Origin of the sequence: Streptomyces longhuiensis, assembly GCF_020616555.1 — a bacterium.
Classification (GTDB): Bacteria; Actinomycetota; Actinomycetes; order Streptomycetales; family Streptomycetaceae; genus Streptomyces; species Streptomyces longhuiensis.
In genome coordinates this window covers 9,479,692-9,536,369 of sequence record NZ_CP085173.1, presented here as the reverse complement: position 1 = coordinate 9,536,369, position 56,678 = coordinate 9,479,692, and the positions used below count along the sequence as shown (strand labels likewise).

Annotated in this window: 52 protein-coding genes, 1 tRNA gene and 4 pseudogenes (1 of these 57 running past the window's edge); 33 read left to right on the top strand and 24 right to left on the bottom strand. The window is 69.1% G+C overall.

What is annotated here, in order from left to right:
• The 9 genes from LGI35_RS43450 to LGI35_RS43410 form a co-directional block, all read left to right on the top strand.
• On the top strand, window positions 1–297 hold the 3' portion of the coding sequence (locus tag LGI35_RS43450; protein ID WP_227299934.1) for an MFS transporter. 1,131 nt of this gene lie to the left of the window's left edge; 297 of the gene's 1,428 nt are visible here — the last part of the coding sequence; the start codon falls outside the window, past its left edge; it ends in the stop codon at window positions 295–297.
• 29 nt (window positions 298–326) lie between these two features.
• Window positions 327–1,193 carry an FAD binding domain-containing protein gene (locus LGI35_RS43445; protein WP_227299933.1) on the top strand — a complete coding sequence of 289 codons (867 nt, stop codon included), beginning with the start codon at window positions 327–329 and terminating at the stop codon, window positions 1,191–1,193.
• A gap of 50 nt (window positions 1,194–1,243) precedes the next feature.
• Complete coding sequence (locus tag LGI35_RS43440; RefSeq protein WP_227300757.1) at window positions 1,244–3,628, top strand: xanthine dehydrogenase family protein molybdopterin-binding subunit; 2,385 nt, start codon at window positions 1,244–1,246, stop codon at window positions 3,626–3,628.
• Complete coding sequence (locus tag LGI35_RS43435) at window positions 3,625–4,149, top strand: (2Fe-2S)-binding protein (protein ID WP_227299932.1); 525 nt, start codon at window positions 3,625–3,627, stop codon at window positions 4,147–4,149. Before LGI35_RS43440 ends, LGI35_RS43435 begins: the two co-directional genes overlap by 4 nt.
• The gene (locus tag LGI35_RS43430) at window positions 4,146–4,814 is read left to right on the top strand and encodes an SRPBCC family protein (protein ID WP_227299931.1); all 669 of its coding nucleotides are present in this window, start codon (window positions 4,146–4,148) and stop codon (window positions 4,812–4,814) included. Before LGI35_RS43435 ends, LGI35_RS43430 begins: the two co-directional genes overlap by 4 nt.
• A gap of 13 nt (window positions 4,815–4,827) precedes the next feature.
• Window positions 4,828–5,493, top strand: a complete 666-nt coding sequence (locus tag LGI35_RS43425) for an isochorismatase family protein (RefSeq protein ID WP_227299930.1) — start codon at window positions 4,828–4,830, stop codon at window positions 5,491–5,493.
• Between the two features lie 14 nt (window positions 5,494–5,507).
• A complete protein-coding gene (locus LGI35_RS43420; RefSeq protein ID WP_227299929.1) occupies window positions 5,508–6,407 on the top strand; it encodes an alpha/beta fold hydrolase in 900 nt (299 codons plus the stop codon).
• On the top strand, window positions 6,388–6,876 hold the full coding sequence (locus tag LGI35_RS43415) for a MarR family winged helix-turn-helix transcriptional regulator (protein ID WP_227299928.1): 489 nt from the start codon (window positions 6,388–6,390) through the stop codon (window positions 6,874–6,876). Before LGI35_RS43420 ends, LGI35_RS43415 begins: the two co-directional genes overlap by 20 nt.
• A 97-nt stretch (window positions 6,877–6,973) precedes the next feature.
• On the top strand, window positions 6,974–7,768 hold the full coding sequence (locus LGI35_RS43410) for a maleate cis-trans isomerase family protein (RefSeq protein WP_227299927.1): 795 nt from the start codon (window positions 6,974–6,976) through the stop codon (window positions 7,766–7,768).
• A 104-nt stretch (window positions 7,769–7,872) separates the two neighbouring features.
• Here the strand turns inward: LGI35_RS43410 and LGI35_RS43405 are convergent, their stop codons facing one another.
• The gene (locus LGI35_RS43405) at window positions 7,873–8,145 is read right to left on the bottom strand and encodes an HPr family phosphocarrier protein (protein WP_227299926.1); all 273 of its coding nucleotides are present in this window, start codon (window positions 8,143–8,145) and stop codon (window positions 7,873–7,875) included.
• Window positions 8,146–8,526: 381 nt separating this feature from the next.
• On the opposite strand from LGI35_RS43405, the gene LGI35_RS43400 reads away from it, so the two are divergent.
• Window positions 8,527–9,585, top strand: coding sequence for a glycogen debranching N-terminal domain-containing protein (locus LGI35_RS43400; protein ID WP_227299925.1), 1,059 nt, complete (start codon window positions 8,527–8,529; stop codon window positions 9,583–9,585).
• Here LGI35_RS43400 and LGI35_RS43395 read toward each other — a convergent pair.
• Window positions 9,512–9,726: pseudogene (locus tag LGI35_RS43395) on the bottom strand (transcriptional regulator); the annotation flags it as partial. The gene LGI35_RS43400 and the pseudogene LGI35_RS43395 overlap by 74 nt on opposite strands.
• 257 nt (window positions 9,727–9,983) lie before the next feature.
• Between LGI35_RS43395 and LGI35_RS43390 the strand changes: the two are divergent.
• A complete protein-coding gene (locus LGI35_RS43390) occupies window positions 9,984–12,632 on the top strand; it encodes a SpoIIE family protein phosphatase (protein WP_227300756.1) in 2,649 nt (882 codons plus the stop codon).
• Between the two features lie 83 nt (window positions 12,633–12,715).
• Here LGI35_RS43390 and LGI35_RS46725 read toward each other — a convergent pair.
• The 3 genes and pseudogenes from LGI35_RS46725 to LGI35_RS43375 all read right to left on the bottom strand — a co-directional run.
• Window positions 12,716–13,192 (bottom strand): annotated as a pseudogene (locus tag LGI35_RS46725) (IS701 family transposase); the annotation flags it as partial.
• A gap of 18 nt (window positions 13,193–13,210) precedes the next feature.
• The gene (locus LGI35_RS43380; RefSeq protein ID WP_227299923.1) at window positions 13,211–14,197 is read right to left on the bottom strand and encodes an alpha/beta fold hydrolase; all 987 of its coding nucleotides are present in this window, start codon (window positions 14,195–14,197) and stop codon (window positions 13,211–13,213) included.
• Between the two features lie 600 nt (window positions 14,198–14,797).
• Window positions 14,798–15,280 (bottom strand): MarR family winged helix-turn-helix transcriptional regulator, encoded by a 483-nt coding sequence (locus tag LGI35_RS43375; RefSeq protein WP_227299922.1) that lies wholly within the window; start codon window positions 15,278–15,280, stop codon window positions 14,798–14,800.
• 93 nt (window positions 15,281–15,373) lie between these two features.
• Here LGI35_RS43375 and LGI35_RS43370 point away from each other — a divergent pair, with 93 nt between their 5' ends.
• The gene (locus LGI35_RS43370; RefSeq protein ID WP_227299921.1) at window positions 15,374–16,345 is read left to right on the top strand and encodes an alpha/beta fold hydrolase; all 972 of its coding nucleotides are present in this window, start codon (window positions 15,374–15,376) and stop codon (window positions 16,343–16,345) included.
• Between the two features lie 110 nt (window positions 16,346–16,455).
• Here the strand turns inward: LGI35_RS43370 and LGI35_RS43365 are convergent, their stop codons facing one another.
• Window positions 16,456–17,286 (bottom strand): hypothetical protein, encoded by an 831-nt coding sequence (locus LGI35_RS43365; RefSeq protein ID WP_227299920.1) that lies wholly within the window; start codon window positions 17,284–17,286, stop codon window positions 16,456–16,458.
• Window positions 17,287–17,856: 570 nt separating this feature from the next.
• Here LGI35_RS43365 and LGI35_RS43360 point away from each other — a divergent pair.
• Window positions 17,857–18,150, top strand: coding sequence for a hypothetical protein (locus tag LGI35_RS43360; protein ID WP_227299919.1), 294 nt, complete (start codon window positions 17,857–17,859; stop codon window positions 18,148–18,150).
• Window positions 18,151–18,176: 26 nt separating this feature from the next.
• On the top strand, window positions 18,177–18,326 hold the full coding sequence (locus LGI35_RS43355) for a hypothetical protein (protein WP_227299918.1): 150 nt from the start codon (window positions 18,177–18,179) through the stop codon (window positions 18,324–18,326).
• Between the two features lie 337 nt (window positions 18,327–18,663).
• On the opposite strand, the gene LGI35_RS43350 is transcribed toward LGI35_RS43355, so the two are convergent.
• From LGI35_RS43350 to LGI35_RS43320, 7 genes are all read right to left on the bottom strand, one after another.
• Window positions 18,664–19,887, bottom strand: a complete 1,224-nt coding sequence (locus LGI35_RS43350; protein WP_227299917.1) for an SGNH/GDSL hydrolase family protein — start codon at window positions 19,885–19,887, stop codon at window positions 18,664–18,666.
• 62 nt (window positions 19,888–19,949) lie between these two features.
• Window positions 19,950–22,319, bottom strand: coding sequence for a glycosyl hydrolase family 95 catalytic domain-containing protein (locus LGI35_RS43345; RefSeq protein ID WP_227299916.1), 2,370 nt, complete (start codon window positions 22,317–22,319; stop codon window positions 19,950–19,952).
• 83 nt (window positions 22,320–22,402) lie between these two features.
• Window positions 22,403–23,758: a glycoside hydrolase family 27 protein gene (locus tag LGI35_RS43340; RefSeq protein WP_227299915.1), complete on the bottom strand. Its 1,356-nt coding sequence runs from the start codon at window positions 23,756–23,758 to the stop codon at window positions 22,403–22,405.
• Between the two features lie 33 nt (window positions 23,759–23,791).
• A complete protein-coding gene (locus LGI35_RS43335; protein WP_227299914.1) occupies window positions 23,792–24,631 on the bottom strand; it encodes a carbohydrate ABC transporter permease in 840 nt (279 codons plus the stop codon).
• A gap of 4 nt (window positions 24,632–24,635) precedes the next feature.
• Entirely contained in the window at window positions 24,636–25,613 is a 978-nt protein-coding gene (locus LGI35_RS43330) for a carbohydrate ABC transporter permease (RefSeq protein WP_227299913.1), read from the bottom strand.
• A gap of 7 nt (window positions 25,614–25,620) precedes the next feature.
• Complete coding sequence (locus tag LGI35_RS43325; RefSeq protein ID WP_227299912.1) at window positions 25,621–26,889, bottom strand: ABC transporter substrate-binding protein; 1,269 nt, start codon at window positions 26,887–26,889, stop codon at window positions 25,621–25,623.
• Between the two features lie 62 nt (window positions 26,890–26,951).
• The gene (locus tag LGI35_RS43320) at window positions 26,952–28,106 is read right to left on the bottom strand and encodes an ROK family transcriptional regulator (protein ID WP_227299911.1); all 1,155 of its coding nucleotides are present in this window, start codon (window positions 28,104–28,106) and stop codon (window positions 26,952–26,954) included.
• A gap of 74 nt (window positions 28,107–28,180) precedes the next feature.
• Between LGI35_RS43320 and LGI35_RS43315 the strand changes: the two genes are divergently transcribed.
• Window positions 28,181–30,232 (top strand): alpha-galactosidase, encoded by a 2,052-nt coding sequence (locus LGI35_RS43315; RefSeq protein ID WP_227299910.1) that lies wholly within the window; start codon window positions 28,181–28,183, stop codon window positions 30,230–30,232.
• Between the two features lie 7 nt (window positions 30,233–30,239).
• Here the strand turns inward: LGI35_RS43315 and LGI35_RS43310 are convergent, their stop codons facing one another.
• A complete protein-coding gene (locus LGI35_RS43310; protein WP_227299909.1) occupies window positions 30,240–30,389 on the bottom strand; it encodes a hypothetical protein in 150 nt (49 codons plus the stop codon).
• A 241-nt stretch (window positions 30,390–30,630) separates the two neighbouring features.
• On the opposite strand from LGI35_RS43310, the gene LGI35_RS43305 reads away from it, so the two are divergent.
• From LGI35_RS43305 to LGI35_RS43290, 4 genes are all read left to right on the top strand, one after another.
• Window positions 30,631–31,077: a hypothetical protein gene (locus LGI35_RS43305; protein ID WP_227299908.1), complete on the top strand. Its 447-nt coding sequence runs from the start codon at window positions 30,631–30,633 to the stop codon at window positions 31,075–31,077.
• Window positions 31,078–31,181: 104 nt separating this feature from the next.
• Window positions 31,182–32,099: a hypothetical protein gene (locus tag LGI35_RS43300; RefSeq protein ID WP_227299907.1), complete on the top strand. Its 918-nt coding sequence runs from the start codon at window positions 31,182–31,184 to the stop codon at window positions 32,097–32,099.
• Window positions 32,100–32,214: 115 nt separating this feature from the next.
• A complete protein-coding gene (locus LGI35_RS43295) occupies window positions 32,215–33,420 on the top strand; it encodes a permease (RefSeq protein WP_227299906.1) in 1,206 nt (401 codons plus the stop codon).
• An 84-nt stretch (window positions 33,421–33,504) separates the two neighbouring features.
• Window positions 33,505–33,939, top strand: a complete 435-nt coding sequence (locus LGI35_RS43290) for a class I SAM-dependent methyltransferase (RefSeq protein ID WP_227299905.1) — start codon at window positions 33,505–33,507, stop codon at window positions 33,937–33,939.
• 421 nt (window positions 33,940–34,360) lie between these two features.
• Here the strand turns inward: LGI35_RS43290 and LGI35_RS43285 are convergent, their stop codons facing one another.
• The 3 genes from LGI35_RS43285 to LGI35_RS43275 all read right to left on the bottom strand — a co-directional run bounded on the left by LGI35_RS43285 (window position 34,361) and on the right by LGI35_RS43275 (window position 37,637).
• Window positions 34,361–35,311: an SDR family NAD(P)-dependent oxidoreductase gene (locus LGI35_RS43285; RefSeq protein ID WP_227299904.1), complete on the bottom strand. Its 951-nt coding sequence runs from the start codon at window positions 35,309–35,311 to the stop codon at window positions 34,361–34,363.
• A gap of 598 nt (window positions 35,312–35,909) precedes the next feature.
• Complete coding sequence (locus LGI35_RS43280) at window positions 35,910–37,115, bottom strand: globin domain-containing protein (protein WP_227299903.1); 1,206 nt, start codon at window positions 37,113–37,115, stop codon at window positions 35,910–35,912.
• Between the two features lie 78 nt (window positions 37,116–37,193).
• Window positions 37,194–37,637 carry an RrF2 family transcriptional regulator gene (locus LGI35_RS43275; protein ID WP_227299902.1) on the bottom strand — a complete coding sequence of 148 codons (444 nt, stop codon included), beginning with the start codon at window positions 37,635–37,637 and terminating at the stop codon, window positions 37,194–37,196.
• Between the two features lie 299 nt (window positions 37,638–37,936).
• On the opposite strand from LGI35_RS43275, the gene hchA reads away from it, so the two are divergent.
• On the top strand, window positions 37,937–38,818 hold the full coding sequence (hchA, locus tag LGI35_RS43270; protein ID WP_227299901.1) for a glyoxalase III HchA: 882 nt from the start codon (window positions 37,937–37,939) through the stop codon (window positions 38,816–38,818).
• A 791-nt stretch (window positions 38,819–39,609) separates the two neighbouring features.
• On the opposite strand, the pseudogene LGI35_RS43265 reads toward hchA, so the two are convergent.
• Window positions 39,610–39,806, bottom strand: a pseudogene (locus tag LGI35_RS43265) (TetR/AcrR family transcriptional regulator); the annotation flags it as partial.
• Between the two features lie 336 nt (window positions 39,807–40,142).
• Between LGI35_RS43265 and LGI35_RS43260 the strand changes: the two are divergent.
• From LGI35_RS43260 to LGI35_RS43240, 5 genes and pseudogenes are all read left to right on the top strand, one after another.
• Window positions 40,143–40,814, top strand: a complete 672-nt coding sequence (locus LGI35_RS43260; RefSeq protein WP_227299900.1) for a DUF4097 family beta strand repeat-containing protein — start codon at window positions 40,143–40,145, stop codon at window positions 40,812–40,814.
• A gap of 30 nt (window positions 40,815–40,844) precedes the next feature.
• Window positions 40,845–41,816 (top strand): ATP-binding cassette domain-containing protein, encoded by a 972-nt coding sequence (locus LGI35_RS43255; protein WP_227299899.1) that lies wholly within the window; start codon window positions 40,845–40,847, stop codon window positions 41,814–41,816.
• A complete protein-coding gene (locus tag LGI35_RS43250; RefSeq protein WP_227299898.1) occupies window positions 41,813–42,604 on the top strand; it encodes an ABC transporter permease in 792 nt (263 codons plus the stop codon). The genes LGI35_RS43255 and LGI35_RS43250 overlap by 4 nt, the downstream gene beginning before the upstream one ends.
• A 382-nt stretch (window positions 42,605–42,986) precedes the next feature.
• Window positions 42,987–43,064, top strand: a pseudogene (locus tag LGI35_RS43245) (ATP-binding protein); the annotation flags it as partial.
• 382 nt (window positions 43,065–43,446) lie between these two features.
• Window positions 43,447–43,986: an adenylyl-sulfate kinase gene (locus LGI35_RS43240; protein WP_227299897.1), complete on the top strand. Its 540-nt coding sequence runs from the start codon at window positions 43,447–43,449 to the stop codon at window positions 43,984–43,986.
• 396 nt (window positions 43,987–44,382) lie between these two features.
• On the opposite strand, the gene LGI35_RS43235 is transcribed toward LGI35_RS43240, so the two are convergent.
• Window positions 44,383–44,458, bottom strand: a tRNA-Arg gene (locus tag LGI35_RS43235).
• A 442-nt stretch (window positions 44,459–44,900) separates the two neighbouring features.
• Between LGI35_RS43235 and LGI35_RS43230 the strand changes: the two genes are divergently transcribed.
• A complete protein-coding gene (locus tag LGI35_RS43230; RefSeq protein ID WP_227299896.1) occupies window positions 44,901–45,767 on the top strand; it encodes a hypothetical protein in 867 nt (288 codons plus the stop codon).
• A 133-nt stretch (window positions 45,768–45,900) separates the two neighbouring features.
• Here the strand turns inward: LGI35_RS43230 and LGI35_RS43225 are convergent, their stop codons facing one another.
• From LGI35_RS43225 to LGI35_RS43200, 5 genes are all read right to left on the bottom strand, one after another.
• On the bottom strand, window positions 45,901–46,299 hold the full coding sequence (locus tag LGI35_RS43225) for an EamA family transporter (RefSeq protein ID WP_423835764.1): 399 nt from the start codon (window positions 46,297–46,299) through the stop codon (window positions 45,901–45,903).
• A 26-nt stretch (window positions 46,300–46,325) separates the two neighbouring features.
• The gene (locus LGI35_RS43220; RefSeq protein ID WP_227292464.1) at window positions 46,326–46,655 is read right to left on the bottom strand and encodes a hypothetical protein; all 330 of its coding nucleotides are present in this window, start codon (window positions 46,653–46,655) and stop codon (window positions 46,326–46,328) included.
• 74 nt (window positions 46,656–46,729) lie between these two features.
• Window positions 46,730–47,599: an IS5 family transposase gene (locus LGI35_RS43215; protein WP_227292466.1), complete on the bottom strand. Its 870-nt coding sequence runs from the start codon at window positions 47,597–47,599 to the stop codon at window positions 46,730–46,732.
• Between the two features lie 10 nt (window positions 47,600–47,609).
• On the bottom strand, window positions 47,610–48,269 hold the full coding sequence (locus LGI35_RS46250; protein ID WP_264484710.1) for a DMT family transporter: 660 nt from the start codon (window positions 48,267–48,269) through the stop codon (window positions 47,610–47,612).
• Window positions 48,266–48,868 carry a TetR/AcrR family transcriptional regulator gene (locus LGI35_RS43200; RefSeq protein ID WP_227299895.1) on the bottom strand — a complete coding sequence of 201 codons (603 nt, stop codon included), beginning with the start codon at window positions 48,866–48,868 and terminating at the stop codon, window positions 48,266–48,268. Before LGI35_RS43200 ends, LGI35_RS46250 begins: the two co-directional genes overlap by 4 nt.
• A gap of 840 nt (window positions 48,869–49,708) precedes the next feature.
• Here LGI35_RS43200 and ltnD point away from each other — a divergent pair.
• From ltnD to LGI35_RS43165, 7 genes are all read left to right on the top strand, one after another.
• Complete coding sequence (gene ltnD / locus LGI35_RS43195) at window positions 49,709–50,647, top strand: L-threonate dehydrogenase (RefSeq protein WP_227299894.1); 939 nt, start codon at window positions 49,709–49,711, stop codon at window positions 50,645–50,647.
• Window position 50,648: 1 nt separating this feature from the next.
• On the top strand, window positions 50,649–51,932 hold the full coding sequence (otnK, locus tag LGI35_RS43190) for a 3-oxo-tetronate kinase (RefSeq protein WP_227299893.1): 1,284 nt from the start codon (window positions 50,649–50,651) through the stop codon (window positions 51,930–51,932).
• Window positions 51,929–52,624, top strand: a complete 696-nt coding sequence (locus tag LGI35_RS43185; protein ID WP_227299892.1) for a class II aldolase/adducin family protein — start codon at window positions 51,929–51,931, stop codon at window positions 52,622–52,624. The genes otnK and LGI35_RS43185 overlap by 4 nt, the downstream gene beginning before the upstream one ends.
• A gap of 66 nt (window positions 52,625–52,690) precedes the next feature.
• The gene (locus tag LGI35_RS43180) at window positions 52,691–53,998 is read left to right on the top strand and encodes an MFS transporter (RefSeq protein ID WP_227299891.1); all 1,308 of its coding nucleotides are present in this window, start codon (window positions 52,691–52,693) and stop codon (window positions 53,996–53,998) included.
• Between the two features lie 31 nt (window positions 53,999–54,029).
• Entirely contained in the window at window positions 54,030–54,824 is a 795-nt protein-coding gene (gene otnI / locus LGI35_RS43175) for a 2-oxo-tetronate isomerase (protein WP_227299890.1), read from the top strand.
• Window positions 54,821–55,855, top strand: coding sequence for a D-erythronate dehydrogenase (denD, locus tag LGI35_RS43170; RefSeq protein WP_227299889.1), 1,035 nt, complete (start codon window positions 54,821–54,823; stop codon window positions 55,853–55,855). Before otnI ends, denD begins: the two co-directional genes overlap by 4 nt.
• A gap of 5 nt (window positions 55,856–55,860) precedes the next feature.
• Entirely contained in the window at window positions 55,861–56,622 is a 762-nt protein-coding gene (locus LGI35_RS43165; RefSeq protein ID WP_227299888.1) for a FadR/GntR family transcriptional regulator, read from the top strand.
• Window positions 56,623–56,678: the final 56 nt, after the last annotated feature.

Here is a 56,678-nt window from a genome sequence, read left to right as displayed (position 1 = left end):
GAGCTGTATCCGACGCCGATGCGCGCCACGGGCTTCGGCTCCGCGTCCGCGGCGAGCCGTGTCGCCACCGGTTTCGCACCGCTGCTGTTCGGCACGGTGATGTGGCCGGTGTTCGGACTGCCGCTCACGTTCACGGTGCTCGGTGCCGCGGCCGCCGTCGCGGTGGGATGGATGGCGGTGGGTGCTCCGGAGACGAAGGGGCGCGAACTGGACCATGTAGCACAGGACTTGGCACCCGCGTCGGCGTCCCCTCGCCCGACGGTACCGCCCGTCGAGCCCGCCCGGCCCGCCGGCTGACCCGGCCCGACCACGACGAGAGGAGGACCATGAAACCCGCTCCCTTCACTTATCATCGCGCCCGCAGCGCCGAGGATGCGACCCGGCTGCTCACCGAACTGGGCAACGAGGCCAAGCTCCTGGCGGGCGGCCAGAGCCTCATCGCGATGATGAACTACCGGCTCGCACGGCCCAGCCACCTCATCGACATCGGCAGCCTCCCACCGAGCGAGCGGATGACCGGCCTGCGCCCTGGTGCCGACGGGCTGCGCATCGGCGCGCTCACCACCCACCACGCCGTCGAGACGGCGGACCCGGCGCGGCTGGGACCCGGATTCGCCGTGCTGCGCGACGCGATGCGCTGGGTCGGCCATCTGCCGATCCGTACGCGTGGAACGATCGGCGGCAGCATCGCCCACGGGGACAGCACCGCCGAGTGGTGCCTGCTCGCCGTCCTGCTCGATGCGCACATCGTGGCCCAGGGACCGCGCGGTACCCGCAGCATCCGCGCCGGTGACTTCTTCCACGGCTTCTTCACCACTGCTCTCGATCCCGACGAACTGATCACCGAGGTGGTCTTCCCGCGCCTCGCGCCGTACGCGGCGCTCACCGAATTCGCGGAGCGCAAGGGAGACTTCGCGATCGTCGCCGTCGCCGTCGACTTGGATGTGGAGGGCGGTGCCGTACGGGGAGGGCGGGTGGCACTCGGCGGAGTCGCCCCAGCGCCGGTACGGGTGCCGGAGGCGGAGCTGGAACTCGCCCGCGGGGGACCGGCATCCGCCCTGTTCGTCGCGTGCGCCGAGGCGGCCGGCGCCGCGATCGACCCGCCCGGTGACCACAATGGCAGCCCGCGCTATCGCCGCGCCCTGACCCGCACGTTGGTCCGCCGCGCGTGTGAGGAGGCGATGGCACGATGAGCCCCGACGCGTTCGCGGCCCACGCCGCACATGGATCCGCGGCGGCCTCCATGGGTACGCCTCTGGTCGGTACCGCCGTCCCCCGCCGCGAGGACCCACGGTTGCTGACCGGGCAGGGCCGGTTCGTCGACGACATCCAGGTCCCGCACATGCTCCACGCCCAGTTCGTCCGGGCGAGCGTCGCGTCGGGCCGCATCACCTCCCTGGACCTGTCCGCGGTACGCGAAGTACCTGGTGTCGTCGCCGCGTTCACCGCCCAGGACTTGGACCTGAAAGGCATCACCGCCGGTCTGCACCGCCCCGTCGAGGAGTACGTGCCCACCGAGATGCCCGTCCTCGCCGGCGACCGGGTGCGTTTCGTCGGTGAGCCCCTCGCCATCGTGATCGCCGAGAACCCGTACGCGGCCGAGGACGGCATCGAGGCGGCCAAGGTCACCTACGACGTGTTCCCGCCCGTACTGGACGAGGAGGCGGCGCTGGCCGACGGGGCCCCGCTGGTCCACGAGCGAGCCGCGCACAACACGCTCCTCGACGTGTCCCTCTTCGCGACGGAGGGCATCGACGAGATCTTCACCGGCGCCGCGTGCACCGTTCGAGTCGAGTCGCGGACCGGCCGGCAGAACGCCCTGCCGCTGGAGACGCGCGGCGCTCTAGCCCAATGGGACGCGCGCGAGGAGCAGTTGGTCGTGCACACCTGCACGCAGATCCCGCACCAGGTGCGGACCGTGATGGCTGGTTGCCTCGGCCTTGACGAGCGGGCCGTGCGCGTGATCGTGCCCGACATGGGCGGCGGCTTCGGCATCAAGTGCGTGGTGGGCCGCGAGGAGATCGCGGTCGGTGCGGCGGCGCTGCGCCTGCGACGCCCGGTGAAGTGGATCGAGGACCGCAAGGACGCGCTGACCGCCTCCTTCCTCGCCCGCGAGCAGCACTACAGCCTGCGTGCCGCCTTCGACGCCGACGGGCACATCCTGGCCCTGGACGCCGACGTGGTCTGCGACATGGGTGCCTACTCCTGCTATCCGTTCACCGTGGGCATCGAGCCGCTGATGGCCTCGTCCGAGATGCCGGGCGTCTACCGGCTGCCCGCCTACCGGGTGCGCGGGCGCGCGATCACCACCAACAAGGCACCGACCGCCCCCTATCGGGGTGTCAGCCGACCGCAGTACGTGATGGCTGTCGAGCGGGTCTTCGAGCGTGCCGCGCGGGAGCTCGGCCTGGATCCCGTCGAGATCCGCCGCCGCAACGTCATCACGGACTTCCCGTACCGCGGGGTCAACAACATCACCTACGATCCCGGCTCCTACCGCGAGTCGCTCGACCTGTGCGAACAGGTGCTGCGTAACGAGGGTTGGTACGACCGTCAGGCAGAGGCGGCCGGGCAGGGCCGCCATCTCGGTATCGGCTACTCCTGCTTCAGCGAGCGCACCGGTTACGGCACCGCAGCCTTCGCGCAGCGCAAGATGAAGGTGGTACCCGGCTTCGACCTCGCCGAAGTACGGATGGACACCACCGGTGCCCTCACTGTCACCACCGGCACGGTCAGCCACGGACAGAGCCACGAGACGACGATGGCCCAGATCGCCGCCGACGAGCTGGGCCTTGACCTGCACAAGGTCAAGCTGCACCAGGGCGACACCGACCGGGTCGCCTACGGATGGGGTACCTTCGCCAGCCGCTCGATCGCCATCGGGGGCAGCGCGGTGCGCCGTGCGGCGAGGCTGCTGGGCGAGCGGCTGCGTGTCCTCGCCGCCAGGCTGCTCGACGTCCCGTACGAGGACACGGTCCTCGACCAGGGCAACGTACGACTGCGTGAGGGTCCCCAACGCGTTGTAAGTTTCGTCGAGTTGGCCGAGGTTGCCTACCTACGGGCGGACCTGCTTCCCGTCGGGATCGAGCCGGGCCTCACGGCCACCGCCTCGTTCGACACGTTGAGCGACGGCACCTTCTCCAACGCCACCCACGGCGTCGTCGTCGAACTCCACGAGGGCACAGGGCAGGTGGAGATCCTCAAGTACGTGTGCGTGGAGGACTGTGGCGTCGCCATCAACCCGACGGTCGTCGAGGGCCAGTGTCGCGGCGGTATAGCCCAGGGCATCGCCGGTGCACTGTACGAGCAGGTCACCTACGACGCGCAGGGCGACCCCGAGTGCACGGGGTTCATGGAGTACAAGGTGCCCACCGCGGCCGAGATCCCGGACATCACGATCCTCCACCTGGAGACCCCTTCGCTGATCACCGAGACGGGCGCCAAGGGCGCGGGCGAGGGAGGCACCATCGGCGCCCCCGCCGCCGTCCTCAATGCCGTCAACGACGCCCTGCGTCCCACGGGGATCGAGCTGGAGAACACCCCGATCCGCCCGGAACAGGTCCAACTCGCCCTAGAACAAGCCTCGTACGCACACCAGGGGCACGAGCAGCACAAGGAGCCCGCGTGAACAGCGCCACCGACCAGCAGCTGGTGACCCTCACCGTCAACGGCACCTCACGCGAGGTCGTCCTCGACCCGCGCCGCACCCTCGCCGACACCCTGCGCCACGAGCTAGGGCTCACGGGCACGCACCTCGCCTGCGAACACGGGATCTGCGGGGCGTGCACAGTCCTCGTCGACGGACGCCCCGCCCGCTCCTGTCTGATGTTCGCCGTGCAGGCAGAGGGACGGCAGGTGCGCACCGTCGAATCGCTCGGCGAGGGAGACCAACTGGGCGATCTGCAGCAGTCGTTCGCCGACCACCACGGCCTCCAATGCGGCTTCTGCACGCCCGGCTTCCTCATGCTCGCCGAGGGCTTCCTGGCCCAGAACCCGGACGCGGACCGGGAGGAGATCCGCGAAGCCGTCTCCTCCAACCTGTGCCGCTGCACCGGCTATCAGACCATCGTCGACGCGGTCGAGCACTGCGCCGCCGCCCGCCGCACGCAGAGGACCGGTCGCCTGCCGTACGAAGGGAATGCCCAGTGATCCTTACCAACGAGATCGCGGTGCCCGCCGCCCCCGATGCCGTGTTCGCCCTGCTCAACGAGGTCGACCGGGTGGCCTCCTGTATGCCGGGCGCCGCACTCGACGGGCGCGACGCCGACGACGCGTGGCGTGGCACGGTGAAGGTCAAGGTCGGGCCGATCACGGCCGGATACGCGGGCACGGTGCGCTTCCTCGAGTCGGACGCCGACAAGCGCCGCCTTCGGCTCAAGGCCAGCGGCGCCGACGTCCACGGCAGCGGGGACGCCGAGGCAGCCGTCGACCTGGAGGTCGCCGACGCCCCGGACGGCTCCGGTTCGCTGCTGCGGATCTCGACCGATCTGGTCATCCGCGGAAAGATCGCCCAGTTCGGCAAGGGCGCCATCGTGACCGTCTCCGACCGGCTCCTGCGGCAGTTCGCGCAGAACCTGGTCGCGCAGCTGTCCACCGGCAACCCTCCTGCGCAGAGCGCTCCGCACGCCGCGACGGCCGTCGCGCAGCCGGCCTCCCTGCCCGCTCCTGTCACGACATCCGAACTCGACGGGCTCGCCCTGCTCGCCGGCCCCACCGCCGCCCGGTACGCGCCCATGGCCGCCGCCTTCGCCGCCGGGATGGTCCAGGGCTGGCTGCTAACCCGCGCCTTCTCCCGTCGCTGCTCCCACCGTTGAAAGGCAGGCCCTCATGACCGCGCACTACGGTCCGCGGACCGATTCCGTCTACGAGCGGGCGGGCTTCGGCGCCCCCGTGTCCCGCGGCGCCCATCCCGCGCTCGTCATCGTCGACCTCACCCGCGGCTTCACCGAGCCCGGCTTCCCCACCGGCAGCGACCTCACCGAGGCTGTCGCCGCCACTGTCCAGCTCATCGAGGCGGCGCGCGACGCACACCTGCCCGTGATCTTTACAGCGATCTCCTACTCCCCTGCCGAGGCCGACGGCCGCTCTCTTGCCTGGCTGGACAAGGCGCCGGGCATGCGCGCGCTGCGCGAGGCAAGCGACGCGGTCGCGCTCGACCCCCGCCTGCCGTACCGGGACGGGGACGTACTGATCGTGAAGAAGGGCGCATCGGCGTTCTTCGGCACCTCGCTCGCCGCCCAGCTGACGGCGCTGGGCCGGGACACGGTGCTGGTGTGCGGCGCGACGACGAGCGGCTGCGTACGAGCCACCGCCGTCGACGCCGTCCAGTCGGGCTTCCCCGTCCTGGTGCCGCGGGACGCGGTGGGCGACCGCGCCCAAGGCCCGCACGACGCCGCGCTCTTCGACATCCAGGCCAAGTACGGCGACGTCATCGACCAGTGCGACGCACTCACCTATCTCGCCGATCTCGCCAAGTTCCCCGGCACACCGTGAGGACTCCCCGCCCCATGACCCATCGCACCCTCCCCCAGGCCGCGCTCGCCGACCTCGCGGACATCCCGGCCCGAAGCCGCTGGACACACCGGGACGGCATCCGCCTGCACGCCCTCGACTACGGCGGCGACGGCGTCCCGCTGCTGATCCTGCCGGGCATCACCTCCCCTGCCGTCACCATGGACTTCGTAGCTCGAGCGCTGACCGACCTCGCGCGTCCCGTCGTACTGGACGTGCGCGGCCGCGGCCTGTCCGACGACGGCGAGGGCTACACCCTGGAGAACTATGCCGCCGACGTCGAGGCCGTTGTCGAACAACTGGACCTGGACCGCCCGCTGCTGCTCGGGCACTCGATGGGCGCACGCATCGCCGCAGCGGCAGCCGTGCGCGGCAAAATCGCGCTGCGCGGCGTCGTGCTCGTCGATCCGCCGCTGTCCGGCCCGGGCCGCGGCCCGTACCCCACCACTCTGGAGGCCTTTCTCACGCAGTTGCACGAGGCTCAGCGCGGCACGGACGCCGGCGAGGTCGCCAGGGCCTGGCCTCGGTGGCCCCGCCGTGAACAGGAGTTGCGGGCCCGCTGGCTGAGCAGCTGCGGCGAGACGGCGGTCAGGGCCACGCACGAGGGCTTCGAGAGCGAGGACTTCTTCGACTGGTGGCCCCGGATCGACGCGGCCACACCGACAACGCTGCTGTACGGGGCGGACAGCCCGGTGGTGACGGCCGAAGGAGCAGCCGAAGCCGAACGAGCCCTGCCGTCCGCCCGACTCGTCCAGGTCCCGGACGCCGGCCACATGCTGTTCTGGGACAACCCGGACATCGCCCTCGCCCTTTTGCGTGAGGCCCTCACAACTCCCCACCCACTTCAGGAATGCCCCTCCATGGGAAAGTTGGTCCATGACCGACTCCACGGCTGACGCCACGCCGGCTGCCGATGCCCCCAGCGCTCCCCGCCGTCTCGTCGAGGCTCCCGGCTTCCAGGCCCGGCGCCTCTATCAGGCATATCTGGCGGTCTGGGTGCGCAGCGTCGACGCGACACTGACCGGTCCTCAGTTCGCGGTGCTGCAGATCGCCCAGGCCAATCCCGGACTGGATCAGAAGTCCCTGGCCGACCTTGCCGCCCTCGACACCTCCACCATGACCGACATCGCGCGCCGCTTGGAGACCCGTGGGCTGCTCGCCCGCACCCCGTCGCCCGCCGACGCCCGACGCAAGCTGCTGCATCTGACGGAGGAGGGCCACAAGGTGGTCGACGCGGCGAACGTGCGGGCCCGGCAACTGGACGAGCAGTTGCTCCAGTCCTACGCCCCGGAGCGACGCGAGCAGGTCGTCCGTGAGTTGACTCTCCTGGCAGACCGCTGGGAGCAGTTGGCCCGCAGTTCCTGACCCATCGCTCCACCCGCCCAGGCTCCTACCTCTGGTGGGATCCGGGGCGCACCTCGACCAAAATCGTACGTGTCCGGACTTTCGTTGGAGGTAGTACATGCCCACGCACCACATCGGGATGATCGTGCCCAGCTCGAACCTGACGATGGAGACCGAAGTCCCGCGCATGCTCCGGGCCCGCGAGGAGGCGGGCCACGACGACCGCTTCGTCTTCCACAGCAGCCGTATGCGCATGCAGAAGGTCACACCCGAGCAGTTGCGCGGCATGAACGCCCAGACGGAGCGTGCCGCGCTCGAACTCGCCGACGCACGGCCCGATGTGGTGGCCACGGCCTGCCTCGTCGCGATCATGGCGCAGGGCCCGGGCTACCACTGCACCGCCGAGGACCAGATCACCGCCGTGTTGCGGGAGCAGGGCGCCGAGGTCCCCGTCGTGTCCAGTGCAGGAGCGCTACTGGACGGCATTGCCGCGCTCGGCGCACGTCGCATCGCGGTCGTCACCCCGTACATGAAGGAACTCACCGCGCTGGTCACCGACTACATCGAGTCCACCGGGACCGAGGTCGTGGACTCCCTGAGCCTCGAGGTCCCCGACAACCTCGCCGTCGCCCGACTCGACCCCGCGGATCTGCGCGACCACTACCAGCGCCTCGACCTCAGCGGAGCGGACGCCCTGGTCCTCTCGGCCTGCGTACAGATGCCGTCCCTGGAGGCGATCCAGCCTGTCGAGGACGCCTGCGGCATCCCCGTACTCTCAGCGGCGACCGCGACGACCTACCGTCTGCTCACCGAACTCGGCCTGCCGCCGACCGTGCCAGGGGCGGGGCACCTGCTCAGTGGAAAGATCGGAACTGCTGCGGCAGCGACCGCGAGCTCAGTCGTGCCCGACTGACCAGACCTGCACGCAGATCAGGCGCTGGTCCGGCGCCGCGGGGCAGCGAGCAGGACGACCGGAGGCAGCGGCGCCCGATGGGGTGGCGGCGGTGGCCGCTGACGTCACGGCGTGGCGTCGAGGTCGCGAGCGAGGAGTGTGGCCAGCTCGTCGACCGCGGCTTCCGCGCCGTCGCCCTCCGCGGCCAGTACCACTGAGTCGCCGTACTGGGCCGCCAGGGCGAGCACAGAGAGCAGACTCCGGGCGTCGGCGGCGCGCTGGCCGTCCCTGCTGATGGTCACCTTGACCGGCTGCCGAGTCGCTGCCTGGACGAGCAATGAGGCCGGGCGAGCGTGCAGACCGCTTTGGGAACCCACGGCGACAGTGCGCTGATGCATGGTGAACTCTCCTGTTTGGTGATGGGAATCAGAGTGCGGGGCGGACCGTCAGGCCGGGACGGAGACCTTGGGTCCTTCGATCCCCGAGATCACGGTGCCCGCCGCCCCCGATGCCGTGCTCGCCCTGCTCAACGAGGTCGACCAGGTGGCTTCCTGCATGCCGGGCGCCACACTCGACGGGCGCGACGCCGACGACGCGTGGCCCCGGCCGCTCTCACGGGCGAGACGGAGGATTGCTTGCTGTCGCTGCGGCGCATACATGTTGTTTTGGATCCGCTCCATGCCCGAGCGTGTGGATTAGCCGTCACGTTACGCCGACAGATCGACGATGTAAACAGACTCGGGCATGTATGGGCACGAACGGACAGGGGGTAGCCCAGGATGCGGTACGAGCACCGGGCCCGGAGGGGAACGCGCCACCGACGCCATTCCAGGACAGCCACTTCTCACGTGCTGTCGGAGCGACTGCGGTCGGCGAACCAGTCGGACCGGTCGCGTGCCGTGATCGACTCCTCGCATGTCCGGGCGGCCCGGCGGGGTCACGAGCTGCCCAGCCCGGCCGGCCGCTCACGGCTAGGCGCCAATCAGGGCCTGTTCGTCCGTGACGCCCGCCACCTGACCCGCTGGCAGCTCACAGTCGACGGCAGCGCGCCCGTCGTTCTCTCCCTGGTCGCACCGACAGCGGACGGCGCGGCCGAGTGTGCCCTCACCCCAAAAGGCACCCGCGACGCCCCGCCCGCATCCACCGTGTTCCGCCGGCAGACGGTCACGGCAGGCGCGTTCAAGGACCTCCTGCGTTTCGTCAGCAACAGCCAGGACCCGATCGTCGCCAAGGTCGCCCTCACCGTGGACACGGACTTCGCCGGTCTCTTCGCACGGCGACTCCCCCAAAGCCGACACAGTGCGCCGGGCCCACTGTCCGGTCGCGGGCGTGGAGTTCGACTACGAGCAGGCCGCCTGGCGCTCGCGCATCACGGTGACCGCAGAGCCCGCCCCGATAACGTGCACGCGAGCGACGGACCCTCTTACGAGTTGGTGTGGCGTCTGCCCTTCTCCCCACATGCCGAGGCAGAGATGCGGCTACACGTCGCTGCCCATCCGCACGGCGGGCCGCAACTCGCAGCGCAGCCCGTACGCGACACGACACTCCAACTCCCCGATCTCGGCAATGACTTGGGGCTCGCTTGCGCGCAGGGCCTCACCGACCTCGACCTGTTGACGATCCAAGCCACCGGAGTCGACGGCGAACCCGTCAGCATCCCGGGGGCCGGTGTGCCGTGGTACCTGACTCTGTTCGGCCGCGACTCGCTGCTCAAGGTCCCCCGGCGCCGCCGGAGGAGCCGTCGGCCCACGCGCCGGGCCCGCGGATCTCCGGCGCCTCGCACAGCCCGTACCTCGGCCCCGACAGGCGCAGCAGCAGGCACAGCGCGGGCCCGGTGACCCACAGGGGACCGGGCTCTCTGCCTGGTTGCCGATCGGAGTCGGCAGCACCGCGTTGCGGTTCGAGAGCGGCGGGGTGATCAGGTGGTCGCCAGCACCGCGCCGGTCGCGCGGGAAGCCGGTGGAGTGCTCCAGCTGCCCGTGCCGGGCGGGGCCTGCCGGAGAGCTTCTGTCGTGTCGCCATCGACCACAAGGGCAGACCTCACGGTGTGCGCCTATGGCCACTTCTAGGCGTTATGGGCGGTGATAAGGCGTTATGAGCGGTGATAAATTGAGATATGCGCGGATCACACATGTCGTCGAATGAATCCTCGCATGAGCACCGCTTGAACACGTCGGCCGGCAATCGGCGCAACCGCCTACTGTCTCCGCTCGGCATCCGGAGCGTCGTAGGCCAGATGTTCGTGCTGCAAGTGGCGATCGTGTTCCTGCTGGCTATCGGCGCCGTTGTCGCACTCGTCCTCACAGCCCAGCACGCAAGCACCCGCGACGCCCGTAATCGTTCGCTCGCCATCGCCCAAGGTTTTGCCAGTTCACCCGGCGTCGCGCAGGCCCTGGTGTCCTCCAATCCCACCGCGGTGCTGCAGCCGCGGATCAAAGAGGCCCAGAAAGCCTCAAACGTAGATTTTCTGGGTGTCTTGAACCGGGATGGCACCTACGAGGCCATCTCCTCGGTCGCGAGCCGGCCCGGGATCCACACCACTACGAACATGGCTCCCTTGCTGGCTGGGCGGACGACGACGGAGAAGGGCGTCGGCTCTCTGGGCCCTCAGATCCGGGCCTACGTCCCTGTCAAGGCACCGGATGGCACGGTGGTCGGCGCCGTCGGGGCCGGCGTAACCCTCGAACACGTCAGCAACAGGGTCACGGCGCAACTGTCGTCCGTGCTGGGCGCTGCCGTCGGAGCGGTGGCCGTCACCATCGGCGGAGCAGCCCTGATCAGCCGAAGGCTGTGGGCGCAGACCCGCGGTCTCGGCCCCGTCGAGATCACGCGCATGTACGAACATCACGACGCGGTCCTGCACGCGGTGCGGGAGGGCGTGCTGATCATTGGCGGTGACGGTCGGTTGCTGCTCGCCAACGACGAGGCACGGCGGTTGCTCGGCCTGGCCGAGGACGCCCAAGGGCTGCCCATCCCGGACCTGAACCTGGACCCACCCATCGCCGAACTCCTCGCATCGGGACGGACAGCCAGCGACGAGGTGCACATGGCGGGAGATCATCTGCTGTCGGTGAACGTGCGGCCAACCGCCCCTTACGGCGGACCGGCCGGAAGCGCGGTGACGCTGCGGGACACCACCGAGCTAGGGGCCTTGGCGGGCAGGGCAGAGACCGCTCGCGAGCGCTTGTCGCTGCTCTACGACGCGGGCGCGTCCATCGGCACCACCCTGGATGTGGTGCGCACCGCCGAGAAGCTGGCTGAAGTGGCAGTTCCACGCTTCGCAGACATGGTCACCGTAGACCTGCTGGATCCGGTTCTTGCAGGTGGGGAACCGACCGAGGAGAGCACCGAGATGCGCCGCGCCGCTGTCAGCGGCGACTTGCCGGGCTCGCCGCTGCAACCCGTTGGCGAACTCATCAGCTGGGCACCCCACTCGCCTCAACTGTCGAGCGTGATCAATGGCCAGGCGGTCCTTGAAGCCAACCTGCACGTGGCTGAGGGCTGGCGCACCCATGACCCCGAGCGGTCCCGCAGGGTCCTGGACGCTGGCATCCACTCGCTGATCACGGTGCCGCTGCGGGCGCGAGGTGTGGTGCTTGGACTGGGCGACTTCTGGCGCGCCGAGGGCTCTGAGCCCTTCGACGAAGAGGACCTGTCCTTCGCCACGGAACTGGCGGCCCGAGCGGCAGTGGCGATCGACAATGCCCGCCTCTACACCCACGAGCGCACGGTAGCCGTCACGCTGCAGCGCAGCCTGCTTCCCCAGACACTGCCTGAGCAGACGGCTCTGGAGGTCGCCTACCGCTATCTGCCCGCACAGGCTGGGGTCGGCGGAGACTGGTTCGATGTCATTCCACTGTCAGGCGCCCGTGTTGCCCTGGTGGTCGGTGACGTTGTCGGCCACGGGTTGCACGCCTCGGCCACCATGGGCCGACTGCGTACCGCGGTGCACAACTTCTCCACCCTGGACCTCTCCCCCGACGAGTTGCTGACTCATCTGGACGAGCTGGTCGCCTATCTGGACATCGCCGAGGCCTCCAGCGAGAGGGACGGGATCACCGGCGCCACCTGCCTGTATGCGATCTACGACCCGGTCTCCGGGGCGTGCACCTTCGCCCGAGCCGGCCACCCGGGCCCCGCTGTGATGCACCCCGACGGCACCGTCGCCTTCCCCGACACCCCGGTCTCACCACCGCTCGGCCTGGGAAGCGGTCTCCCCTTCGAAACCGCCACGCTCCAGCTGTCGGAGGGCAGCCAGCTGGCACTCTTCACCGACGGGCTCGTCGAGAGCCGGCACCGCGACCTCGACACCAGCCTGGAACTTTTGCGAGACGCTCTCTCCCACGCCGACCACACGCCGGAACAGGCTTGCCAGGCGGTCTTCGACACCCTGCTGTCCGAACGCCCCCGCGACGACGTCGCCCTGCTCATCGCCCGCACCAAGCTGCTGGGCCCCGACCATGTCGCCGACTGGGACGTGCTCGCCGACCCGGCCGCCGTCTCCCGTATCCGTGCCGAAGTCAGCCGCCGGCTTGTGACCTGGGGTCTGACCACGGTCGCCTTCAGCACTGAGCTGATCGTCAGCGAGCTGGTCACCAACGCCATCCGGTACGGCGCCCCACCCATCCGACTGCGCCTGCTGCACGACCGAAACCTGATCTGCGAGGTGGCCGACGGCTCCAGCACCTCCCCACACCTGCGCCGGGCCCGGCTCACCGACGAGGGTGGCCGCGGCCTGTTCCTGGTAGCTCAGTGTGCCCAGCGCTGGGGCACCCGCTACACACCCCACGGCAAGATCATCTGGACCGAGCAGTCCCTGCACGAAGACCCCGACGAACCAGGCATGAACCTCGCCGACGCCCTCCTCGACCAATGGGACGAATGACGGGCCGGTTGCTCCCCGCGCGGCCCGAGCGGCGGGAGACGCGCGCCGGCAAACCCAGGTCACGCACAGCGGATGACCACCACGGCAGGTGACCGGTGGATCATGACGCTGGCGAGGCCGTTCTTGGTGGCGAAGTCACGCCCGCTGGGGATCCTGACCGCTTGGCAGCGCTCCCGGTCTTCGGCCCAGCACTTGGGCAGACAGAGCTCGCGGTCGACCAGGCCGTGCCCACGCGTGGCGGCGTAGGCAGCGAAGACACCGATCTGGCAGTTCTCGCTCCGGCCCGCGGTCCCTGAACGTTGCCGTTGCACCCCGGCTGAGGTGGTGTCCTTCCTGACGAAGCCGTTGTCACGACAATCAACACACCCTCAGATGTGCCGAGTTGCTCTGCTGCACAGGACTGCAGGTCATCGCGGAGACGGTCGGGGTCCCAGCGGCTGTGGGACAGCAAGCGCTGAGCCCGTCCGGGATGGCATCGCGGCGTACTCAGCAAGCTGCCAGCCGTTCTTGCGGCCGACCGGGCCCGGCAGCCCGCGCACGTCATCCCGCATCCGGCGTCGTGGGACGGCGATGTGCGGTCAGTACGTGCGGCGTCGCAGTCGGCGGCCGAGGAGAACGAGAGCGGAGCCGGTAGCCAGGGAGGCGCTGGCGAGTCCGGTCACGACTGCGGTGCGCTGCACGGAGCCGGAGTTCGCGAGCGCCAGGCGGTCGGATCCGCCGGCGGTGGCGGCAGTGGCGGTGGCGGCCTGGAGGATCAGAGCGGCGACGTCGGCGGGGTGCGCGATCAGCGACACGTGACAGGAGTTGATCTCCACTGTGTGGGAGTGGGCGCGCTTGGCCTCGAACCGCTCCTGGTCCGGGCTGATGGTCATGTCCTGCCGGCCGACGAGTGCCCAGGACGGGATGGTCTTCCAGGCCGCGACCTTGGCCGTCTCGGAGAACGCGGTGGTGGCGGCGGGCCGTTGAGTCACCCCCAGCAGATTCGCCTGGCTCTTTGGAAGGCAGGCGGCGAAGACCGGGTGCACCTTGTCGCGCTTCAGGTAGAGGTCGGTCCCGCTGACGCCTCCACCTGCCTCGTAGGGCACGGTCCGGGTGGCAGTGCCGAGGGCGCTGGGGAAACGGGCTCCCAGTGACATGCCGCTCTCGCCCACGTCGGGCATCAGCGCCGAGATGTACACCAGGGACTTCACCTGGTCGTTGCCGGCCGCGGCCGTGCTGATCACGGCTCCGCCGTAGGAGTGACCAGCGAGCACGATCGGACCCTTGACGCTCTTCAGCACGGAGGCGATGTAGGTGGAATCGCTGTACAGCCCTCGCAGCGGGTTGGCCGGGGCCATGACCGTGTAGCCCTGGCGCTCGAGTCGTTCGATCACCCCGTTCCAACTGGAGCCGTCCGCGAATGCTCCGTGCACCAGCACGATGGTGGGCTTCGCGCCGCTGGCGCCGTCGTCCGCTACGGCGGGGGCCACCGTGACCACGCACAAGGCGGCAGTGGCGAACCCCGCCGCCGCGACGCCCGTACGCCGTATTCGGCGTCGTGAGCCATGGACCGCAGATTCCGTCATGCCGTTCTCGCTTTCCTTGGGGGCCTACGGCACATCAGCTTTCCTCCACCAGCGCCGTCGGACCCGGCCGCGGCGTCCAATCGGGTGAACCCGGCGCGGCATCGGGATGACATCAGGCGCGTCGCGCATCTCGCAGGCGCACACTGCGGAATCCGTGACGTGGCCCGCTCACGGATACTCGCCAGGGGAACTCGTCGCCTCACTCGCTCAAAGTCCGACGGAATGGGGAGTTTCAACGAGCGCCTGGGTCGGTCTGGCGATCGGGCGGCCCCTCGCATGTGAGGGTGTGCGGGTGTGGCCCAGACGCCCCGGCCCAGGTCGTGAGCCGGTCGGGGCGGTTACTCAGTGCCGATGTCGCGACCGTCATCTCCACTTTCCTGCCTACAGCCCGAGGGGCTCAATGAGGCAGTGTACGTAAGACGGGCTGACCTTCCGGACGGCGGCGAATCTGCCAGCCCGATGAGGTTGGAGCTCCCCGGAGTCGGATCGAGCCCGACCACGAACCGAGGGGAGGTATCCGGTATTGGCCGGGGCCTCGCGCAGTGCAACTGCTTCAGGTGTTGAGGGACATGGACGCGAGATCGGATCCGACCCGCGTCGTCAGATGGCCTCGCCGAGATCCTCGCGGAGTCGTGCCAGGTTCTTCGTGCTCGGCGGCCGGTTCTTAGCGAGCTGGGTCAAGTGTGCTTCGAGGGCGTCGAGTTGCTCGGCTCCGATCTGCGCCGCCCAGCGTTCGCGGACCTCGGTGAAGAGCGCCGCGCCGAGGGTCATCATGTCGTGGCCACGGTCTGTGACGCGGAGTCGTTTGAGGCGCGCGTCGTTCGGGTCGGCCTCGCGTTCGAGGTATCCGAGCCGCTCCAGGGCGGCGATCGTCTTGGCGGCTGCCTGTTTGGACACCGACAGGCTGCGGCCGAGTTCGGTGGCCGTGTCCGCTCCCTCATCGATGGCGCGCAGGGCGAACTCGTGGGATGCGCGCACACCTTTGTGTCCGCGGTTCGCCAGTTCACCGTGTACGTCATCCGCCATCGACTGGAAGCCGCCGAGCAGCAGGAGCGCAAGCTCGGCACCTGGTGACCGTGCCATAGGGCGCATCATACGAAAGCCCCGAAGGGGTCGACAACCTGGTTGTCGACTCGTAGGTTGACAACCAGGTTGTCAATCAAAGGGAGGCCAGCAATGAACCCCGCAACCCTCGGTGCCACCATTCCGGGCGTCGAACACCACCGAGTGAGCCTCAACGGCACGCAGCTGCACTATGTTTCAGCCGGAACGTCCGGATCCCCCGTCATGCTGGTCCACGGCTTTCCGGAAACCTGGTGGGTCTTCCACAAGCTGATCCCCCTGCTCAGCAGGCACCACCGCGTCTTCGCCCCAGACCTGCGCGGCTTCGGCGACTCCGCCACCGCCACGGCGGAGCACGACAGCGCGACCGCGGCCGAAGACTTGAGCGAGCTGATCGCCCGGCTCGACGTCGGACCCGTCCACCTGACGGGCCAGGACATCAGCGGTCCCACCACGTTCCGTGTCACCGCCACGCACCCCGACCGCGTGCGAAGCTACGCGGCGATCGAGACCGGGCTGCCCGGGTTCGGCGTCGAAAGGCTCGCCGACGTCACTCACGGTGGCGCCTGGCACATCGGTGTTCTCACCGCCCCCGGCATCCCTGACATGCTTCTCGCCGGGCGGGAGCGCGCATTCCTCGCCGAATACGCCCTGCCCTCCCTGTGTGCGTCCCCCGATGCGTTCACCGATCAGGACATCGACGAGCTCACCCGCTCCTACGCGCGGCCCGCGGCGTTCAACGGCGCCGCCGGGCTCTACCGATCGATGCTCCGTGAAGGCGAAGAGATCCGGAACCTGGCATCCCAACACCTCGCCACGCCCGTGCTCGCCGTCGGAAGCAGGTCGGGAGAGTTCACGCCGGCGACGCTGCGCCAGGTCACCAAGGACATGAGTTCCGTCTCGCTCGACGGCATCGGCCACTACGTGGCGATGGAAGCGCCCGAGCGGCTCGCGGACGCCCTCCTCTCCTTCTACGGGAAGATCGACAACCCGGATCAACCCACGAGCCCAGCCTGGGCGCAGAACAGCGCGCCTTCCGCGGCAGGGAACTTTCCGACCTCAGATCCAGCGGGCGTGGAGTCGTGACTGCGCCTCTCCGCACGGCAAGCAAGTCGGGAATTCCGGCTATGCCTACAGCGGGTTCCAGGGCGGTCGTCGGCGCCGTGCCTGCGGCGCCTTCAGGTTCCGGCAGGCCCTCAGACCGTGCGCGGTCGGGACCGGTACAGCTGGGTGTGGTACCGGCCCGCGGTCTCCAGCCCGATCGGGTCGTGACCCGCGAGACGAACCTGCTCAATGGCGTAGCGCTGTTCCGCCGGATCGCTGAACATGCGCTGCGGATAGGTCCGCGCCGGGTCCGTCTCGGTCTCCAGCCCGAAGGCGCTCAGAGCGGCGGCCACCGGGTGATACGGCACGGTCCGCAGGACGAAGGCGTACACCCAGACCGGGACCTCGGCACACTCCAGAAGCGCCTCGAAGGTGGTCTTGGTGATGTAGCCGATGCCTCCGGTGACCGTGATCAGCCCGGCACGCCCGACGGCGCGCCGCAGGTCTGGTCCGGGCGGAGTCTGCTCCAGGTTTTCGGCATAGGCCTCGTCGAGCAGGCCGACGTCGAGGGCATATCGGACGGCCTGGTCCGCGGAGTCGAGTCCGATGACCGGCGTCGCGTCCGGACGGCGCCGTGAGGCGTAGAACTCCTTGTCCACTGCGATGAGTTCAGCGGTGGTGAGGGGTTCTGCCTCGGGGTCGGTGTAGTGCTCGTACAGCTCGGCGAGCGTGAGGTCGTAATTCAGCAACGCGGCGTTGATGCCGTAGGAACAGCACAGATCAAGCACCGTGACCGGGTCGTCCGTGCCGTAGGCGGCTGCCCGGTCGGCCCGAGCGCGACGGAATACTTCTTGGCCATGGTGCGGGATCTCGTACTCCAGTGGCGCGAGCCTGTGGAAGTAGGCGCGCGGATCAGGCTGGTTGTAGATGCCGTCGAACCGGGTCTTGCCATGTGTGGTGATACTCGGCCGTCCTGAGCTCATGCGGCACACCTCCCGCGGTGGGGGGACAGGCTGGCACTACGCGGATCAATGTCTATGGGACCCGTAGTGGGGGCCGCGCGGGAGCGAAACCGGCCGTGTGCCCGACCTCACCCGGCATCACCGGCATCCGCTCCGGCCGGTGGGTGTCGGGCCCACGGTGAACGCTCGGCCGCGTGACGTCCTCAGACACGGCACGCCATCGCGCCACCCGAGGAGGTCTGCTGGATGAACCATCATCTCACTGCCCCTGCCGCCACGCTCGTCGGTGTCCTGCCGTTCGTGCTCACCGGCGCGGGCGCCGCCCCGGCGGGGCCGCCGACCCCCGTCAGCCGTGGCGCGCCCGCAGCTCCCAGGGGGTACAGCGGGCGTCTGAGGCCTGCCGAGCCGACATCGCCGCCAACGGCGGGGGAACAGGGGAGAACCTGTGATTCGCCGATGTCGCACTGCGCTGACCAGCGCTTCGAGGCTGTGACACAGCATCCGAGCAACCCACAGCCATCAACGAGCACCGCCCTCCATCAGCCCCCGCCAACCGCCGGGGCTCCGTGGTGCTGCCCTGAGGAAACCACCGTGCCGACCTTCGAGCCCCTCCCCCGCGTCACCGCCGACGTCCAAAACCTCACCCCCGCCCTGCGCCGGAGCTTCCACCGCGTCGTCCTGGACACTTCGTCGCCGCCCGCCGCCCAGGGCGTCTACGAGCTCACCCCGGCGCCAGGCGGACGTGCGATGTGGTCCTACGGCCGCGAACTGCCGCACCTCTGGCAGCCAGGCCAGTCATCACGTTCGTCTCGCCGGCCGTTCGGACCTGCGAACTGGCCAACTCGCCGCAGACACGAGCTCATCGCCGTCGACTGTCGCAGGTAATCGAGCGATACCGCGCAGCGAGTCCCGTGGCTGGGGGTTCCTCAACCACCAGCCAGCTCGTCAAGTTCGAGATGCGGCTGCTCCTGGGACCACGGGCCGTTACGCCGGCCGCCGAGCACATCGACGAGGGCGAACTGGACCGGCTGATGGCCATGGCCGAGGAGATGCAGCCGTGACGGCCGACGGCAACCACTGCCCCGAGTACGGCCGGTTCACGGCGCTGGACCAGCAGGTCCACGACGCGCCGGCCGCCGCGTCGGGGCGGCCCCTGCTCGCGGCGGCGGTGGAACGTTGGCACACGCACCTGTATCTCTTCCGCCTCAGCCCGGTCACGGGCGGCAGCCCGGCGACGTCCGTGGAACACGGACGCATCCTGTGTGCGGTCCTGCGGGCGCAGCCCGGAACGTGCGGCGGCGGTCATGCGGGATCACCTGGAACTCAGCGTCCGCCGCCATCGGGAGTGGTACGCCGACGGCGGCTGAGTTCCAGGTGTCACGGGCCGGCCCCTCCCGGTCAGTACCGCAGGACGCGGAGGTCGATCGCGTCGGACATGGCCTTCATGCCATCGTCGTTGGGGTGGATGTGGTCGCCCGAGTCGTAGGCGGGATCCAGGGCCGCAGGGTTCGCCGGGTCTCGCAGGGCCCGGTCGAAGTCGATGACGCCGTCGAAGGCGTCACCGGTGCGAATCCAGTCGTTGACGGTCTGGCGGAGGTCCTCGGCGGCGGGTGTGTAGTAGCCATTGCCCTTGTCCGGCATCAGAGTCGCGCCGATGACACGGACGTGAGCGGCGTGCGCCTGGTCGATGAGGGTGCGGTAGCCGTCGATGAGGTGCTGGGCAGTCAGCGGGGCGCCGTCGGGGCCGACGTTGTTGCCGATGTCATTGATGCCCTCGAAGAGGATGACGTCCTTGACTCCGGGTTGGGCGAGGGCGTCATGGCCGAACCGTTTGAGCGCGCTGACGCCCTGCCAGAGGTTGGGTACGTCGGTGAGCACGCGGTTTCCCCCGATGCCGGCGTCGACGACGCTCAGCTTCTGCGGGCCCCGCTCGTCACCGAGGCGGCGGCCCAGGAAGTCGGGCCACCGAGTGTACGTGGACGTCGAGGAGTGGTAGCCGTCGGTGATGGAGTCGCCGAAGGCCACGACAGTGCCCTTCGCCGTTGTCGGCACGACGTCGAGCCCCGCCAGGTAGTACCAGGACGTCGTGGTGGTCGTGAACGTGGCGGCACCGTCGTCGCCGGTGTGGTCGCCGGCGGATATGTACGTCGTGTCGAACGCGTCCGAGTGCCAGGTCGAGGTGCCGGTGGCGCCGGGCACGTAAAGGCTGACAAGCAGGTTCTGCCCGGCCGCGACCTGGATCGGCACTGCATCGCTGACCACCTCGTCACCGGCCGCGATCGTCACCCGTCCCGAGCCGCCGAAGGTGACGCGCCGAGTCGTGCCAGGGTTCGCCTCGCCGCCGCTCGCCTGGACGGCCACATCCACAGCCCCGACGTCAAGGGCTTCGGGGCTGTACCGGTTGGAGAGTGTGATGCGGGCTCCACTGCCGGCGACGCTGCTGTGCACCACCATCCGGATCGTCTGGTCGTCGAATGCCGGGCCGCCGGTCGTCATGCTCGGCGACCAGGCGCTGACCCGGGTGCCTTTCCCGTATGAGGCCGATGACGAGGTGGTCGCCGCGCTCGCGGTGCCGAACGGGACGAGAGTGAGGGCGAGGGCGAGCGCGATCAACACACCCATCGTGGGCAGCCAACTCGCCCGTGTTCTTTGCGACTTGATATACAACGTCGGACCCTCCCCGCTCAGCCCACGAGCTCCGTCAGCGCCACCGACGCGCCGGGCTTCAGCGTCACCGTCGCGCTGCGGCCGCCCGCGGTGACCTTGGCCTCGCGGCCTCCGACGCTGTGCAGCGTCACCTCCCGTACGCGACCCGCCCGCCAGGACATGTCCACCGTGAATCCGCCGCGCACCCCTGCGCCCCTGACCGAGCCGGAGTCGGCCCAGGCGTCCGGCAGGGCGGGGAGGAGTTCGATGTGGCCGGGGCGAGAGTAGACGAGCATCTCCATGACGGCGGCGGGGGTGCCGAGGTTGGCGTCGATCTGGAAGATCGCGCGAGTGTCGGACACCCGGTACATGTCGAAGAAGTTCATCGCCGTGCCGGTGTCGCCGCCGGACCAGGGACGGAGGTTGGTGAGGACCAACTGGTAGGCGTTGTCCGCGTTCTTGAGCCGCGCCCAGCAGGCCGCGCGCCAGGCGCAGGCCCACCCGTAGCTCTCCATGCCGCGCGCGGTGAGCAGCGCAGTGGCGCCCTTCAGGATGGCGGGGTAGCCGGCGTCGGGGCGGATCCGGTCGCCGGGGAAGAGGTTGATGAGCGGCGAGAGGTGGCGGTGGGTGATCTCGCCGAGGTTGTCCTCGCTCATCCACTCCTCCAGCCAGCCGGATGTCGGGCTGACCCGCGGCAGATAGAGGCGCTCGCGCAACTCCCGTACGGTCGCGGCATGTTCGAGGTTCAGGCCGAGGGTGCGGCAGGCCTGTTCATAGTGACCGAAGAGGGACCACAGGAGTTCCTGGGTGTATGTGATGCCGCGGGCGTCCTGCGGGCCGTGCTCGGGCGACCAGTCGTGGTCGTCGATCAGAACCTCGCGGCCGTCGACCGTCGTCGTGATCAGGCGTGCCTCCCAGAACGCGCAGGCGCCCTTGAGCAGGGGCATGATTCTCGCGAGATACGCCGTGTCCTGCGTGAACTCGTAGTGCTCGTAAAGGGATTCGCACAGCCAGGCGTTGCCGGCCGGGTGCCACCACCATCCGAGGCCTCCGTACGGGTTGGTGGAGAAGGCCACCGTCCAGCCGGCGACCTTGTCGGAGGTGTTGCGGTAGCGGTTGCGGGGGTCCTGGAACTGCTCCTGGGTGATCTTGTTCCACGCGGGCAGCTGGGCCAGGCAGTAGTCGGCGAACGCGGGGAAGGTCTCGCCGAGGCCGGCGCGGTCGGCGAGCCAGTAGTTCATCTGGAGGTTGATGTCGGTGTGGTAATCGCCCATCCAGTCAGGGGTGTTGCCCTCCAGCCATAGCCCCTGCAGTCCCATGGGGAGCCCGCTGCGCGACCCGCAGATGGCTAGGTAGCGTCCGAACTGGACGTAGCTTGCCTCCAGTTCGGGGTCGGGAGCGGACCCTTCGGCGGCGCGCGCCTTGAGCCGGGACCAGGTGTCCAGCTTCCGCTGCTTCCCGGTGGAGGAGCCGAGGTCGAGCGTCAGGCTGTCGTAGCGGGAGCGGTAGTCGGCGACGTGGGTGTCGCGTAGCGCCGTGCCCGACGTGCTTGCTGTCGCAAGGGACTTGGCCTGGGCGAGCGACAGCGGGTCGGCGTCGGCGTCGCGGTAGCCGGCGGCATGGTCGGGCGCGTAGTCCGTGCCTCCGCTGATCACGATGACGACCTCGGCACAGTCGGTGAACGTGACCCGGGATCCGGTGGCCGCGACGGCGCCGCCGCCCTTGCCCGGCTTCGCGGTGACGGCGGCCGCATAGCGCAGGCCGTTGGCGAGGGACGAGGAGAAGGAGGCGAGGCCGCGGCCCTTGTCCGCCTCGGTCGTCTCACCGTGGGTGCCGGACAGGATCATGCTGCCGGTGAGCTTTCCACCGCCGCTCTGGCTGAGTCTGACGACGAGGGCGTCATCGGGGGCGCTGACGAACATCTCGCGGACGTAGCGGACCTTGTTCTTGGTGTACGTCGTGGTGACCAGGCCGTTGCTCAGGTCGAGGGCGCGGCGGTAGTCGCTGACGGCGGACCTGTCGTGGCCCGGCAGGTTCAGGGTGGCGCGGGCGAGGAGCGTGAAGCTTCCGAAATCGTCTCGGCCGTAAGGCAGTTGGCCGTCGCCGTCGAGTGCGTCGTTGGCGCCGCCGGTCCACAGGGAGGCGTCCGTCACATGGAACAGCTCGCTCGCCGGGTCGCCGCCGACGAGGGCGCCGAGCCGGCCGTTGCCGAGCGGCAGGCCCTGCTCGATGATCAGGTCCTCGTCTGCGGGCTCCGGGTACCACAGAGTGGTCGCCTTGCCCGCGGGGACGAGCGGGGACGCGGTGGGGCGGCGCGGTGCGGCGTGGGCGGAGAAGGCGGGCAGCGCGCTCAGGGCGAGGGCGGCGCCGAGTCCGAGCATCGTGCGGCGGGACAGTGCGGTACTCATGTGCAGGTCCTTCCATGCGACGTGCGACGGCGGGGGCGGCCCCGTGCGGGGACCGCCCCTAGGAGAACGGGGAGGATGGGACGTCAGGACAGCTTGATCAGCCGGGAGCCGTGGGCCGGGACGGACTGCGCGGTCCACCCGTTCTTGGCTGCTCCGAGGTTCTCGCGCGCGACGACGTCACGCAGCTGCTGCTTGCCGTGCAGGCCGAGGGACTTGAAGCCGACCGAGATGTCCGTGGCCGAAGATCCCATGTTGTAGACCGCGAGGTAGGTGTCCTTGCCGACGCGCTTCGTCCACACCTGGGTGTCGCCGCCCTGGACCTGCTTGGGCAGCACGGCGGCCTGGTCGACGGCGATGACCTCGGGGTTGGTCAGGATCGCCTTGGCCGTGTCGTCGAGGAAGTAGATGTCGCCGCCGACGTAGAGCGGGGACGACGCCATCGACCAGAACGTCATGACGGTCTGCCGCTCGGTGTCGTTGATGCCGTCCTGCAGTCCGCTGCCGGTGTTGTTGTTGATCGGCATCGAGTCGAGGTCGGCGAGGTAGCCGGGGGCGGACAGCTTGGGCAGCCACTTGGGCAGGTCGGTCCAGCGGTCGTCGACGGAGCTGGTCCAGGTGCTGGTGGTCTCGCAGTAGCACTCGATGTCGGTATTGACGCGGACGCCGTTCGCGGAGTTCTTCAGGCCGTCGGCGGCCTCGAGGTCGACGGGCCAGGCGCTGGCGGACAGCCACATCTTGCGGCCGCTGTGGTCGATTGCTGTTGACCAGGCCTTGATGTCCTCGACGTTGTCCTTGGTGACTCCGTCGATCTTGATGAAGTCGACGTTCCAGGAGGCGTAGCGGGAGACGATGGAGTCGATGTAGTCCTGGGCGCAGGGGTTGGAGTAGTCGATCTTCCAGTTGCCGCCCCACTTGTTGGTCGGGGTGAGCGGCTTGGCCGCGATGTCCTGAGCGTGGCAGTCGGTGCCGAGGATCGGCGCGTTCTTGTCATACACCTCCTTCTCCAGACCTGCGGCGCCGTACAGGCCGAGCTTGAGGCCCTTGCCGTGGACGTAGTCGGAGAGCGAGGTGATGCCGCTGGGGAAGCGTTCCTTGTCGGCGTTGGGGATGCCGTTGGCGTCGGTGTGGAAGTTCCAGTCGTAGTCGAAGTTCCAGCCGGCGTCGATGTTCAGGTTCTTGTAGCCGGACGACGAGAGCTTGCCGCTCAGGGCGTCGGCGGCGTTCTTGATGTTGCCCTCGTTGAGCCAGTGCGTGCCGTAGCCGCTGCGCGAGGAGGACTCCACGCTCCAGCTGCTCCAGCCCATGAAGGGCTTCACGTAGGGGGTCTTGGCCTCGGCGGTGCCGCCTGGCACGGCCAGGGCGAGCGGCAGCGCGCAGGCGGCGGTGAGCGCGCCGCGCCGAACAGCTCTGCGGCCGGATATGCGGGTGGTTCTTGTCACTGCGTGTACCTCCGGATGGGGTGGAGAGACGGTTCAGGACTTGAGACCGGACATCGCGATGCCCTGGACGATGTGGCGCTGGGCGACCAGGAACATGATCACGAGGGGGAGGATCGCCACGGCCGTGCCCGCGAACAGCTGGGGCAGGTTGACGGTCTGGGAGGTGAGGAAGCTGGAGAGCGCGATCTGCACGGTCCAGCTGCTGGGGTCCTGGCCGATCATCAGCGGCCACAGGAAGGAGTTCCAGGCGTCGATGAAGGACAGGGCGCCGAGGGAGGCGATCATCGTGGCCGAGTTGGGCAGGATGATGCGCCCGTAGACTCCGAGGTAGCTGAGCCCGTCCAGACGACCGGCCTCCTCGATCTCGGCGGGGAAGGACAGGTAGAAGCTGCGGAAGAGCACGACCGCGAACGCGTTGAACAGGCCGGGCGCGATCAGTCCCCACATCGTGTTGACGCCGCCCATGGAGCCGACGACGACGAACGTCGGCAGGAACGTGACGGCCTGCGGGATCATCAGGGTGCCGACGATGACCGCGAGGACTGCGGCCCGTCCCGGTACGGCGATCCGGGCGAGTGCGTAGCCCGCCATCGAGGCGAGCAGCGTCGACACCGGCGCCGTGATGACGGCAATGATCAATGAGTTGACGATCGACCGGCCGAAAGGACGCTCCGGGTTGTCGAACAGGGACGTGAAGTTGTCCCAGTTCAGCGCGGACGGCAGCCAGTGCCAGTCGGCCGCGGTGACCTCCGGCGTCGTCATGAGGGCGTTGCGCAGCAGTACGTAGAACGGGATCAGGAAGACCACGGCCAGCAGGCACAGCACGAGATACGTGGCGGCGGAGCCGAGGACGCTCCCGCGGAAACGGTTCATGGGTTCAGTCCTTGTCGCGGGCGAACCCGAGGATCCGGCCCTGGAGCAGCGTGACCAGCACGATCAGCAGGGTCAGCAGGAACGCGCCGGCCGAGCCGACGCCGTAGTCCTGGTCCTGGAGGGCGACGCCGTACAGGTGCATGAGCGGCGTGCGGACGGGCTCGCTGCCCAGGGACGCGCCGGTGGAGAAGATCGCATAGAACTCGTCGAAGGCCTGGAGTGCCGCGATGAACATCAGCAGCAGGATGGCGACCGACGTGTTGCGCAGCATCGGGAAGGTGATGCTGCGGAAGGTGCGCCAGGGACCGGCACCGTCCAAGGATGCCGCCTCGTACAGGTGTTGCGGGATGGCCTGGAGTCCGGCGATGAACAGGATCATGTACAGGCCGACCTGGAGCCACAGGCGCAGGGTGACGAGCACGATCCAGTACAGGGGCGGGCTCTGCGTCTGGATCCACGGTGTCGCGTCGGCACCGAAGAGGGCACCCAGGGTGTTGGCGAGCCCGGACGGCACCCCGCTGAACAGGGCCATCTTCCAGATCATCGCGGCCGCCACGTAGCTGACGGCGGCGGGCAGCAGGAAGGCCGTACGGAAGAAGGCCCGGCCGCGCCGCACTCGGTTGACGAGGACGGCGAGGCCCAGAGACCCGACGAAGGTGATCGGCACGATGAGCGCGGTGAACAGCACGATCATCGTGAGCGAGTCACGGAACCGCTCGTCGCTCAGCAGCTCGCGGTAGTTGTCGAGGCCGACCCAGTGGCCGAGCGAGATGGTGCGCCGGGCCTCGCTGAAGCTGAGCAGGAAGCTCCAGCCGATGGCGACGTAGCGGAACAGGCCGAGGCCGAGCAGCATCGGCGCGACGAGCACGACGAAGGCGAGGCCCTTCGACTGCCGTTCGGTCAGCCGCCGTCGGCGCGGCGCCGTGGCGGGCACCGGCCGGGCGGCACGCTTGCGCAGGGGCGTGGTGCCGGTGGCGGTCATCCTGTCCTCAGCCCATCTGCTTGTCGAGGTCGGACTGCGCCTTGGACTGGGCCTTCTTGAGGGTCTTCTCCGGCGCCGCGCCCTTGGCGATGTCGGCGGCCGCGGCGATGAACTCGGCCTGCATGGCCTGGGTCCACTCGGCGGGGAAGGAGATGCCGTACTTGGTCCCGATCTCCACGGCGTCCTTGGCGGCGCCCTTGTTCAACCCCGGTGTCTTGGCGGCGACTTCGGTCTGCGGCGGCACGTGGAAGCCGTACTTGACAGCCCAGTCGATCTGGATCTCGGACTGCTTGATCCACAGCCACTGCAGGAACTTCTTGGCCTCGTCGACGTGCTTGCTCTTGGCGTTGACCGCCTGCGTCCAGCCTCCGAGCCGGGCGACGGGCTTGCCCGACGAGTCGTACCCGGGCCAGGGCACGACGCCGAAGTCGTCGCCGAGCGCCTTCTCGATGGCGGGCAGCGACCACAGGCCGCCCCACTGCATGGCGGTGGCGCCCTGGGTGAAGGCCCCCGGGTCGTACCAGTCGGTGGTGAAACCGAGCAGGACGGACTTGTCGGAGTGCAGGTCGCGCAGGCCGCCGATGGACTGGGCGGCGTCGGCGTAGACGACCTTGCCGTCCTTGATCAGGTCGCGGCCCTGGGACCAGGCGAGGAGGTAAGGGCTGTCGCCGATGCCGTCGTTGCCGATGAACAGGCCCTTGACGTCGCCGGTCGTCAACTTCTTTGCTGCGTCGACCAGTTCGGTGAAGGTGGTGGGAGGGGTGACGCCCGCCTTCTTCAGCATCGACTTGCGGTAGTACATGACCATGACGTCGTCGATGGTCTTCATGCCGTAGATCTTGCCGTCGACGGTGAGGTAGTCGAGGTCGGCCTGGTTGAAGCCGTCCTTGGCGGAACCGTAGACGTCGTCGAGCGGGGCGAGTTGCCCCTTGCGGGCCATCTCCGCGCGGAAGTCGCCGAGTTCAAAGACATCCGGAGCGTCGGCGCCGAGCAGCGCGGCGTTGAGCTTGGTCTCGTACTGGGAGGTGTCCGCGCCCCACACCACGTTGATCGCGACATCCGGGTTGGCCTTCGTGTACTGCTCCGCGTACCGCTTGACGGCGGCCTGCGTGCCCTCCTCGCCGTACTGGTGGTACCACTGCGTGAGGGTGACCTTGGCACCCTTGGCGGAGGCAGTGCCCTGCGGGTCGCTGGAGCAGGCGACTGCGGCGCCGGCGACGAAGAGAAGGGACGTGCCGAGGAATCCTCGGCGGGTCAGGTCGGAACGGGCGGTCATGACAGGGTCCTTCCGGGGGACGGCGCAGGGAAGTCAGAAGAGTTCGGGCAAGTAGGGCGAGTTCACGCGGCGAAGAGCGACTGGATGCTGACCGCGGCGGCCCCGCGCGCCCACTCCTCCCACGGCAGGGGGCGCACAACGAGCGGGCAGTGGGCGGCGGCGCCGAAGACCTGCGAGGTGAAGGCGGCGCGGATCTGCTCCTCGAAGAGGTCGTACGCGGCGAGCCCCTCACCGGAGACGACCACGCGCTCGGGGCCGACGAGGTTGACCATGGCGGCGAGGCCGAGCCCGATGGCCTGGCCGGCCTCGGCGAACACGGCACGGACGGCTGCGTCTCCGCCGTGCGCGCGGTCGATGGCGCCGGCCATGTCGAGTGTCGCGTCGCCCGAGACGGTCCGGGCCCGCGCGACGATGGCCTCCTCAGAGGCGATGGCCTCGACGCAGCCGCGCCCGCCGCAGTGGCAGTCGGGTCCGTCCCCGGCGGCGACCGGGATGTGGCCGATCTCGCCGGCGACCCCGTAACCCCCTGCCACCAGACGCCCGCCCACGACCAGGCCGCAGCCGATGCCGACACCGACCGTGGCCAGGGCGAAGGAGTCGGCGCCGACACCCTCGCCGAACCACTGCTCAGCGACGGTCAGGGCCTTCACGTCGTTCTGGACCGTGACCGTACATCCCGTGGCCGCTCCGACCAGTTCGGCCAGCGGTACGTCGCGCCAGCCCAGGAAGGGCGAGTAGCGCACGGTGCCGCCCGGCCGGTCGACGTCGCCCGAGACGGAGACGCCGATGTGCTGGGTGCGCCCGGCATACTCGGCGGCGACGTCCCGTACGAGCGCGGCGATGTCGCCGACGACCTGCTCGACAGCGCGGCCCGACAGTGGACTTCGGCGAGTCTCACGCACCTGGGCCCTCAAGTCGGTGACCACGCCGATGAGTTCGTCGGCGGTGACCTTCACGCCGACGAAGAACTCCCGGTCGGCGCGGACGGACAGCGGGTGGGCGGGCCGGCCCGCGCCCTCCACGGTCCGCTCCTGCTGCGGCAGTTCCGTCAGATACCCGGCCGCGATCATCGGCTTGACCGCCTTGGTGACGGCGGCTGCGGACAGGCCGGTGATCCGGGCAATCTCCGGGCGGTTGATCGGACCTCGGGTCAATACGGTCGTGAACACCGTGTTGGCCGCGGGAGACATGAGCAGCTGCGCTCGGTTCAGCAACATGGGGGAAACGTAGGGGGAATAATTTCCTTCGTCAATATTTAAATTCAGGGAGTTCGGATCTAAGCTCCTGGCTCATGTCACGAGTGTCCTTCGACGCAACCAGTCGCACGTTTCTGCTGACGACCCCCACCACGTCGTACGCGCTGCGCATCAGCTCCGACGACACGCCACGGCACGTGCACTGGGGGGCGCCGCTCACGCTCGACCAGGCCACCGCCCTCCCGACGTACGACGGATCGACCAGCAGCTTCGCCTCAACAGGCGGCGAGGAACTGGCGGTTGAGGGCGGCGCGCACTTCGGCGTCCCGTCGCTGCTCGTGCGGTACGCGGACGGCGCGCGCGGCGTCGAGTGGCGCTACGAAGGCCACGAGATCGCGGACGGCCGACTGGACGTACGCCTGCGCGACCGCCACTATCCCCTCACCGTCACGCTGCACTACGCGATCCACGCGGACAGCGATGTCATAGAACGCTCACTCACCTTGCAGAACTTGGGCACGGACGAGGCGATCGATGTCCTGCGCTGCGACGCCGCCTCCTGGTCGGTGCCCGCCGCATCGGGCGTGCGGCTCAGCCACACCGTCGGCGAGTGGTCGGGCGAGACACAGCTCCGGCGATCCGAGGCCCCGTACGCCGAGACCGTGTTCACCAGCCGGCGCGGCATCTCCGGGCACTTCGGGAACCCCTGGCTGATGGTCGACGCGGGCGACGCGGACGAAACTCACGGCGCGGTGTGGAGCATGGCCCTCGCCTGGTCGGGGAGTTGGCGGATCACCGCGCAACGGGACCACACCGGCAGCCCGTTCACGGTCACCGGCGGCGCCGGGCACGACGGCCTGACATGGCACCTCAACCCCGGCGAAACCCACGAAACCCCCGTGTTCGCCGGGCAGTTCAGCACCGCCGGCTTCGGCGCGGCGAGCCGCGGCTGGCACCGGTACACCACGGCCCACGTGCTCCCCCGCCCCGACGAGACCCGCCCCGTGATCTATAACAGCTGGGAGGCGACGGGGTGGGACGTCACCCTGGAGGGGCAGCGGGCACTCGCCGAACGCGCCGCGGGGCTCGGCGTGGAACTGTTCGTGGTCGACGACGGCTGGTTCGGGCGGCGTACCAGCGACCTCGCCGGTCTCGGCGACTGGCAGCCCAACCCCGAACGCTTCCCGCACGGCCTCGGCCCGCTCGTCGAAGCGGTCCGAAGGCTCGGGATGCGCTTCGGCCTGTGGGTGGAGCCGGAGATGACCAACCCGGACAGCGACCTCTACCGCGAACACCCGGACTGGGTGCTGCACATGCCGCACCGCCGCCGCACCGAACTGCGCCACCAGCTCGTCCTCAACTTCGCCCGCACCGACGTCACCGAGTGGGCCTTCAAGTGGCTCGACCAGCTGGTGGCCACGTACGCGATCGACTACCTCAAGTGGGACATGAACCGCGCGTTCACCGAGGCGGGCTGGCCCGGCCACCCGGACGGCGAACGCCTGTGGACCGACCACACACGCGGCGTCTATGCCGTCATCGACCGGTTGCGCAGCGCCCATCCCGGCCTGCGGATCGAGGGGTGCGCGGGCGGCGGCGGCCGCGCCGACCTGGGCATGCTGGCTCGCACCGACCAGACCTGGATCTCCGACAATACGGACGCGGACGACCGGATCGCCATCCAGCACGGCTACAGCCAGATCTACCCGGCGCGCACCATGTCCGCCTGGGTCACCGACAGCCCCAACCCGCACACCGGCCGCACCACGCCCCTCCCCTACCGCTTCCACATCGCGATGGCGGGGGCGCTCGGCATCGGCGGCGACCTCTCCCGCTGGACCGAGCTCGAACTGGCCGAGGCGCGGCAACTGGTGGCGCTCTACAAGGAAATCCGCCCGGTGGTGCAGTTCGGCGAACAGCACCGCTTGGCGGACGCGGTGCAGTACCGGTCGGGCGACCGGCTCGTGGTCATCGCCTGGGGCCAGGACCGCAGGCTCCGCCTGACTGGCCTCTCCCCCTCAGCGACCTACGTCGACGACACCACCGGCGCCGAACACCACGCGGCGACGCTGCTCACGCACGGGCTGCCACTGGGGCTCGTGAAGGGCGACCGGCCGAGTACGGTTGTGCGGCTGACACGCCGGTGACAGTACGTCACCCGAAGACGTCGTCCGTCCGCCGGTAGGCCGACCCGGTGTGGCCGGGGAGCCAGGCGCGCAGGGTCGCCGGGTTGTGCAGGCCGTTCTGGAAGCTGACCACGCCGGGGCGAGATGCGGGGCGAGGGCCGGCCTTGGCTGCGGCCACGTTCCCGTCATATACGGGGGCTGTGACCTGCGGGTCAGGCCGTCTCATGGCGATGTCCACGTTCCTGTCTCAGCACGACACCCGGGCAGTTCGCGCCACCTCGCGCCTTGACCTGCGTGAGGTCGGACCGGCGCACGGGCTTGTCGCCCCCCGGGAGCCGGCATCTGGCCGAGACAGCGATACCCTCCCCAGGTATGGTCGGCTAATACGCGCAACGCGAGAAGGAAGAAGGAGCATCGCCGTGAACAGCACGCACGCAGGCCGGCAGGGCATCGCCCGCCTGTCGGCAGTGTGCGCGGTGCTGCTGGGTCTGTTCTTCATGCACGGCGCACCGGCCACCGCCGCGGAGGGGTGCCACGGCACCATGCCCGCGATCGCGGCCTCCCAGATGACCGGCGGTCACGACGCCGCCATCATGACCCCGCCCCATGCGCCGGCCGCGCACGATCGCGGCCCCGCTGTCCAGGCCACTGCCGCACCGGGGATGCCCGGAGCTCTGTGCGTCTCGACCCCGGCCCACGAGCGGATCCCCCTGCCCGCGCCCGGCATGCTCACCTTGGCGGGCGCAGCGGCGCTCGCGTTGTGGACCCTGCTCCGGCTGCGGGCAGCGGTCGGCGGGACGTGGTGGCGCGGACCACCAGAGGGTGGACGAGACCTCCTGATGAAGGTGTGTATCGCGCGGACGTGACGACGCGCGCCGGACCCCGGTCACAGGCCGGGACCGGCACCGTGTCCTGCTCGTTTCCGCGCGCCACCGGTGTGGTGCGCCCACCTGGAAAGACCCCGACTGCGATGACCACCTCCTCCCGATTCACCGCGCGCCGCCGTAGCCTCGCGGCAGCCGGCGCCGCAACCGCTCTCGCGCTGACGCTGGCCGCCTGCGGCTCCTCCAGCAATTCCTCGTCCATGCCCGGCATGGACCACGGCGCCACGTCCTCCGCGTCCTCCTCGCCCAGCGCATCGCCGGCCGACATGCCCGGCATGGACATGGCCGGCGGCAACGGCCTGTCCGACACCCAGGACGGCTACCGCCTCACCTCCAAGGAGGCGACCCTGCCGTCCGGCAAGCAGACCACCTACCGGTTCACGGTTACGGGCCCGGACAGGAAGCCGGTTACCGACTTCGCCCTCGACCAGACCAAGCGGATGCACTTCTACGCCATCCGGTCCGACCTGACCGGCTTCCAGCACATCCACCCCGCCCTGGCCGCTGGCGGCGTCTGGAGTGCGGACCTGGCCTCTCTGGCACCCGGCTCCTGGCGCCTGTTCGCTTCCTTCACCCCCGATGCCGGGTCCGGCAAGGGAAAGGACTTCGTGCTGTCGCGCACCCTTACCGTGCCCGGCAACGCTACGAAGACCGCGCTGCCCGCCGCTACCACCACCGCCGAGGTCGACGGGTACACCGTCACGGTCAAGGGCAACCCCATGGCGGGGATGGCGCACCCGCTGACCGTCTCCGTGTCCAAGCACGGCAAGCCCGTCACCGACCTGCAGCCGTACCTGGACACCTACGCCCACCTGACCGCCTTCCACGAAGGCGACGCCGCATTCGCCCACCTCCACCCGACCACCAAGGTGACCGGCGACCACGGCGGTCCCGACCTCGCCTTCCACGCCGAACTGCCCACCTCCGGCAACTGGCGGCTCTTCCTGCAATTCAAGACCGGCGGCACGCTCCACACCGCTGCCCTGACCCTGCGCGTGGGCTGACCCCGGCGGGGCGCGGCCGCATGGGGCGGCGCCCCGCACCCGGCCTGGCGGACCCGCTCCCCTCTTGGGCGTGTCCGCCGGCCATACGTCGCGCTGTGCGAGGAAGGCTGCACAGATGCACGCCGTACTGCACGCACTGTCGATCACCGGATCCATGACCTGGGAGATCACCTGGGCCCTGATCCTGGGCTTCGCCCTGTCCGCCGTCGTCCAAGCCGTGGTCCGCAAGTCCACCATCGTCTCCCTGCTCGGCGACGACCGCGTCCGCACCCTCGCCGTCGCCGCGGGCCTGGGCGCGGCGTCCTCGTCCTGCTCCTACGCCGCGGTGGCGCTGGCCCGTTCCCTGTTCCGTAAGGGCGCGAACTTCACCGCCGCGATGGCCTTCGAGATCGCCTCCACCAACCTCGTCATCGAGCTCGGCGTCATCCTCGCGTTGCTCATGGGCTGGCAGTTCACCGCAGCCGAATTCGTCGGCGGCCCCATCATGATCATCCTGCTGGCTGTCCTGTTCCGGCTGTTCCTGCGCGAAAAGCTCCTGCGCCAAGCCCGCGAGCAGGCGGAGCGGGGGCTGGCCGGGTCGATGGAGGGCCATGCCGCGATGGATATGTCCGTCCAGCGCGAAGGCTCCTTCACCCGGCGCCTGCTCTCCCGCGAGGGCTTCACCGCCACGAGCCACGTGTTCGTCATGGAGTGGGCGGCGATCCTGCGCGACCTGGTCGTCGGCCTGCTCATCGCCGGCGCCATCGCCGCCTGGGTGCCGGACGCGTTCTGGCGCACCTTCTTCTTCGACGGCCACCCGCTCGCCTCCAAGCTGTGGGGGCCCGTCGTCGGCCCGCTCGTGGCGATCGCCTCGTTCGTCTGCTCCATCGGCAACGTGCCGCTGGCCGTGGTGCTGTGGAAGGGAGGCATCAGCTTCGGCGGCGTGGTGGCGTTCATCTTCGCCGACCTGCTGATCCTGCCGATTCTCAACATCTACCGGAAGTACTACGGCACCAAGATGGCCGCTTTCCTCCTCGGCACCTTCTACCCCGCGATGGTCTTCGCCGGATATTTCGTCGAGTTCGTCTTCGGCGGCCTGGGCCTGATCCCTGACCAGGCCGAGGCGGAGGTCCCTATGGAAGGCATCAGCTGGGACTACACCACGTGGCTCAACATCGCTTTCCTCATCCTCGCCGTCGTGCTCCTGGTGCGCTTCTGGCGGACCGGCGGGCTGTCCATGCTGCGCATGATGGGCGGCTCGCCCGACACCGGTCACGACCGCGCCAACAGCAGGCAGCACGGGCCTCAAGCCAGGGACACCCACGGCGGACACACCCACTGAGAGGGCGGCCCTCCACCCGGGGGTGGAGGGCTCATTCCGCCCCCGGGCCGATCTGCGAGAACCACAGACATGCTGGAGTCTTGCGTGACTGCCACCTTGCCGCGCGTTCTGCCGAGCCCGGACGACAAACCCCTCCCGCCGCCCGGCACTGCTGCCGCCTTCCGGACCTTCGCCCAGGACCTGGCTACGAGCCGACGGCCCTGGACACCAGAGACAGCTCAGTTCATCGCCGAACAGTTCGACCGACTCGCCGCAGAGTGGGACGCCAACCGCGCCACCGGCCGCGACGAACCTGTGCGCGACGCCCTTGCCCGCGGCGGACCTCTGCGCCAGGGCCCCTGTCTCGAACTCGGCTCGGGCACCGGCCTGTTCACCCCCGTTCTCGAAGCAGCCTTCCCACGGGTGATCAGCATCGCCTGGCGCCTGGCAGGCAACCGAGTCCGAAGCCGGCTGGGGCAGCTGGGCTGTTCTGCACAGAACGCGAGGCGGAATGGCGAAGTTCGAGGAACCGCACGATGACGATGGCCCAGGCGAAAGCGCCTCACCGGGCTAAACGGACGGGCGCTCACGTCGCATGCACCAGAACAGACGCCGCGGGCGTGTCTGTTCGCCTTTGCCTCTGGGGCTCGCCCGAACGGCAGCCCGGCGGCTTCGCCACGCTGAGGATCTTGTCGCCAGGCTCCCACGACTTGGAGTCGGAGCAGAGGTCGTGAACAGATTCGGCGCTGGGCCAGGTGGCGACCGCGAGGATCACCGAGGTGGTGACGGCGAGTGTGGGGTGGCGGCCGAGAGGTGGGGCGAGCAGGGCGGCGACGCGGCGGGGAACGGGGCCCGCAGCGGTGCTGAGGTAGCTGAACGAAATGATCGCCCAGTGGGATCTGCACGGCCGACCCCGGAGGGTCGGTTCGCGGCCGCGGACTGTCGACGAGTACTTCGACATCTATCGGAAGCCGAGGTGCGGATCGGTGCCGGCCAGCTCACCGCTGGCGGCCCACAGACGAGCAGCGATTGCCGGATCGGCCATATGAGAGGGGACGGGCTCACACCGTGGTGTGCCACGCAGGCCGAAGAACCTCGGCCCCCACAGCTGCCCTCCCTGTACCCCCGCGTCGAGGACGGCACGGACGACGGGCCATGCTCCGGCGTCCTTGCCCTGCACCAAGAGTCCGGCGGGCAAGGCGCGCAGTCGCTCGGCGGGGATGCTCACGCGTACCGGCGGACGGGACGGGGTGAGGGAGTCCAGTGCGCCGCCGGGGTGGGCCACCACACTGAGCACGGTGCTGCCGACGGCTCGCAGGCGGCGATCGAGTTCGAAGCCGAAGCACATCTGCGCCAGCTTCGACCGGCCGTAGGTGCGCTTGGGCCGGTAAACCTGGGTCGACTGCAGATCGTCCAGGTCCAGTCGCTCGGACCGCGCCGCGAAGCTTCCCACCGTCACGATGCGGCCCGCCGGCGCCGCTGACAGCAGGGGGGCCAGCTGCTGGGTGAGCGTGAAGTGGCCGAGGTGGTTGGTGCCGAACATCAGCTCGTAGCCGTCCTCGGTCTCCCGACGTGGCGGGGCGTCGAGCGCGACCCCTGCGTTGCAGACCACTGCGTCGAGCTGGTCGAGGTTCAGCCCGTCCACGGCGGTCTTCAGGGACGACAAGGCGGCGAGGTCCAGTTGAAGGTGCCGCACGTGCGCGCCGGAGACGCGCGAGCGGATCGAGGCCATGGCGGCGTCCGCCTTCGCGGCGTTCCGGCTGCCGAGCACCACGACGGCTCCAGTGGCGGCGAGCTGCTCCGCGACGAAGTAGCCGATCCCGGCGTTGCCTCCGGTGACCAGGAAAGTTCTACCCTCGGCAGACGGCAGCCGGTGAACGTCCCACGGCCGGCCCTGGGATGCGAAAGACACGATGACAGGCTCCTTGCGCTCGGGCAGCGTGCTCATGGCGAGCACCAACCCGCCCAACGTCGCAGCCTTCTCCGACACATCGCCGACAGATCACGGTCATCGCCGACAAGCCTCCGACGCCCCTCCGGACAGTTGCAAAGAGTATGAAGGCCGCTACACCACGCCTGGCGCAGAACTGAGCGTGAGCCCTGCCAGGTGAAGCACTCAGTGATCAACTCGGGGGCTCAGTCACGCTGATTGATCACAATCGGACACGGTTCCTAGTCGCGGCGGACCACCAAGACCGCAGCGTCGTCGTCGAGGTTGTCGGAGGCGTAGGCCGGCAGGTCGGTCCCGAGGTGGCCGATCAGCTCGCCCGGGGATGCGGCCGCGAAGGGCTCGATGCGTTCGGCAGGGCTGTCTGGGCTTACCGCACCATCTCGGGACCGTGGCCGCGGCGGCCTGACGCCCGCACCCTCCAGGAGGAGTTGGCGCGGGCAAACTGCGGTCCGGTGGAACAGATCTTCCGGTCCTCGTGGCGCCGACGGGCAGCGAGCCGGCGTGTCCCCGGGGGTTCGCAGAAGAAAGCGAGCGGCGAGGTGCCGTGCCCCGGTGGCGGTCAGGCGGCGGCGAGCCACAGGTCCGGCCCAAAGACTTCGTAGTGGATGTCGGCGGCCGCGACGCCCCGGTCGAGCAACTGCCCGCGCACCGCGCGCATGAAGGGGAGCGGACCACAGAGGTAGGCGCGCGTGCCGGGTGCGATCGGTACGTCCGTAAGGTCGACCTGGCCGGTGCGGTGCCCGTCGCCGGCGTGTCCGTCGGCGGCGTGCTCGTACCAGAAGTGCGCGGTGGCGTCCGGGAGTTTGGCCGTCAGCGCCTCGTGCTCGGTGCGCAGCGCGTGCGTGTCGGGCGAACGGTCCGCGTGCACGACCGTGACAGGTCCTGCGTGACCGATGGCCGTGAGCTGCTCCAGCATGGCGAGCATGGGCGTGCAGCCGATGCCGGCCGACGCCAGCAGCAGCGGGGCCTCGTCGGCCGCGAGGACCAGATCGCCGTACGGGGCCGAGACGCGCAGCCGGTCTCCTTCGCGGACGTGCGCGTGCAGATGGCGCGAGACCTCGCCGTCGGGGGTCCCGGCGGCTCCGTGCACCCGCTTCACCGCGATCGAACGGGTCGTGGCAGACGGTGCGCCGGTGAGGCTGTACTGGCGTATCTGCCGTGCTCCGTCAGCGAGTTGAACCTGAACGGAGACATACTGCCCGGCCTTGAACGCGGGCGCGGGTCGGCCGTCGCCGGGCCGAAGGGCGAACGCGGCGACGTCGGCGGTCGCGTCGGTGCGGGCAATGACCTCCCACTCCCGCCACACGTTTGCGTCGACGACACCGGCTTCCGCGTACAGGCGTTCCTCGATCGTGGTGAGCGCGTTCGCCATCAGCCAGTACACCTCGTCCCAAGCCTGGGCCACCTCGGGTGTCACCGCGTCGCCGAGGACCTCGGCGATGGCGGCGAAGAGGTGCTCGTGCACGGTCGAGTACTGGTCGGCCCGTACGCCGAGGGACGCGTGCTTGTGAGCGATACGGTGCAGCATCACGTCGGGCCGGTCGTCGGGGTGGTCCACCAGGTAGGTGGCGAAGGCCGCGATGGAGCCGGCGAGGGCCTGGCGCTGGGCGCCGGCGGCCTGGTTGCCGCGATTGAACAGGTCGCGCAGAAGCTCCGGGTGGGCGGCGAACAGCCGCTCGTAGAAGCGTCCCGTGATGTCCTCGATGGCGGCGCCGACGGCGGGGAGTGTGGCGCGGACGATCACGGCCGACTGGTCGGTGAGCATCAGCAGATCTCCTTAATATGCATTTGAGAGTCGTATTTAAGGGTGCGGGGAAGGCGAGATGGTGCGGGGGCAGAGTGGTCAGTCGACCTCGAGGGTGGGAGAAAGGGTGACGAGCAGCGGTCCGGTCGGAGCCTGGACGAGATCACTCAGCGTCAAGGGATCCAGGGACGCGAAGAACGCCTCCTGCGCCTGGCGCAGCGCACCGCGGAGTCGGCATGCCGCGCGCAGCGGGCACGGCGTGGTGCCGTCACAGTCCACGACGTCACCCGCACCCTCGAGCTCCCTCACCAGCGCACCGATCGACGCCCCGCGCCCGATGGCGGTGAGGGCGAGCCCGCCGCCTCGCCCGCGCCGGGCCTCGATCAGGCCAAGGTGCTGCAGCTTGGCCACGGCCTTCGCAGCGTGGGTGTACGGGACCGCCATGGCGGCTGCGACCTCGCGCGTGGTGGGCTGGTCCCCCTCCTCGACCGCGAGGCGCATCAGTACGCGCAGCGACAGATCCGTGAATCGTGTCAGCCTCATGAGCGCAGAGTATAAATCTTGCACTTGAGATGCAAGTTATGCCGCAGGTGCCCGGTGCGGATGCGAAGGGAGAGAGCGAGGCGCTCCCACCCGTTGCCGCAGCGGGCGGGGGCGGCCTCACTGAATGGACCACGGCTCGGCAAGATCCACCTGCCGGGCCGATTCGGGCGCGTTAGCATCATCACGGACGTTCTGGAAGGGGATGCCGATTTCGCCCCCTGATTCCCGCCCCGTCGGTGATGCACCTGTCGAACGGCCATTGCCGAGACTTCAGCCCGTCATGAAAGCAGGTTGTCAGCATGTCATCTGACACAGGCGATTTGAGCAGGGCTCCGACACCGGATCCGGCCGAAGACAACGCGTTCTTCCCCTCACCATTTTCACTGAGTCAGTACACCGCCCCGAAGACCAACTTCGACGGAGTGCAACACAAGGGCGCCTACACCGGGGGAAAGTGGAAGGTGCTCATGATCGCGGCCGCGGAACGCTACGTTCTGACACAGAACGGAAAGATGTTCTCCACCGGCAATCATCCGGTCGAGATGCTTCTTCCCGCTCACCACTTGATGGAAGCGGGCTTCAACGTCGACGTCGCCACCGTGGGAGGCTACCCGGCGAAGCTGGAACTGTGGGCCATGCCGGAAGAGGACGAAGCGGTCCGGGCAACGTACGAGGCGCTCAAGCCGAAGCTGAAGCAGCCCAAGGACCTTGCCGACGTCGTCGCCGACGATCTTGGTGAGGAATCGGACTACATCGCCGTCTTCATCCCGGGCGGACACGGGGCCGTGGTCGGTCTGCCGACCAGCGAGGACGTCACGAAAACGCTCGACTGGGCTCTGGGCAACGACAAGTTCGTCATCACTTTGTGTCATGGGCCGGCCTCACTGCTGGCCGCCTCGCTGGGCAAGGACGAGTCGCCGTTCAGGGGGTACGAGGTCTGTGTCTTCCCCGACTCGCTCGACGAGGGACCCAATCTCGACATCGGCTACCTTCCCGGCCGGTTGCAGTGGCTGGTCGCCGGACTACTCCGAGAGCAAGGAGTGAACGTCATCAACGATGACATGACCGGCAAGACGCACCGGGACCGCAAGCTCCTCACGGGCGACAGCCCCCTCGCCTCTCACGGCCTCGGTCTGCTCGCAGCGGACGCACTCGTCGAAGAGGTTCAGAACCAGGGCTGAGACCTCGCCGGTTCGAACAGCTTGCATCGCGAACGTGGGAATGCTCCCGTCCACGATCGCAGGGTGGGGCTTTGGATAGAAAACGGCGATGCGCCCGCTGTCACCACGTCAGGGGCCACAGCAGCCGAGCCTGACGCAAGGTGGACGGCCCTCGACAGTCCAGGCAGGGGGCCGGCGCCTCCGACTCAACGATCGAAGAGCTGGCCTGCCGGCCGATCTCACGCCTGCTCGGCGCGAGTCAGGCAATGCGCCGCGAGACCGAGACCCTGCCGCTCGCCGTGGCACAGAACTCGGTGGTCAATCGGCTCATCGACGGCCCACGGAAGGTCGCCGAGCCGGCTCGCGCCGAAGGGGTGCGGTTGCCGAGCATGACCCAGGTCGTGGGCCGGATGGAGAAGGCCGGCAGGGTCACCTGTAGCTGCGAGAACAGACGCGGAACCTACGTTGTGATCACCGAGTCGGGCCGGGCCCTCGCGCGGGATGTCCGCCATGCGGATCGCGGCCCCGGCGTCCAGACCGGCCGGGCTGCCCGAAGGCGACATCGCCACACTTCGCGGCGCCCCGCCGTCGCTCGACCCACTCCGGGCCCGCCGACGCCGCTCGCTGAGCGGTGCGCACCTGGTCACGGGGTCGTTCGAACTTTGACGACGCTCAATACGTCACCAATAGGTCACCTCGCATAGACGGCGAGGCCAGGTTCAGTGGATGGATTCGAGTCATCGAGAGGTCCCGGAATACCGGGGTTCATTGGACACCTGCCGCCCCTGTCGTCATTCCAATCTTGCCGACACTCAGGGGTCCGTCCAGACCGGCCGTCGCTGCACGGCGTCGGGGATGACCGCCGCCACGAGCTTGTTGACGGCTGCCGTGGTCGGCGGGCCGGAGTCGCGGTCTGCGAATAAGAGATGCCCGCCACCGACCAGATGAGGGTGAGTGCGTCGATGTCGGCACCGGCTGCGATGCGGCCCAGTTCACGCTCGTACAGCAGTTTGGAGTTCATCGGTACCCGTCGCCTGCACCACGCTGTGGCTGAGTAAGTCTGTCTTCTGGCATTCCCCTTTCCCTGCGCCAGCTCCGACCTCCCCTGACTCGCGCCCGACGTCCGGCCTTCGCGTCCGGGATCGCACCGGTCGACATAGCGTTCACTCCCATTTCATTGCAACAACCAGAGGTGCTGCCTGTTGCGTTAGGGTCCAGACCATTGCAATGAAATCCCTGCAACTACCTGCAGCTATAGGGTTCTTGCATAGGAAGGCTGTTGCTCGATCCTTGAATGCAACGTAGCGTTTCACCCATCAGAAACAACGGATTCAAGGAGCACACCATGCAGAAGTTCGACACCCCCTCCCCCATCACCGCCGTCCTGGACATCCCCGCCGGACGCATCCAGTTCATCGCCGCCGACCGCACCGACACATGCGTCGAGATCCTGCCCGCCGACAAGTCCAAGACCCGCGACATCAAGGCCGCCGAACAGGTCACGGTCGCCTACGCCGACGGAGTCCTGCGCATCGAGGCAGCCGCCGCGAAGAACCGGATCCTCGGCAACTCCGGATCCGTCGAAGTCACCGTCCAACTGCCCGCCGGCTCCCGCGTCGAGGCGAAGACCGCCGCCGCCGAACTGCGGGGCGTGGGACGCCTCGGCAACGTCACCTTCGACGGCGCGCAGGGACCGGTCAAGCTCGACGAGACCGCGAGCGCCCGCCTCACCCTCCAGGCCGGCGACATCCTCGTCGGCCGCCTGACCGGCCCCGCACACATCAGCACCCAAAAGGGCGACCTGAACATCGCCGAAGCCACGAGCGGGACGGTCGAACTGCGCACCGAGTCCGGTGACATCACCATCGGCGCCGCCCACGGCACCTCCGCCACCCTCGACGCCGGCACCACCTACGGACGCATCCACAACACCCTGAAGAACACCGACGGCGCCAACGCCGGCCTCAACATCCAGGCCACCACCGCCCACGGCGACATCACCGCCCGCAGCCTCTAACCCACCCCCAGTCTCTGAGGAGCAGTCAGCATGACAAACCTGGCCATCGCGGCGAACGGGCTGCGCAAGTCCTACGGCGACAAGACCGTCCTCGACGGCATCGACCTGGCCGTCCCCGAGGGAACCATCTTCGCCCTGCTCGGCCCGAACGGCGCCGGCAAGACCACCGCAGTCAAGATCCTTTCCACCCTCCTCTCCCCCGGCCCTGGCACCGGCGAGATCCACGTAGGCGGACACAACCTCGCGACCAAGGCGCACGCGGTCCGGGCTGCGATCGGTGTCACCGGGCAGTTCTCCGCCGTCGACGGCCTGATCACCGGCGAGGAGAACATGCTCCTCATGGCCGACCTGCACCACCTGCCCAAACCTGAAGGGCGGCGCGTCGCAGCCGAGTTGCTGGAACGGTTCGACCTCACCGACGCCGCGAAGAAACCCGCCTCCACCTACTCCGGCGGCATGAAACGCCGCCTCGACATCGCCATGACGCTGGTCGGCAACCCGCGGATCATCTTCCTCGACGAACCGACCACCGGCCTCGACCCCCGCGCCCGGCACAACATGTGGGGCATCATCCGCGAACTGGTCTCCGACGGTGTCACCGTCTTCCTCACCACCCAGTACCTCGACGAGGCCGACGAACTCGCCGACCGCATCGCCGTCCTCAACAACGGCACGATCGCCGCCGAAGGCAGCGCCGAGGAACTCAAGCGGCTCATCCCCGGCGGACACATCCGACTCCGGTTCACCGACCCCGACGCCTACCAGTCCGCCGCCCTCACACTGCACGAGGCCCACCGCGACGACGAGTCCCTCACCCTGCAGATCCCCAGCGACGGCAGCCAGCGCGAACTGCGCTCCCTCCTCGACCACCTGGACTCCGCCGGCATCGAGGCCGACGAACTGACCGTCCACACGCCCGACCTCGACGACGTGTTCTTCGCCCTCACCGGCAACACCGGCATCCCCAACCAGCCCAACCAGCCCAAGGAGGAAGCCCGATGAGCTCCCTGTCCCTCGCCGTACGCGACTCGTCCACGATGCTGCGCCGCAACCTCCTGCACGCCCGGCGCTACCCCTCGCTCACCCTCAACCTGCTGCTCACCCCGATCATGCTGCTCCTGCTCTTCGTCTACATCTTCGGCGACGTGATGAGCGCCGGCATCGGCGGCACCGGCGCCGACCGCTCCGTCTACATCGCCTACATCGTCCCCGGCCTGCTCCTGATGACGATCGGCTCCACCACCATCGGAACCGCCGTCTCCGTCTCCAACGACATGACCGAAGGGATCATCGCCCGCTTCCGCACGATGGCGATCCACCGCGGATCGGTGCTCATCGGGCACGTCATCGGAAGCGTGCTGCAATGCATCGCGAGCGTGGTGCTGGTGAGTGCTGTCGCCGTGGCGATCGGGTTCCGCTCCACGGACGCCACCGCCCTTGAATGGATCGCCGCGTTCGGGCTACTCGTGCTGTTCGCGACGGCGCTCACCTGGATCGCCGTCGGCATGGGACTGATCAGCCCCAACGCCGAAGCCGCCAGCAACAACGCCATGCCCCTCATCCTGCTGCCCCTGCTGTCCAGCGCCTTCATCCCCACCGACACCATGCCCGGCTGGTTCCAGCCCATCGCCGAATACCAGCCCTTCACCCCCGCCATCGAAACCCTCCGCGGACTCCTCCTCGGCACCGAGATCGGCAACAACGGCTGGCTCACCATCGCCTGGAGCCTCGGCCTGACCATCCTCGGCTACTACTGGTCCAAAGCGAAGTTCAACGACGACCCGAAGTAGCCCGCATGACCACGCGGACCCCACCCGCAAATCCCGCACCCGCACCACCCCGTGACGGCAACACAACCCCTACCGCACCACCCCGTGGCGGCGCACCCCGACATCACGTCGGAGTACGCCGCCACACCCGTATCCCCTCAACACCCCGTCAGGGGTGCGCCCGCAGGTCGCTCCCCTAACTGCCCACCACCGCCCGGCACACGCACGCATGGCCAGTCCCACACTGAGACCCACGGCCAGGAGCGTGAGATCCCTCAAACCGGTTCCCTCAGCAGCCGGTCCAGCTCGTAGCCGGCGTCGTCGTACCCGGAGTCGGCAGCGTCCTGCAGTGCATCGCCAGCGTCATCCTCGTCGGTGCGGTCGCCGTGGCCATCAGCTTCAGCTGCACACCGAGGCCGAAGTCATCGACACCACGCATCTGACACCCGACCAGGCCGCCGAGCAGATCGCAGCCGCCGTCATAGGACGACTCCTCATCCGCTCTGACAGAGCGCGCGGGCGTCGGTGGGTCCTCGTGGACGTCGGCGGGTCCTCGTCAGCCAGATCGTCGCGCAGGTTGCGCAGGTAGTCGTCCAGGCTGTGGCAGACAGCCACCGGGCCGCAGTTGCAGCGGGCCAGGGCGGAACGGATCTCCTGCTCGATCTCGTCCGGGCGGCCATCAGTGGTGCCGCGGTGATGGTGTACTCGGCGGCTGCGCAGTCGTTCGTGGTGCCCGCTTCGCCGGACAACTCACCGAGTCAGTGCTGAGTTTCACCGCTTCGTCGGTGCGGCTGTGCCGCAATTCGCGAGCCATGCCCTGTTCTGTATCTCAGTGATTTCGGGTGAGCCCTACGATCTGTGGCATGCCGCCTGACGCTCGCCCAGTCCCCCGCGCTCTGCTGATCACCGGCACCGTCGGTGCCGGCAAGACCTCAGTAGCCGAGGCAATAGGTGCCCTGCTCACCAACGCGGAGATCCCCAGCGCCGTGATGGATCTCGATTGCTTGCGCCGGTCCTGGCCGACGCCCGCAGCTGATCGCTTCAACGTCGGCATGCTGTTGCGGAACCTACGCTGCGTGGCGGGCAACTATCTCGACGCCGGCGCGACCCGGCTTGTCCTCGCCGGGGTGGCCGAAAGCCAGGCCGATCGCGACCACTACGAGGAAGCAGTCGGCATTGACCTCTCTGTGTGTCGCCTACGAGTCCACCTGCCCACAGTGCATCAGCGCCTCGCCCATCGCCATGGCGACGACCACGACGGGCTGCGCTGGCATCTGAAGCGTTCGGGTGAACTCGACCGAATTCTCGATCAGGCCGAGGTCGAGGACTTCACCATCGATGCCAGCAAGAAATCCATCACGGCAACTGCCATGGCCGTGCTGCAGACAGCGAACTGGCTCTGACCTCCACAAGGCAGCCATCGGCTGACGGTGCCGCCCACAGACCCGGCTCAATGAGCCTCGCGCCCCAAGCGCCAACAGCTCTGTGGCGAGTATTGCGTCCACTGGTGGAGGGGTGACTTTCCTGCGACGTTGCTCTTCGGTTCGGCGCGGGCGCTGCGCCGCGGACTCTGCGAACAGGAGGAGTCAATCGGAATGCCCGCCATGCCGCGGCAGGCAACTCCCCTGTCCACCGGTCCCGCTGGACTGAGGTGGTGAGCAGCGTTCACGGCCCTGTCGCTGGTCTATCGCTTCAGCGCGCAACGACGACAGAGAGCGGGACCCGGTGAGACTGGTTCCCGCTCTCCGATCTCGGCATCCGCCCTGGTCAGCACTGGATTTCTGCTGATCCTGGGCGAGTGCCCCGGCAGGAGTCGAACCTGCGCACAGGGCTCCGGAAGCCCGTGAAACAACGGCTTCTGTACTGGTCTGAGGCGCATCGAGGTTCCCACCTTCACGTCTTCAGCAGGGGATCGCTGCTTGAGAAGCTGATAGCGGCGGCGCCCGGTTCCCAGTGCTCGCTCACGCGGTACGGCTCAAGCAACGGCCACAGTGGCACTCGAGCACAGGTCCCGACAGGCCCCTGCAACGGTGTCGGCTTGAGGCCGCACTGATCCCGGTCTGAAGTCTTCGGTCAGGGAAGCTGGGCACAAGTCACAGGGCGGGGCGCCGGATTGAGCTGTACGGGCTAGTCCGAGATGCCTCCTGTCGGCCGTCGGACGGAAACGGCTCCACCGTCCGAGCGACATCGTTCTCCATCCCATAACCGGCGCGCGTCGACAGGGGCAACCTCAACACCACTCCCCGAGATATGGCGCCGTGCATTCGGCGCCGGGAGCACTATGCGGACCCGGGACTTCCGAAGGAGCCACCTCTTCATGTTCAGTCGTAAGCCGTCGGCACTCGTTGCGCAGGCGATGTGTGTCGGAGCCCTCGCGTCGGTCGTCGCCACCGCCACTCCTGCATCGGCACAGTCGATCGTCCCGTGCAGTGAGAGTGCCCTGTCCACCGCCATCGGCACCGCCTCAGCGGGCGAAAGTCTGGTGCTGGCACGGGGCTGTACCTATTCGCTCCACGCACCGCTGCCGCCCATCCAGACGACGCTCACCATCGTCGGCCGGAACACCACCATCACCCGCGCCTCCGGGGCAGGCAGCTTCGGTATTCTCTCCGTCGCCGCCAGTGGAAACCTCTCGCTCACGAACACCACCATCACCAACGGTGACGCGCCCGACTTCGGGGGCGGCATCGCGAACCACGGCAGGCTGACCGTGACCGGCAGCAACATCCACGACAACCACGCCAACTTCTCGGGGGGAATCGGCGGCGGTTCGGGGACCTTCACGCGGATCGTGAACTCCTCCATCGTGCACAACACCGCCAACGTGAACGGCGGCGGCCTCGCCAACGACGGAGATATGACCATCGTCAACAGCCGCATCACCGACAACACGGCCACGAGCGGTGTCGGAGGTGGCCTGGCCAACGACGGCACGCTGCGGATCGTCAGCTCTGACGTCAATGTGAACCACGCTCCTGGGAACCGAGCCGGAGGCGTCGCCAACGTCGGCGGCGGCACCACGAGCATCACGTCCAGCAACGTCAACAACAACACAGCCGCGGTCGCCCCCGGCGGCATCCTCAACAGCGGCGGCAGCGTCACTCTGATCGCAACCCGCGTCAGGAATAACACGCCCACCAACTGCACCGGCAGCGACATCACCATCCCGAACTGCGCGGGCTGACGTCGCAAAGGATTCCCCTGCCGCGGTGTGGTGCCGCCCGTCGGCTGCCACGCGGGCACGAAGGCCCCGGACCACGATTGGTCCGGGGCCTTTTCCCTTATGCCGGCGGGAGTCGAGCCTGCGGCACCTGCCTTTAGGTCGGGTAATGCGTTCGGTGTTCACCTCCATGGATAACATCTGCCGTCTGCCCGGGAGGACTGTCGTAGTGGTCCACAGGGTTGTTGCGCGGCCGTCCGCGTGTGTGGCGGGTGGGTGTGGAGGTGGTGAGGACGGCGAGGCAGGCGATGACGAGGACGATGCCCAACCATCCGGCCGGGGGCAGGAGTTCGCCGACGACCAGGACGGCGAGGACAGCAGCGACGGCCGGTTCGAGCAGGGACAGGGTGGTCGCGGTACTGGCGGGTACGTGGGCGAGGCCCCAGCCGAACAGGACGTACCCGGCGAGCATGGGGACGAGCGCCATGTAGGTGCCGACGGCTGCGTTGGGCCAGGAGGCGAGGAGCGGGGCGCCCGTGGCGAGGAGGACGGGCACCAGGAGTAGTCCGCCTAGGCCGTGTTTTAGAAGTCGCTGATCTGCTTGGTCGGCTGTCCGGCGAGGTTGCGGGCGGCCATCCAGATGGTGAGGTCGTTCGAGATCCTGTCGATACTGGTGTCGGTGGTGACCTCGTGCTCGCGGCGGGTGGTGTCACGGCGGACGACCTCATAACCGCCCTCGTCCAGGACGGCGACTGAGGCGAACCAAGCCGGGTCGTCTTCGTCGGGCTGGATGACGACGAAGGTGTTGTCCGCGTCGTTGAGGTCGTCGATCAGCATGAACACCGCGTCCTCGGACGGGTCGTCGATGTGGTCGCCGTTCTCGCTGTCGGCGCAGTAGTACCGAGCCCCCATCGGACCTGTCCCCTTCAACACGCAGAGCTGTGACCGCCGTCAGCATGGCATGCTGGGCCGACACCGTCGCCAGGTCACAGCCATTCGTTGATTGCGGCGATGTGGACGGTGGCTTCAAAGCGGACGGCGAGCTTGTCGAACCGCATGGCCACCGCCCGATTGCGCTTGAGCCGGTTAATGCCGCACTCGACCGCGTGCCGGGCCTTGTAATCCTCGCGATCGAAGGCCGGTGGGCGCCCGCCACTTGCCCCACGGCGCTTGCGGTGGCCGGCCTGGTCGGCCGGTTCCGGGATGGTGCAGCGGATCCCGCGCCTGCGGAGGTAGGCACGATTGGTGCGCGAGGAATAGGCCTTGTCGCCCCGCACCCGCAGCGGCCGTCTGCGGGGACGCCCGAGCCCCAGCCGGGGTATCCGGATTGCTTCCAGGACAGCCACGAATTGCGGGCTGTCGCCCGCCTGCCCGGCGGTGACCACAAGCGATAACGGCCGTTGGCCCTGTTCACAGGCCAGATGAATCTTGGTGGTCCAGCCGCCCCGGGACCGGCCCAAGCCGTGGTCGTCGGGCTCGGTCCGGATCCCGCCCGGCGGCTCCTTCTGGGCCTGCCCGTCCTTGCGGGCACCAGCCGCATGCTGATGAGCCCGGCAGATCGTGGAGTCGACGTTCACTTCCCACGTGATCAGCCCGGCCGCATCGGCACGAGCCTGCAAACCGGTCAGCACCGCCGACCACACACCATCTCGCTGCCAGCGACGAAAGAGCCCATAGACCGTCTGCCACGGCCCGTACTCCACAGGCAGATCCCGCCAGGGAGCACCGGTTCGCACCCGCCAGCGGATTCCGTCGATCAGCTTCCGCCGACAGACTGAGGGTCTGCCGACCACCGCGACCGGCAACAGCGGCTCCAGCACTGTCCACTGGCCATCTGAGAGATCCCCACGCCCCACACCGAGATCATCACGGCACGAGGCGTGGCCACGAAGCCAGTTCTAAAACATTCCCTAGTCCGAAGACGGCGCCCATCGCCGCCCGGGAGGGGATCTGGCGGGTGATGAGCCGGTGCGCGGCCCAGGAGTAGAGGGCGTATGTGGCGGCGGCGGCCAGGCCGAGGCCGATGCCGAGGAACGTGCCGGCCAGGGAGGTTCGGCTGGTGCCGTCGGTGGCGTGGGTGGCCTCGGCGATGCACAGCAGGGCGGTGCCGAGGAGGCCGAGTGAGGCGGCCAGTGTCCAGCGGCGGGTGAGTCGGCGGCCGTCTATGACACGCTCGATCAGGGACGATGCCAGCGGGGCGGTGCCGATCGAGACGACGGTGCCGACGGCGACTCCGGCCAGGTGCATGGAGCTGTAGAACGCCAGGGGGTAGACCGCCACCGAGACGGCGCCCAGCACGATGGTGCCGCGCTGGTCGCGTAGCCGGGACGCGTGGGCGGCGATCTGCGGGGCGGCGATCAGGGCCTGGAGGAGTCCTCCCAGGCCCATGGCGACGGCGCCGATGGCGAGTGGGCCGACGTCCGGGGCGAACGTGGCGGCTGTGCCGGTCGTCCCCCACAGCAGGGAGGCGGCGAGCACGCACAGGGCCCCTATTTTTGCGGACCGGCCGCGGTCGGTGCCCTTCACAACCGGTCCAGCAGGGCCTCGGCCATCGAGCGGGCGTGCTGGATCCGCTCGCCGTCGCCCTCGAGGCCGGCGCGGGCCATTGCGCCCTCCAGCAGGAAGGAGAGATGCTCAGCCGTCGCGCGGGCCTCGTCGGGTCTGCCGGGAAGCAGCTGCTCCAGGTGGTTGGCGATCAGGTGCTCGACCTGCTCCTTGTGTGCGCGGACCACGGTCCGGCCCTCGTCGCCGGCAGGCAGCTCAGCGGCGGCGTTGAGGAGACCGCAACCGCGGAAGCCGTGCTCGTAGGCGGAGCCCGCGTGGTCGCCGTACGCGTCGAAGACCGCGAGTGCTCCCTCACGGGGGCCGTCGGCGTACTCAAGGCGTGCTCGGTACAGGCCGAGCCACTCCTCGTGGCGGGCGTCCAGGTAGGCGCGGACCAGGTCGGCTTTGGACGAGAAGTTGTTGTAGAGGCTCATCTTCGCCACGCCGGCCTCTGCCGTGATCGTGTCGATACCGGTCGCCGCCACGCCGTCGGCGTAGAAGCGCCGGGCGGCCGCCTCCAGGAGCCGTTCCCGGGCCGGCCGCCGCCTGCGCCCCGTCACGTCCGTATCAGTCTCACTCATCGGCGTCCAAACTAGGTAGGTAGGTCTACCTAGACTAGCCGACTTGGATGGATGCCGCGCCGGTCGTGAGCGTTGGATGCCGGGGCGGGACGGTGGCGCGATGGCGATGCCTGCCGGAGTCGCGAACCACGTGCTGCCACATTTCGCGAGCGGAGCCTGACGTGCCCGCCTTGATTGGCGGCCGGCGCGCTATCGGCTCACGCAATCCTCGATCCGGCACGCGTCCGGGAGTCGGCGCTCGGGTCCAACTCCCCGACCGGGTAAGGGGCGTGGGGGTGCGGACGCCGCATGCTTCCCCCGTTCGCCGTGCGCGAGCCGGTCCCGGGACGTGTCCTGGCACCGTGGCCTGCGGGTGGCCCGCGCCGCAGGCGGTGGACGGCGGCGCATGAGACAGGCACGCGAACCATGCGGCGTGCTCACGACCGCAGATCGGGCACAACGGTGCGACCCGGCGGCACGGCTGCTGCAGGACACCGTGTCGGCAAGCCGCTCGGCAAGCGCGAGGCCCCGTGAACGACGGCGGCGCGACTACGTCCCGCCGAGATCCGTCGCGCCGGGGCGTCGCCATATGTGCCCGATGGCACGGTCAGCCGAGTCGCTTCAGCCCGAGGCGCGTGCCGCCGTCGGGGGACGCGCGGAAGGTGCGAGGAAAGCGACGACCAGCGTGATGCGGCCGGGGCGCCGCAGCCGAACCCAGCAGGGGCGGCACCTCGGAGTGTGACGGGCATCACTCTGTACTCCAGCACATCCGCAGGTCATCATATGACCCGATCGCTGCTTGCTACTGGAGCAGCACGTCGACGCGTACCAGTCGACGAGTCAACGATGACGAGGGCGGACATGAACGACCAGCAGCGGCCGAAGCCGCCGCGTGTGGGCGTGGTGGGGCTCGGGGCCATGGGCCTCGGTATGGCCCGAAGCCTGCGCACGGCCGGATACGACGTGGGGGTCCACGACCTGCGACCGGAGGTGGCCGCCGACTTCGCCCGCGACGGCGGGACGGCGTTCGCCTCCCCCGCCGAGCTGGCGGCCGACGTGGACATCCTGATCGGTGTCGTGGTCAACGCGGCGCAGGTCGAGTCGGTCCTCTTCGGAGACGGCGGGGCGGCCGAGCAGCTGCGCCCCGGTTCCGTCTACGTGATGTGCTCCACGGTCGACCCGGACTGGTCCGCCGAGCTGGAGGGCCGTCTGAGCGAGCGGGGCGTGCTCTACCTGGACGCACCCATCTCCGGCGGCGCCGTCCGCGCGGCCGCCGGTGAGCTGACGATGATGACGTCGGGCTGCCCCGCTGCGTACGCCGTCGCCGACCCGGTGCTCGATGCGATGAGCGCCACCGTGTACCGTCTCGGCGACCACGCCGGTCTTGGCTCGAAGGTCAAGATCGTGAATCAGCTGCTCGCGGGCGTACACATCGCTGCGGCGGCCGAGGCGATGGCTCTGGGGATCAAGGCCGGCGTTCCGGCTGAGGCGCTCTACGAGGTCATCACGCACAGCGCCGGCAACTCATGGATGTTCGAGAACCGTATGGCGCATGTGCTGGCGGGCGACTACACGCCACTGTCCGCCGTCGACATCTTCGTCAAGGACCTGGGGCTCGTGCTGGACTCGGCCCGGCCGCAGAAGTTCCCGCTGCCGCTGTCAGCCACCGCCCACCAGATGTTCCTGCAGGCGTCCGCCTCGGGGCTCGGCCGTGAGGACGACAGCGCGGTCATCAAGATCTTCCCCGGCATCGACCTGCCGCAGCCCGTGAACCAGCCCCAGCCCAAGAAGGAGGACTGACGTGAGCGTCCGCCTCGGGTGCATCGCCGACGACTTCACCGGCGCCACCGACCTGGCCAACAACCTGGTGCGCGCGGGAATGCGCGTGGTCCAGCTGATCGACGTCCCGGCCGAGGGCACTGATCCCGCGGCCGACGCGGACGCGGTGGTCATCGCCCTCAAGTCGCGTACGGTCCCGGCGGCCGAGGCCGTCGAGGCGTCCCTTCGTGCCCTTGAGTGGCTGCGCGCCGCGGGCGCCGAGCAGATCTACTTCAAGTACTGCTCCACCTTCGACTCGACGCCGGCCGGCAACATCGGCCAGGTCACCGAGGCCCTGATGGACGCGCTCGGCACCGATTTCACCGTCGCGACGCCCGCGTTCCCCGACAACGGGCGCACCGTCTTCAAGGGCCACCTGTTCGTCGGCGACGTCCTGCTCGGCGAGTCCAGCATGCGACACCACCCGCTCACGCCGATGACCGACTCCAACCTGGTGTCCGTGCTCGACGCGCAGACGACGCGGCCGGTCGGTCTCATCGACCACAAGGCCGTGGCGCAAGGCGCTGACGCGGTCCGGGCCCGGATCGCGCAGCTGCGGGCACAGGGCGTCGGCGCCGCGATCGTCGACGCCGTGTCCAATGACGATCTCGTACGGCTCGGTGCGGCGGTCAAGGACCTGCCCCTGGTGACCGCCGGTTCGGGGCTGGCGATCGGGCTGCCCGCGAACTGGGGGTTCGAACCGTCCCCGGACGCTGCCCAGCTGCCGCCTGCCTCCGGCCTGCAGGCTGTCGTCGCCGGTTCGGTGTCCGCCGCCACGAACGGCCAGGTGCGGGAGTTCCTCAGCGCCGGGCGCCCCGCGTTCAGCGTCGACCCCCTGCGGATCGCCGCCGGCGAGGACGTCGCCGCCCAGGCGCTCGCCTTCGCCGACAAGCACCTCGCCGACGGGCCCGTGCTCGTCTACTCGACCGGGTCGCCGGACGCGGTCCGCTCGGTGCAGGGACAGCTCGGCGCCGCCGAGGCAGGTGAGCTGGTCGAGCGGACACTCGCCCGCGTCGCCCAGGGACTCGTCGAGCGCGGGGTGCGGCAGCTCGTGGTAGCGGGCGGCGAGACCTCGGGCGCCGTCGTGCAGGCGCTCGGCCTCACGGGCCTGCGCATCGGTGGGCAGATCGACCCGGGTGTCCCGTGGTGCGCGGCGACCCTGCCCGGCGGCGACGACACCCTCCACATCACGCTCAAGTCGGGCAACTTCGGCGGTCCGGACTTCTTCACCGCGGCCTTCACCCGCCTGACCGAGGAATCCCAGTGACCCAGGACCACAAGTCACAGGACATCGACACGGCCGCCGACTTCGCACGCGCCGAGATCGTCCGCGTCGGCACGAGCCTGTTCGCACGCGGCTACGTCCACGCCAGCGCCGGCAACATCAGCGCGAAGCTCGACGACGGCCAAGGGCACCTGATCACGCCGACCGACGCGGCCCTCGGTTTCCTCGACGCCGGGCGGCTCGCCCGGGTCGACGGAGACGGCCGGCAGATCGCGGGCGACCGCGCCAGCAAGACGCTCACGCTGCACCGGCGCATCTACGCGGCCGACCCCACCGCCCGGTTCGTCATCCACACCCACTCCACACACCTGGTCGCGCTGACGCTGGCCGGCGTGTGGCAGCAGGACGACGTGCTCCCGCCCCTCACCCCGTACTACGTGATGAAGGTGGGCCACGTCCCGCTGGTCCCCTACCACCGGCCCGGTGACCCGCGCGTCGCCGACCTGGTCACCGAACGGATCAGCTCCCGTGCGGCGAACGGCACTCCCATCCGGGCGGTGCTGCTCGACCGGCTCGGCCCCGTCGTCTGGGGCCCCGACGCCGCCTCCGCACTGGCCGTACTCGAAGAGCTGGAGGAGACCGCACGCCTCTGGCTGACGACCGGCCGCAAGCCGGAGCCGCTGACCGGCGACGCCATCGCCGAACTGAGGACCGCCTTCGGCGCCTCCTGGTAGAACCCCGCTCCCCCTCCCGTCCCCATCCGCTCGAGAACCACTGAGCCGCACGAGGAAGTGCCCCTCATGTCCACGACCGTGACAACGACCGACAGTCCCGAACTCGCGCGCGAAAACGCCGTGTTCCGCAAGGTCATCCGGCGCATCGTCCCCTTCCTGATCCTCTGTTACGTCGTCTCGTACCTCGACCGGGTCAACGTCGGCTTCGCCAAGCTGCAGATGTCCGAGGACCTCGGCTTCAGCGAGGCGGCGTACGGCCTCGGCGCCGGCCTGTTCTTCATCGGCTACTTCCTGTTCGAAGTCCCCTCGAACCTCATGCTGCAGAAGATCGGCGCCCGCACCTGGATCGCCCGCATCATGATCAGCTGGGGCGTGGTCTCTGCGTTGTTCGTCTTCGTCAGCAACGAGGTGACGTTCTACGCACTCCGGTTCCTGCTCGGCGCCGCCGAGGCCGGGTTCTACCCGGGCGTGATCCTCTACTGCACGTACTGGTTCCCGTCCGCCCGGCGGGCCCGGGTGATCGCGCTGTTCATGTCGGCCATCCCCGTGGCGGGCATCTTCGGCAACCCGCTCTCGGGCTGGATCATGGACGTCTTCGAGGGCACCGGCGGCTGGAACGGCTGGCAGTGGCTGTTCCTCATCGAGGCGCTGCCCGCCATCGCCGTCGGCGTCATCACGCTGTTCTACCTGGACAACAGCGTGCGCGACGCGAAGTGGCTGAACGACGACGAGAAGACCGTCATCGAGCGAGCTCTCGCCGAGGACACCAAGCACCACACCGAGCACGGCAAGACGTGGGACGCGTTCCGCGACCCCAAGGTGTGGCTGATGTGCCTCATCTACTTCTTCTTCGTGATGGGCCAGTACGCGCTCACGTTCTGGATGCCGACCTTCGTCGAGTCCACCGGCATCGAGGGCGGCTTCGCGATCGGCGCGCTGAGCGCCGTGCCCTACCTGGCCGCGCTCGTCGCGATGAACCTCTTCGGACGCTCCGCCGACAAGCGACGCGAGCGCCGCTGGCACCTGGTCATCCCGAGCCTGATGGGCGCCGTCGGCTTCTCCCTGGCCGCGAGCTGGACCGGGTCGACCGCGCTGTCCCTGATCGCGCTCTCGATCGCCGCCGCGGGCGTGCTGACCTGCGCACCCCTGTTCTGGTCGCTGCCGACCGCCTTCCTCAGCGGCACCGCGGCCGCCGCCGGGCTCGCCGTCATCAACTCGGTGGGCAACCTGGCCGGCTTCGTCAGCCCGTACATGATCGGCTCGCTCAAGGACGCCACCGACTCGACGGCGATACCGATGTACGTCCTGGCGCTGGGCCTGGTCATCGGCGCCGCGGCCGTCCTCGCCACCAAGAAGAGCGTCGTCAACCGCTGACCGAACCGGTCTCACACCGAACGGAGTCACCATGCCGAGGTTCGCCGCGAACCTGTCCACCCTGTATCCCGAACACGACTTCCCCGACCGCTTCGCCGCGGCCGCCGCGGACGGCTTCGAGGCCGTCGAGTACCTCTTCCCGTACGCGTACGAGGTGACCGAGCTGCGGCGCCGTCTCGACGCGCACGGCCTGCGGCAGGTGCTGTTCAACGCGCCGCCCGGGGACTGGGACGCGGGTGAGCGCGGGATCGCGGCGCTGCCCGGACGCGAGGCGGAGGTGCGCGACGGCGTCGACCGCGCCCTGGAGTACGCCGCCGCGCTCGACTGCCCGCGCGTGCACATGATGGCGGGCCTGGTACCGCGGAGCGCCGACCCGGCGCCCTACCGCGCGACCTACCTGTCCAACCTCGCGTACGCCGCCGAACAGGCCGCGGCGGCGGGCGTCGACATCCTGATCGAGCCGATCAACGGCCGTGACATGCCGGGCTACTTCCTCAGCCGACAGGCCGACGCCCACGCCGTCGTCCAAGAGGTGGGCGCCCCCAACCTGAAGGTCCAGCTCGACCTGTACCACTGCCAGATCGTCGAGGGCGACCTCACCGCCACACTCCGCCGCGACCTGCCCACCGGCCGCGTCGCCCACCTTCAGATCGCGGGCGTCCCCGACCGTCACGAGCCCGATGCCGGGGAACTGAACCTCCGTCATCTTATGTCCGTCGTCGATGAGCTGGGCTTCGACGGCTGGATCGGCTGCGAGTACTTCCCCAAGGCCGGCACGAGCGAAGGTCTCGGCTGGCTGAACAAGCTCCAAGGAGAAAACGCATGAGGATCGTCATCACGGGTGGCTTCGGCTTCCTGGGCCGCCAGGTCGCCGAGGCCCTGCTGGAGCAGCGCACGTTCGACGGCGCCCCCATCACCCGCCTCGTGCTCGCCGACCTCTTCGTACCGCAGGGGTCGCCGCTGGCCGCCGACCCGCTCGTGGACGTGGTCCAGGGCGACCTGACCGAGCGCCTCGGCGACCTGTTCGCGCAGCCCGTGGACGTGGTGATCCACCTCGCGGCCGCAGTCTCCGCCGAGTGCGAGGCCGACTTCGACCTCGGCATGGGCGCCAACCTGGACACGACCCGCGCCCTCCTCGAGGCCGCGCGCGCCCAGTCGGCCGCCGGCGGTGTATCGGTGCGGGTGGTCTTCGCCAGCAGCGTCGCCGTCTACGGCTCGGACGCCGCGTTGCCGCTGCCGGAGGTCGTCAGCGAGTCCACGCTGCCCACGCCGCAGTCCAGCTACGGCGTCCAGAAGCGGATCTGCGAGCAGCTGATAGCCGAATACACCCGCCGCGGCTTCCTCGACGGCCGCGTCACCCGCCTGATGACTGTCTCGGTACGCCCCGGCAAGCCGAACGCGGCGGCCTCCGGCTTCCTGTCCGGCATCGTCCGCGAGCCGCTGGCCGGGCTCGATGCGACCTGCCCGGTCAGCCCGGACCTGCGGGTCGCCCTCGCTTCCCCGCGCCGCACGGTCGAGGGCATTCTGCGCGTGGCCCAGGCCGAGCGCGGCGAAGGCCCCGGGCAACTGTCCGGCAGCCTCCCGGTCAACCTCCCGGCCCTCACGGTCACGGTCGCCGACATCCTCGACACGCTGCGTCAGGTCGCCGGGGACGCCGTCGCCGACCTGGTGAAGGTCGCGCCGGACCCGGCCGTCGAGGCCATCGTCGGCTCGTGGCCGGCCGCCTTCGACAACGCCCGCGCGGCCCGGCTCGGGCTTGAGCCCGACGCGGACTTCGCGGCGGTCGTGCGCCAGTACGTCGCCGACCACGCGGAAGCGGTCACCGCCACGGCGGCCAAGTCCACACCGATAGACTGACAACCATGTTTACCAAGGTGGACGGGCCCGTCCGGCTCGCGGACCGCGTCGCCGCGATGCTCGCGGACGAGATCGAGTCCGGACGGCTGACCACGGGCGACAAACTGCCGACCGAGGTCGAACTGGTCAAGCAGCTCGGTGTCAGCCGCACCGTGATCCGCGAGGCCGTGTCCCGGCTGAGCAACGCGGGTCTGGTCGAGGCGCGCCAGGGGCGGGGCGTCTTCGTCCTGCCCCGGCGCACCCGTCCACTCGACCTGGACGCCGACACCACCGACAGCACCGACACCAAGGCCAAGGTGCTGCAGATCGTCGAGGTCCGCCGCGCCATGGAGGGCGAGGCGGCCGAGCTCGCCGCCACCCGCGCCACCGCCGACGACCACGCGCGGATGCGGCAGGCCCTGGCCGCGATCGACGCGGCGGTCGCGGCGGGAGGCGACGGCGCCGACGAGGACCTGGCCTTCCACCGCTCCATCGCGGAGTCGACCGGCAACACGGTCATGGTCTCCACCCTCCGCTACCTCGGCGAAGTCTCCCGGGGCGGCATCCGCGTCACCCGCGCCAACGAAGCCCGCCGCGACGACTTCTACGACGCGGTGCGCGAGGAACACGACTCCATCCTCACGGCCATCGAGCAGGGCAACCCCAAGGCGGCCCGCACAGCTGCCCGCCGCCACCTCGAACACGCCGCCACCCGGCTCCAGAATGCAGGCCCCGAGTTCTGGAACACGACCCAGGGCCTGGACGTGGAGCTCGACACGGCCGAGTAATTCCCTTCGGGGCGCGGCCCATTGAGGTCACCCGCCCCCCGCCACAGCTCCCCGCC

Excerpts from the sequence above, each read along its gene's own strand:
- LGI35_RS43445 (WP_227299933.1), top strand. The coding sequence starts at position 327 with ATGAAACCCGCTCCCTTCACTTATCATCGCGCCCGCAGCGCCGAGGAT.
- LGI35_RS43440 (WP_227300757.1), top strand. The coding sequence starts at position 1,244 with ATGGGTACGCCTCTGGTCGGTACCGCCGTCCCCCGCCGCGAGGACCCA.
- LGI35_RS43425 (WP_227299930.1), top strand. The coding sequence starts at position 4,828 with ATGACCGCGCACTACGGTCCGCGGACCGATTCCGTCTACGAGCGGGCG.
- LGI35_RS43420 (WP_227299929.1), top strand. The coding sequence starts at position 5,508 with ATGACCCATCGCACCCTCCCCCAGGCCGCGCTCGCCGACCTCGCGGAC.
- LGI35_RS43415 (WP_227299928.1), top strand. The coding sequence starts at position 6,388 with ATGACCGACTCCACGGCTGACGCCACGCCGGCTGCCGATGCCCCCAGC.
- LGI35_RS43410 (WP_227299927.1), top strand. The coding sequence starts at position 6,974 with ATGCCCACGCACCACATCGGGATGATCGTGCCCAGCTCGAACCTGACG.
- LGI35_RS43405 (WP_227299926.1), bottom strand. The coding sequence starts at position 8,145 with ATGCATCAGCGCACTGTCGCCGTGGGTTCCCAAAGCGGTCTGCACGCT.
- LGI35_RS43400 (WP_227299925.1), top strand. The coding sequence starts at position 8,527 with ATGCGGTACGAGCACCGGGCCCGGAGGGGAACGCGCCACCGACGCCAT.
- LGI35_RS43390 (WP_227300756.1), top strand. The coding sequence starts at position 9,984 with ATGTTCGTGCTGCAAGTGGCGATCGTGTTCCTGCTGGCTATCGGCGCC.
- LGI35_RS43380 (WP_227299923.1), bottom strand. The coding sequence starts at position 14,197 with ATGACGGAATCTGCGGTCCATGGCTCACGACGCCGAATACGGCGTACG.
- LGI35_RS43375 (WP_227299922.1), bottom strand. The coding sequence starts at position 15,280 with ATGGCACGGTCACCAGGTGCCGAGCTTGCGCTCCTGCTGCTCGGCGGC.
- LGI35_RS43370 (WP_227299921.1), top strand. The coding sequence starts at position 15,374 with ATGAACCCCGCAACCCTCGGTGCCACCATTCCGGGCGTCGAACACCAC.
- LGI35_RS43365 (WP_227299920.1), bottom strand. The coding sequence starts at position 17,286 with ATGAGCTCAGGACGGCCGAGTATCACCACACATGGCAAGACCCGGTTC.
- LGI35_RS43350 (WP_227299917.1), bottom strand. The coding sequence starts at position 19,887 with ATGGGTGTGTTGATCGCGCTCGCCCTCGCCCTCACTCTCGTCCCGTTC.
- LGI35_RS43345 (WP_227299916.1), bottom strand. The coding sequence starts at position 22,319 with ATGAGTACCGCACTGTCCCGCCGCACGATGCTCGGACTCGGCGCCGCC.
- LGI35_RS43335 (WP_227299914.1), bottom strand. The coding sequence starts at position 24,631 with ATGAACCGTTTCCGCGGGAGCGTCCTCGGCTCCGCCGCCACGTATCTC.
- LGI35_RS43330 (WP_227299913.1), bottom strand. The coding sequence starts at position 25,613 with ATGACCGCCACCGGCACCACGCCCCTGCGCAAGCGTGCCGCCCGGCCG.
- LGI35_RS43325 (WP_227299912.1), bottom strand. The coding sequence starts at position 26,889 with ATGACCGCCCGTTCCGACCTGACCCGCCGAGGATTCCTCGGCACGTCC.
- LGI35_RS43320 (WP_227299911.1), bottom strand. The coding sequence starts at position 28,106 with ATGTTGCTGAACCGAGCGCAGCTGCTCATGTCTCCCGCGGCCAACACG.
- LGI35_RS43315 (WP_227299910.1), top strand. The coding sequence starts at position 28,181 with ATGTCACGAGTGTCCTTCGACGCAACCAGTCGCACGTTTCTGCTGACG.
- LGI35_RS43300 (WP_227299907.1), top strand. The coding sequence starts at position 31,182 with ATGACCACCTCCTCCCGATTCACCGCGCGCCGCCGTAGCCTCGCGGCA.
- LGI35_RS43295 (WP_227299906.1), top strand. The coding sequence starts at position 32,215 with ATGCACGCCGTACTGCACGCACTGTCGATCACCGGATCCATGACCTGG.
- LGI35_RS43280 (WP_227299903.1), bottom strand. The coding sequence starts at position 37,115 with ATGCTCACCGACCAGTCGGCCGTGATCGTCCGCGCCACACTCCCCGCC.
- LGI35_RS43275 (WP_227299902.1), bottom strand. The coding sequence starts at position 37,637 with ATGAGGCTGACACGATTCACGGATCTGTCGCTGCGCGTACTGATGCGC.
- hchA (WP_227299901.1), top strand. The coding sequence starts at position 37,937 with ATGTCATCTGACACAGGCGATTTGAGCAGGGCTCCGACACCGGATCCG.
- LGI35_RS43260 (WP_227299900.1), top strand. The coding sequence starts at position 40,143 with ATGCAGAAGTTCGACACCCCCTCCCCCATCACCGCCGTCCTGGACATC.
- LGI35_RS43255 (WP_227299899.1), top strand. The coding sequence starts at position 40,845 with ATGACAAACCTGGCCATCGCGGCGAACGGGCTGCGCAAGTCCTACGGC.
- LGI35_RS43250 (WP_227299898.1), top strand. The coding sequence starts at position 41,813 with ATGAGCTCCCTGTCCCTCGCCGTACGCGACTCGTCCACGATGCTGCGC.
- LGI35_RS43240 (WP_227299897.1), top strand. The coding sequence starts at position 43,447 with ATGCCGCCTGACGCTCGCCCAGTCCCCCGCGCTCTGCTGATCACCGGC.
- LGI35_RS43230 (WP_227299896.1), top strand. The coding sequence starts at position 44,901 with ATGTTCAGTCGTAAGCCGTCGGCACTCGTTGCGCAGGCGATGTGTGTC.
- LGI35_RS43220 (WP_227292464.1), bottom strand. The coding sequence starts at position 46,655 with ATGGGGGCTCGGTACTACTGCGCCGACAGCGAGAACGGCGACCACATC.
- LGI35_RS43200 (WP_227299895.1), bottom strand. The coding sequence starts at position 48,868 with ATGAGTGAGACTGATACGGACGTGACGGGGCGCAGGCGGCGGCCGGCC.
- ltnD (WP_227299894.1), top strand. The coding sequence starts at position 49,709 with ATGAACGACCAGCAGCGGCCGAAGCCGCCGCGTGTGGGCGTGGTGGGG.
- LGI35_RS43180 (WP_227299891.1), top strand. The coding sequence starts at position 52,691 with ATGTCCACGACCGTGACAACGACCGACAGTCCCGAACTCGCGCGCGAA.
- otnI (WP_227299890.1), top strand. The coding sequence starts at position 54,030 with ATGCCGAGGTTCGCCGCGAACCTGTCCACCCTGTATCCCGAACACGAC.
- denD (WP_227299889.1), top strand. The coding sequence starts at position 54,821 with ATGAGGATCGTCATCACGGGTGGCTTCGGCTTCCTGGGCCGCCAGGTC.
- LGI35_RS43165 (WP_227299888.1), top strand. The coding sequence starts at position 55,861 with ATGTTTACCAAGGTGGACGGGCCCGTCCGGCTCGCGGACCGCGTCGCC.